We start from the raw sequence: 56,929 nt of genomic DNA, 5'->3' as shown, positions 1-56,929 counted from the left end.
CTCTCGCCCGGTTTCGCAACAGCGGAACCGGGCGAGAATCTTTCGGTCGCCTGTGGAACTCCGTTGACTCCCGGCGACGTCGCGAAAATTGCCGACCTCAGCGATGTCACAACTCTGCGCGGCGAAGGCCTCGAACGCCTGGAAACAGCCGTCGAACGCCATCACCAAATCACGACAATCCTTGTTTCCCATCATGATTGGCGCGGCCTGTTCTCGATCGGACTCGACGCCGTCGAACACGACGCTGTAATGCCCCTGCAACGCGATCCAGCGTCGTTCGCCGATAGACAATGGGCACATTCGGTGAGTTACGAACTACTTCGCCGCTATCTCGTCAACATCCATGCCGAATTTACCGGCGCACCGACGGATCCCGCGTGGAGCAACTATTTTGCCTTAACGCACCAATGCGGCGTCAGCCCAGCACGAGTCGCCATGGCCGGATACAACGCGCACCTCACTGTCGACCTCGCACATGCCGTCGAAGCCTCCGGTACACAGCCAGTCGACGTCCCGGACTACTACAAGATTGTCGATTCCATTGCAGTCAAAGGTGGTTCGATTGTCACGGAGACCAAAACCGAATACAACGCCGATCTGGGTCCACTGTGGCGGTTCTACTTCCTCGGTGAAGGCCTCGACAAACTAGCCGGCACATCCGAACCGTCACAATTGCTCTTGCGCGCCGCCGACAGCGGATACAACACCATCACATTGGCCAACGGATTCGCACTACAGAATCCACAGACCCGCGCCGGGACCGAACAGGAAATTGACTCGTTGTGGCGCACCACCGATGCTGCACTCGGCATCCTTTCGCAGGTCGGCGGTCTGTGACACCACAGTAAAACGCCAATAAATCGGACATACCTGCAACAATGAGTCCATGACGGGGCACGGACCGCGAACAGCAACACCGAACCCTGCCATGCGTCCGGTGCGAGATTTGCTGCACGGACCGGCAATTATCTGCTCCGGGGAAACGTCCATTCGCGAAGCAGCAACCCTGATGACCGAAGCCGGCCGTCGCGCCGTCGTGATCCCTACAGACACAAGCACTTACGGGATTTTCACGGAGGGCGATCTGCGCGTTCGCGTGGTTGTCGGCGGAATCGACAGCGCACTACCGGTGTCCAGTGTGATGACGCCGTCAGCGGTGACAGTCGATCCGGAACGCCTCGGAGTCGACGCCGTCACCGACATGCTCGAACATGGATTGCGCCACCTTCCTGTTGTCACGGCAACGGGGGCAGTCCTGGGTGTGCTCGAATTGAGCGACCTCTTGACGTCGGCAACAAATCAGGGTTTCCAACTCCGGGCCCAACTTGCCACTGCCCCGGACGACGCCGCGCTGATCACCACTGCTCGTGCTGTCCCGGAACTGGTGACCGCCCTGGTGGCGTCGCGGGTCTCACCTCTCGACATCAGTGCAACGCTGTCGGTTCTGATCGACGTGACGGTGAGGCGTGCGATCGAACTGGTAGTCGGCGGCGGCGAAAGCCCCGACTTTGCCTGGCTTTCACTGGGCAGTGTGGCTAGACGTGAGGCACTCCCCTCTTCGGATATCGACAGCGCACTCGTGTGGGGCGGTGAATCGCACCGCGACGGTGCCGATGCGGCAAAACGCATTCACGACATCCTCGACCGATGTGGCTTCCCTCGCGAATTTGCCAGCGCGGGAACGCAGGCCAGATTCGCCCGCACGCTTCCCCAGTGGCGAGAGGCATTACGAAAATGGGTGTCCAATCCCTACCAGGACCATGCCCTCGTGATGCTGTCGATGTTGGCAGACGCTCGGGTTGTCGCGGGCGACCCCACCCTCGACCCGCGAGCCTCCGCGCTCGACCAATTGCGCCTGCATCCTGCCGTCATGCGGCTACTCCTGCGAGAAGCAGTGGGCCAGAAGGCGAAACTGCATTCACTACGTGACGTTATGACCCGCCACACCGGCACTGTCAATCTCAAGACCACGGCCGTCCAACCGATCGTGAACATCGCACGCTGGGCCGGCATCTCAGTCGGTGCACGAACCAGTACCACTCTCGAACGGTTGAAAGTGGCCGCGGACAACGGTTTCCTGCCCAGCGACGACGCCCAGGTCCTCATCGAATCCTTCGAGGTTCTCCAGCAAATCCGTGTCCGACACCAGACGGAGCAGTTCGCGGCCGGGAACCCGCCCAACGACGAGATCGTGATCGCCGATCTCACTCCCCTCTCACGCAACCTGCTCGGCAACGCTATTCGGGAAGTTGCCGGCGTTCAACGACGCCTCGAATACACGGCATCGGCGTCGGCCATACCCGACATCGAACCATGAATTTTGGTGCGGTGATTACGCCACAATCAATCCGATTGTCCGTTATGTTCCTTTTCGGTGGTTGCCTTGTGTAGCCACTGCGCACCCCACCGGGTGTGTACCGCAACTTCGAAGGGTGCACCACTATCGTCACCATCGAACGACCCCATTCACTCTCCCGTCGGTCTCGGGCAACTGCCGTACTCGGCGTCGGCGCTCTCGCCGGGGCCATGATCCTGACCGGTACGGTCGGTACCGCAGCCGCCGACACCGTCACCACCACTATCCCCGTCGCCGCATATCCAGCTGCAGTCGCGATCACCCCCGACGGTGCTCACGCCTACGTCACCAACCAAGGCAGCGGCACGGTGTCCGTGATCGACACCGCCACCAACACCGCCACGCCTGTCACCATCGCGGCCGGGGCGAATCTCATCGGGGTGGCGATCACCCCCGACGGCGCTCACGCCTACGTCACCGACAACTCCGCCAGCGGCACGGTGTCCGTGATCAACACCGCCACCAACACCGTCGCTGCCACCATCCCGGTCGCCTCATATCCGTTGGCAGTAGCGATCACCCCCGACGGTGCTCACGCTTACGTCACCAACCCCAGGAGCAAGTCGGTATCGGTGATCGAAACCGCCAACCCCACAGCCACTCCTGTCACCATCACGGTCCCCTCGGACGCCGGCAGGGTGGCGATCAGCCCCGACGGTGCCCGGGCCTACGTCACCAACTACGAAGGCAATACGGTGTCGGTGATCAACACCGCCACCAACACCGTCGACCCCACCCCGATCGCGGTCGGCGCGCATCCGTCGGGGGTGGCGTTTACTCCCAGCGGTGCTCGCGCCTACGTCGCCAACTCCGCCGGCGGCACGGTGTCGGTGATCGACACCGCCAACCCCACCGCAACTCCCGTCACCATCGCGGTCAGCGGGAATCCCGTCGGAGTGGCAATCACCCCCGACGGCACCCACGCCTACGTCACCGATAACGGCGGTAACACGGTGTCGGTGATCGACATTGCCACCAACACCGTCGCCGCCACCAAGATCGCGGTCGGCTCGTGGCCGGACGGGGTGGCGATCACCCCCGATGGTGCCCGCGCCTACGTCGCCAACTGGAACGGCAGCTCGGTGTCGGTGATCTCGATCAACCCCACCCCGACCTCGGATGGATCTTTGGAGGGCCTGGGGTCGTTGGACATCTTCGGGTCATTGGGTATCTTCGGGTCCTGATCGAGGCACCCCGACCTTGAATCCCTGCTGAACGCAGAAATGCCGAAGTTGTTCGGAACCCTGTGGTTCCGAACAACTTCGGCGTTCTTATGCCCGAATGGGCGGCAGATTTAGACGGACAGGCTCTGTCCGGGGAAGATCAAGTTCAGGTTCGGAACCTGGCTTGCGAGGTTCTCGAGCGAAATACCGTGGGCTGCAGCGATCTTCGACAGCGTATCGCCGGCCTTCACGACGTAATTGCCACCGGCGGTTGCTGCGGGAGCAGATTCGACGTGAGCCTCTGCGGTGACGGGGACCGAGACTGCTTCAGAGGTGCCCGCCGTGGTGCCGCCGGTGAGGTACTGACCACAGACTGGCCATGCACCGACGCCCTGACCTTCGAGAACGTTCTCGGCTACGCGGATCTGCTCCGACTGACTGGCGTTGGCAGCATTGCCGGATCCACCGAATGCATTCCAGGTGCTCTGCGTGAACTGCAGGCCGCCGTAGAAGCCGTTTCCGGTGTTGGCTGCCCAGTTTCCGGAGGACTCACAGTTTGCGACTCCGGACCAGTCGTGCCCTGCAGCCGAGGCGGTGCCGGTGCTCATGGCGAGAGGAATTGCGATTACTGCGCCTGCGGTTGCAACTGCGCCGAAGGCGCGCTTGAAAGTAATGCTGGTCATCAGGGGAAATCCTCTCCGCTACTGCGGACGACATCGGATCGGGCACTTGTGCGCCCTATCGAACGACTCGCCTGTCTCACTCCTGCCCCGCGAAGGTTTGGGGAGTACCGGACCCGCGGGGCAGAAGCACGCAGTTGCGGGTCGGTGTTTGTCCGGTTGTTTCGGACTGCCAACGACGCTAGGCGATGATCACGGAAAGGTCACGGGTCAATATTTTGGCACGATCGTATTAGAAAATTGACCAAATTTGACCTATATGCGCAGTTCAAAGGTTCAATTGAGGCTTCAACCGTACCAATCGTTATCCGTCCGTTACGTGACGACCATCACAGAGTATTTGTGACTCGCCGCACTGAATTGCCCGACTTGTTATCGAATCTGTGCTGCGAGGACCGATGCAAGTTCCTTCATCCAGACCAAAAATTCTTCCGGCCCGCCGAACATGACCCCGTCCACAGCGGCAACCTCCGGCGCGCAATCGGCGCCGCCCACCACCAACGCGTCGCCCCCAACGCCTCGGACTGCCGCAAATGCCGGCAAATCTCCGCGGTCATCGCCGGCGTAAGCAACTGCGTCAACGCCTGCTGTCGCGATTGAACGCAACAATCCCGTCCCTTTGTCCTCATCGACCGGTGCGCGCAACTCTTCGACGAGCTTGCCGGGTTCTCGCCGCAAGCCGGTCCGGCCGGCAATGTCGATGGTTGCCCGCTCCACCAGTTGCTGTGCAGCGACTCGATCGCCAGCCTGCCGCCAGTGCACAGCTACGGCCAGGCCCTTGCCCTCCACATGGATCCCGGGTGTTGCCGACGCTGCGAACACCCGTCGCAACTCGGCCTCGGCCTCCACTACGGTCGGTTTCCATTCTGCAACGGCCGGAAGCACCACGGGGCCGCTGTCCGTCCACGTTTCGACACCGTACGAACCCATGAGCACCACCGACTCCAACGACACTCGATCCCGCAAGAATGACACCGGCCGACCCGAGAGCAAACCGACCAATCCGAGATGACGTGAGAGCGAGCCGAGGACGTCTGCGGCGCCTGGCAAAAGAGCACTCGCCGACGGATCGTCGACAATCGGGGCCAGAACCCCGTCAAAGTCCATCACCAGTCCAGATCGTGCGGGATCAGACGTGAGGCGGGCAATAACGTCCGAAGCGGTTCTCATGGGTTCAGTCTGTCAAAGGTGCCGTCGCCCACGAACATGCACTCGGAGTCTCGCTTCCGTTAGAGTCCTGACAACGCTTACCAAATACGGGGGTAAAGATGAGCGAGATTTCTGTCGTCACTGACGACATCCGCAAATACGGCGCTACGGCAGCCGAAGCCGCGGGCCATGTTGCACAAGCCGCTGTTGTCGATCTCAATGCAAATCTTGCAGCGGTGGCACCGGCAGTGGGGCCTGTCGGTGTCGAATTCCTCGAAGCCTTCGCGCGCGCACAGGCCGCACACACCAAAGATGTTGCGGCTCTCGCAATGTTTTATGCCGGAACTTCCGCAACGGCCGGTGCGGCAGCCGAAACGTACGACGCCACCGACCAATCGACAGCGGCCGAACTTCGACGCACGACCACAAACAACGGTGAGCTCGCATGAACAGTCCCCACGATCCGACCACGGTGCTCGGGTTTCTGCAGGGCAGTGCGGTGGGACCCATGCTCGACACCCCTGCCGGTACCGCGGCGCTCGGTGCCGTCGAGCACTCGGCATTGGCTCCGGTCCTCGGGATGGAGATCCCCGGTGCGGTCGACCTACCGTCAATTCCCAATTTTCTGGTCGCGCCGGCGACTCCACAACTCCCGCCCAACGCTGCCGAATCGCTGATGCAAGGGATTGCGCTTCCATCGCTCCCCGGAGTCGACGCACTGTTCAAGCCCCTGATCGATCTGGCGGAGAGCCTCGGATCGGGCGTCTTCAACGGAACCAACCCCGTCAACATCCTCAATCAAGCCAGTGCCCTCATCGAGAGGGCCGGCGGATTATCCAAGAGCGGCCTGGCAGATGTCAGTCAGACCTGGAACGGCACCGGCAACGAAGTCGCCACAGATACCAATGAAGCCGCCTATCGCAGCGGGTCCGAACTCAGCGAACGCGGCAACGCGATCTCCACGACAACAGCCGCCGCTGCGGAGTCAGTGCAACGCGGCAATGCTCAGTTGGCTGCCATCGCGCAATCATTTGCGACGGCAGTTGTTGCTGCAGCGCCGATCGCATGGACACCTCCGGGGCAGGCAATGCTGCTGGCCGCCGCGTCCGAACATATGCAGGCCGCAATCGCTGCTGTCAATCAGACCCGCAGCGAAATGCTCGTACACACAACCGTCATGAACTCGCTTGCCGGATCGATCCCGGTTCCACCACCGCCTGTGAGCGACGCCCTCACCGCGTTGTCACCAACCGCACAGACAGCGGCACAACAGCTGACTCGGGTCGTCGAACAAGCCGGCTCCGGAACAACCGGCGCTGCAACACAAGGCCATTCGCAAGCAGGCGGATCGACGCCGGACCGTCAACTTCAATCAACCTTGGCGCGCACCACAGCGGCTAATGCTTCTGCCTCGCCACTCGCCGGCGTCGACAAACTGTGGGGAACGGGAAATCCACTCTCGTCCCCGGCCGCATCCTCGTCGTCACACGTTGCGAATGCCGTTGGCACAGGCGGATCGGTGACCGGAGCCAGCGCTGGAGGCGGAACATTCGGGGCCTCCAGCGGAAGCCGGGTCAGCGGAATTTCGGGAGCAGCCGCACTGTCCGGATCCGCCAGCGGTTCGACCTCTGTTGCTTCACCGGCAGTGGGCAGTCCGGCCGGCTCGATGGTGGGCACCAGCCCTGCCGGCGGCGGCATGATGGGCGGCGGCGCCGGCGGTGCGGGTACGCGCGGTCAACAAGATGACGAATCTTCCCGCACCACTCCGGGTTACCTGATCGACGTGTCCGACAACAACGCCATCATCGGAGAACTGCCAATGGTTACACCGGCCGTGATCGGAACCGAGGATCCTGATGGGGCGTTGTTTGCCAGCATCTGAGCACTAGCCCCCAACCTAGCGCAGGGCGAGAGTCGTTGGGCCAGAATGAGCCTCGCAAAAAAAGCTCCGAACACTTCGTAACACAGGCTGTCGTAGCGGCGATGAAATCGCTGTACGAACGTCAACGCGAAGTAAAGGAGCAGGAATATGGGTTCAACTGATTTCCTCAAATGGGTGCAAGAAGGAGACGATCCCTTCAGACAAACCCTCTCCACTCTGCTGTTCATCGTGGCCGGATTCTCACTCATGCTGAACGGCGACCCGTTCTGACCGATCGCCAGGTCACAAGACCTCCGAGGCGGGATCGAATTATCGTCTTGTTCGTGTGACGCTGCGGGCAGGGACCACCGGGCGCCCTGGTCGCAGCTACCGAGCACGGACTACATTTTCGGCCGAATGCCCCTGGGCCAGAGGGAACCTCGCAAGAAGACTTTCGCTACACGCAGTAACGCGGGCAATCCTGATCGCGATGAACTCGCTGAAGGATTGTCAGTATCGAACGTCAGTATCGAACAAGGAGTATGCAGATGGGTTCAGTCGACATATTGAATTGGCTCCAAGAGGGTGCAAGTGCCGGAGACCCCATTCGCGGGCCACTCTACGTCGTTGCGTTTATCGCAATCGGACTCGTGAGCGTACTGAGTGGCGGGGCCGTCATCTAAGCGACCAGCTGGTGGTAACTACTCGTTCCCACAGCCAGACTCGTGGCAGTCCTCGCTGGCCGTGATCTTGACCGGCGCAGGACAGCACGTGTCGCCTTTCCAAGCATTGACCCCTTCCTTCGCTGCAATGACGGCGATAACCAAGGCTGCGATCGGATCTGCCCACGACCAGCCGAAGAGACTGTTCAGGAGCAGTCCGACCAGAAGGACCGCAGACAGGTACGTGCACAGAAGTGTCTGCTTGGAATCGGCAACCGCGGAGAGCGAGCCCAGCTCGCGACCGGCACGGCGCTGAGCCCACGAGAGCACGGGCATGATCGCCAAACTCACTGCCGCAAGCATGATTCCAACCGTGGAATGCTGTGTCTCGCCGATGCCGAACAGTGATCGGACAGCATCGACGGTGACGTAGATGGCGAGACCGAAGAACGAAAATGCAATGATCCGAAGCGCCACCTTCTCCCGCGACTCTGGATCCTTTGCCGAAAACTGCCAGGCCACAGCTGCTGCGGACGAAACTTCGATCACAGAATCCAGCCCGAAGCCGATCAAAGCCGTCGACGAGACTCGAACACCTTCCGTGAGCGCGATAATCGCCTCGAGCACGTTGTAGCTGATAGTGACTGCGACAAAAATGCGGATGCGCCGCGAAAGTAACTGCCGCCGTTGATCAGTCAGTGCGGTAACTATTTTGACGTGCTCGAGCTCGGAAGCCATCAGCAGCATCCGTCGGCATCGGCGTCAGGGCAGCAGGATGGGTCGACTGCGAGAACCAAGCCGATCAAATCCTCGAGCGCGCGCCCGATCCGTGGATCTGCGAGCTCATACCGGCTGCGCCGCCCCTCGGGCACCGCGACAACTAATCCACACCCACGCAGGCACGCGAGATGATTCGACAAGATCTGCCGTGAAACGCCAATCTGCTCGGCCAAGTCCGAGGGATATCGCGGGCCAGTGCGCAGGCTCAGAAGAACCTCGGTTCGAGTCTTGTCCGACAGCGCGTTGCCGAAGCGGGACAACGCATCGCGGTGAATCATGGTTTCCATAAGGAAACAGTACATCCAATTCTGAATTCAGAAAAGAGTGAAACGATAATTCACACACCCTTGGGCTGACTTGCCAAAAGCATAGCCAGACTTTAGGGTGCTGACTACGGGATTACATAGTCAGCCTTCCCAGTTACGGAGCCTCGATATGAGCGTTACCACCGCAGCATCACATCGCACCGAATTTGACGCCACCTGGAAAAGTTTCGACGGAATCCACGGCGGACTTGCTGTTGCCAGAATGATTCGAACTGCTGCCGACGCAACCGGGGCAATTCCAGTCGCCGTCACAGCACACCTCGATCGACCCGTACCACCCGGACCTGCAGAGATGGTCGTCGATCGCACACTTGGCGGACGAACCATCAGTTGCCTTGTCACGCTTACCGGTTCCGGAACGGCGTTGGTCCGGCTCGCTCGAGATGTAGGCCCCTCGACACGATCCACCCTGAGTGTTGCACCGGCACCGAATGACCCGTCGACCTTGCCCCGACTCGAGATTCCCGTCGACTTCGTTCCGTTCTCACAACACCTCGACATCCGCCCGATCAACGCAGCGAGGCCCTTTGCCGGCGGCGACTCCCCCGAGTTCGACGTCTGGATCCGACTGCTCGACGACCTCGAGTTCACGACGCAAGAACGTTCGGCAGTCCTACTCGATGCCCTGCCACCGGGACTCTTCGCGACACTCACCAGGCCGGTAGCCATCCCGACCGTCGAATTCAGTGCACACTTCGCTCCAACGTCCCCGACAATGTCGCCGTGGCATCGCCTACGGCATCGCACGGTGTGGGCGACGGGTTCTCTGTGCGTCGATGAGACCGAACTATTCACCGCGACGGGAGAACTCGCAGCGCAGGCCAGGCAGCTTCGCCGAATACTCGCCTGAGTCTCGGATCCGACGTCGACGTTCGGCCCTGTTCGAGGAGCACGGTGCCCTTCTGAACCAAACCACGGCACCTGTCTCCGAATGTTTGTGGCCGGAACGGCGCGGGTACCTGGAATCCGCTGGGGTAGCACAGAAACGACTCACAGCGCGCACACCTCACGAGGAGGAACGCTCATGAAGGTGTACCTGACGTTTCTGCTGGGTGTAACAGTCGTATTCGCTCTCGCGGCCTCTGCCATTCTGTTTTTCACCGGATTCGCGCGGCAACCCGACTCGCACACGGCCCCGGATGCGGTCGTCGTCATCCATGGGCAGCCGCTCACCTGCGCCGGACTGTTTCACGAAACCTGCAGTTTCGATCTGCAGTCCGCATACAACCAGTGGGGACACGGCCTCGAAACCTTTGTCGACTCGGGGGCGCTCGGTCCGTATGCCCGCGAAATCCGCTTCACCGCTGCCGCAAAGCTAAGCCTGCAAGCATGTGGCATCAACAACACCGCGGGACGGACCGTTCTCGATTTCTACGATCTGGCACGTGTCGATCAACCCACCGCTACGACTACCGACCTCTTTCCCTTCTGGAATGAATCACTCCAATTCTTATGCCCGCCTATGTAGTCGTCCAATTCAGGCGCCGGACCGCTGTGCATCGATGGCTCCTGATCGTGAAGGATTCTGCTCTCTCAGCGAACACAATCCTTCACAATCAGACACGTTCGGCGAAAGCGCTCAGACAAACCCGAGTGCGCGTACCGAATCTCGTTCCTGCTCCAACTCGTTCACCGAGATGTTGATGCGGGCACGAGAGAAATCGTCGATCTCGAGACCCTGAACAATGCTGTATTCACCATCGGCGCAGGTCACCGGGAACGAGGAGATCAGACCGGCCGGAACACCGTACGAACCGTCCGACGGCACGGCCATCGATACCCAATCCCCGTCGGCGGTACCGCTCACCCAGTCACGGATGTGATCGATGGACGCGCTGGCCGCACTCGCCGCCGACGACGATCCACGTGCCGCAATGATCGCAGTGCCCCGCACCTGGACCGTGGGGATGAAATCGTTTTCCACCCATTCGCGGTCGCTGATCACCTCGAGTGCAGGCTTGCCCTCAACCGTCGCATGAGACAGGTCCGGGTACTGGGTAGCAGAGTGGTTTCCCCAGATCGATACTTTGTGAACGTTCGACGCCCGCGCGCCGGTCTTCTTGACTACCTGCGCAATTGCGCGATTGTGATCGAGCCGGGTCAACGCAGTGAAGCGAGTGCCCGGAACATCGGGAGCGTTGTTCATCGCAATCAACGCGTTGGTGTTCGCCGGGTTTCCCACCACGAGTACCTTCACGTCGGACGCCGCGTTGTTGTTGATCGCTTTGCCGTGCACCGAGAAGATCGCTCCGTTGGCACTGAGCAGGTCAGCGCGTTCCATTCCTTTGGACCGAGGCCGGGCACCGACCAGCATTCCGACGTTAGCCCCCGAAAATGCAGTGTCCGGGTCGTCAGTGATGTCGATGGAGCGCAGCAGCGGGAAAGCACCGTCGTCGAGTTCCATCGCCACGCCCTCAGCAGAAGACACCGCAGAAGGAATCTCGAGCAGGCGCAAGCGAACCGGAACGTCGAGGCCAAGCATGTCACCAGCAGCAATACGGAATAACATGCCGTAGGCGATCTGACCCGACGCTCCGGTTACTGTGACGGTCACGGGCGAAACACTCATTACCGACTCCTCCACTTGCCGTTCTGCTTTCGCATCTGCGAACGACTTCCACGCTAGTCCAGCAAACCCGCCACTTCGTGGTCCGTGAGTGTGGTTCTCGGCACTCGCCCAGCGGTCGTCACAAGCTCGACAGCCCGGTACAGTGGCCGCTCGGCAAGCCCCGCGCCACGCGCTTCCGCGCGCAGTTGTTCGATCAGTACTGACGACAATGCTGCCGCCGGCACCAACTCGCTCGACGCCAAAGCGTCGGCAAGCTTGCGGAGTGCCAGAATCTCCAGCTCGCGCCCGCCGCCTGCGGTGTACAGAGCGAGAGGAATTCGCACGGTCGACCGCCCGTCGGTCAGTTTCATGCTGGCTTCACTGATCCGGCCGGTCCGCACCAGGAGCTCGGCGGACACAACCTGTGCCACGTCGACCTCAGCGGTGCGGAATCCGGCTTGCGCCCGAACCTTGGTGCCGTACAACGTGATATGCCGACGCAGTGTCATCAAGATGGCGAGCGAAGTCGGTACCGCGATAATAAAGCCGACTAACAACGCCACCGTGTTCGACGCGAACAGGCTCACGATCAGTCCGATCACCACACCCACGATGATCACCGCCACGGCGATCTTCTTGAGCCGCGGCGCAATCAGTGCGATCGGAACCAGATCGAGGGAAACCGGTTCAGGGTCAGGAGACAACGAGAGTCCCGAGCCTGCCAACGACCTCGTCGAGAGCAACCGATTCCTGTTCACCCGTCGCGAGATGCTTGAGGACAACAACACCTTCTTCGAGTTCACGCTCACCGAGGACGAGCGCGTATGCAGCACCGGACTTGTCCGCGGCCTTCATCGAACCCTTGACCCCACGATTGCCGTACGCAAGATCAACGCGAATGCCACTGCCGCGCAACTGATGTGCGATGGCAACGAGCTTGCCCTTCGCCTCTGCGCCCATCGGAACACAGAAAACGTCGACCCGCGCCGGCGGTGCAACAGTCTTACCTTCGGCCGCAAGCGCCAACACCGTACGGTCAACGCCGATACCGAAACCGATGCCGGACAACGCTTGTCCGCCCAACTGCTCCATCAGACCGTCGTAACGACCGCCGCCGCCGATACCGGACTGAGCGCCCAGACCGTCGTGGACGAACTCGAACGTGGTCTTGGTGTAGTAGTCGAGCCCGCGAACCATCCGCGGATTGACCACGTACGGAACACCCAACGCGTCGAGGTGCGCGAGAACCTCGTCGAAGTGCGCCTTGCAGCTCTCCGACAGGTGATCGAGCATCAGCGGCGCATCAGCCGTCATTGCCCGGACGTCTTCACGCTTGTCGTCGAGGACACGCAGCGGGTTGATCTCAGCGCGGCGACGGGTCTCTTCGTCGAGCGGCAGAGCAAACAGGAATTCCTGAAGCAGTTCCCGGTACTGCGGACGGCACGTGTCGTCACCGAGCGAGGTGATCTCGAGGCGGAAACCGTCGAGGCCCAGCGAACGGAAACCTGCGTCGGCAATGGCGATGACCTCGGCGTCGAGCGCCGGATCGTCGATACCGATGGCCTCGACACCGACCTGCTGCAGCTGACGGTAGCGACCGGCCTGCGGACGCTCGTAGCGGAAGAAGGGACCGGCGTAGCTGACCTTGACGGGAAGCGTTCCGCGGTCGAGGTTGTGCTCGATGACGGCGCGCATGACACCGGCGGTGCCCTCGGGACGAAGGGTCACCGAGCGGTCACCGCGATCGGCGAAGGTGTACATCTCCTTGCTGACGACGTCGGTCGATTCGCCGACGCCGCGGGCGAACAGTGCGGTGTCCTCGAAAATCGGCAATTCGATATGGCCGTATCCGGCAAGTCGTGCGGCGCGTGTCAATCCGTCGCGGACGGCAACAAATTCGGCGGACTGCGGCGGAACGTAATCCGGGACGCCCTTGGGTGCAGAGAAGGTGCTGGCTTTACTCACGATTGGTTACTTTTCCTTATTTCTGTCCGCTGAGTCCAACGAGAAACGGATTGGAGCTTCTTTCGGCTCCGATGGAACTGTTGTCGCCGTGGCCGGGAAGGATGACGGTCGCGTCGTCCAAGATGAGAAGTTTGCGGGCCACCGAGTCGAGCAACTGCTCACCGTTCCCGCCGGGAAGGTCACTTCGGCCGATCGATCCCTGGAACAACGTGTCGCCGGTGAAGGCCAAATCGACCGGTCCTTCTTCCGTGCCGGCCTGGGTGCGGAAGACGACGGACCCCTGCGTGTGACCCGGAGTGTGATCGACCTCGAACGACATGCCGGCAAGTTCGAAGGCGTCGCCGTCGGCAAGTTCGATGACCTCGTCAGGTTCGACGAACGACATTCCTTGGATGAAGTCCTTCATCGTTGGTCCGATTCCCCGCGCCGGATCGCTGAGCATGTAACGATCGTCCGGATGAATGTATGCCGGAGCCGAGTACCGCTCGCACACCTCACGGGCCGACCAGATGTGGTCGAGATGCCCGTGGGTCAGCAAAACGGCCGTCACCGTCATGTCCTTGGAGTCGAGAAACTCGAACAGCGGCGCCGCAGCATCCTGGCCCGGGTCGACGACTACGCACTCGCACGCGTCGTCCTGAGCGAGTATGTAGCAGTTGGTTTGGAACATCCCGGCCGGAAAACCAGTCACGAGCACGTTGGGTAACTCCTCTTCGAAGGCACAATCAGGCAACACGGTGTCACGTACAGCCTAAAGCCGCTGCCCAGCCAGTAAGTTCTCAGGTTGCAGTGGGAGACTTCTTCACGCCTCACGTAATACTGATTAGAACCCGTTCCACCCGCGAATATGGAGGACTACAGCAGTGCCGAGTAACGAGCAGCGCCGCGAGACGGCCAAACGCAAGCTCGAGCGCCAGCTCGAGAACCGTGCAGAACGTGCCCGTAAGCGCAAGCAGATGACGATCGCCTATTCGGCAGCCGGAGTCGTCGCCGTTGTTGCTGTTGTCGCAGGCCTGGTGTGGTTCACAAACCGTGACGACAACAGCACCGACAACACCGCAGCCGACACGTCCACGTCGGAGCAGTCGGCAGGCGTCATGCCAGCCGGTCGTTCGACGCCTCTCGCCGACACTGTGAGCTGCTCGTACCCGACGGACGGTGGAGCGGCGTCCAAGCCCAACAACCCGCCGCGTACCGAGGGAGTTCCCACCACCGCTCCGGATGCGACTCCGAGCATCAGCATCGAAACGACGCAGGGAAATATCGGGTTGAATCTCGACGGAACACTGTCTCCGTGCACGGTCAACAGCTTTGTCAGCCTCGCCGAGCAGGGATACTTCAACGACACGTCCTGCCACCGATTGGTCACCGGAAGCGGGCTCCAGATCCTTCAGTGCGGCGATCCCACTGGAACCGGCACCGGCGGACCGGGCTACGGATTCGCCAATGAATTCCCCACAGATCAGTACTCCGAGTCCGATCCCGCGTTGACGTCCGCGGTCACCTACCCCCGCGGCACCATCGCGATGGCGAACTCCGGAGCACCGGGCAGCAACGGTAGCCAGTTCTTCCTGGTTTACGGCGATTCACAGCTTCCGCCGAATTACACCGTCTTCGGCACCATCGACGAGACGGGCATCGCCACCATCGAGAAGGTCGCTGCAGGCGGCGACGACGGCTCGATGTCCGCCGGCGGTGGAAAGCCCAACACGCCCATCGACATCAAGACCGTGAGGATCGACTGATGAAACGCGCATCCCTGGTGATTGCAGCCTTCGGCGCCACCGCTCTGGTCCTGGCAGGCTGCTCCAGCAACGATTCCGGAACTGCGACGCCGGCGACGTCGAGTGCGAAGTCGAGTGCAAAGTCGACAACCAAGGCGCCGCCGCTGGATTTGTCGCAGTTCGCTCAGCTGCCTCCTGTTCCGGCTCCGGCCGGCGCGACGGTCGACTGCTCCTACCCGGCCGCTGCGGGCGCAGCCAAGACGGTCAACCCGCCGAGCGCAACGGGTGTGCCGGCTGAGGGCATCGTCACGGTCCAGTTGACCACCACTGTCGGCCCCATCGGCATGGATCTCAACCGCACCGAAGCCCCCTGCACCGTCAACAGCATGGTCAGCCTGGTCGAGCAGAAGTACTTCGACAACACCCCGTGCCATCGACTCGTCACCAGCCCCGGTCTGCAGATCCTGCAGTGCGGCGATCCGTCGGGCAAGGGCACCGGCGGCCCGGGCTACGGCTTCGACAACGAGTACCCGACAACAGCATTCGCCGAAGGCGATCCCAAGGCAACGCTCTCGGCCGTCTACCCTCGCGGCACCCTCGCGATGGCCAACTCGGGTCAGCCCGGCAGTAACGGCAGCCAGTTCTTCCTCGTCTTCGAAGATTCGGTCCTGCCGCCCAACTACACGGTCTTCGGGACCATCGACGAAGCCGGACTAGCGACAATCGAGAAGGTCGCAGCCGGTGGCGACGACGGCTCGATGCCTGCCGGTGGCGGTACACCCAACACCCCGGTCACCATCGAGACCGCAGTAGTCGCCTAGCACTACGCAGACGATAAGTGGGGTGTGCGAGTCACTCTCGCACACCCGACCTACAGATACAGGTGTGGCCCGAGCAGAAGTTCTGCACGGGCCACACCTGCCTGGAATCTCCTACGACGCCGACGTCACTCGATAGACGTCGTAGACACCCTCGACATTGCGGACCACGTTGAGCACGTGACCCAGATGCTTCGGGTCACCCATCTCGAAGGTGAACTTACTGATCGCAACGCGGTCACCGGAGGTATTGACCGACGCCGACAGGATGTTGACCTTCTCGTCCGCCAATGCCTTGGTGACATCGGAGAGCAGACGGTGACGATCGAGGGCCTCGATCTGAATGGCGACCAGGAACACCGACGACGCGGACGGTGCCCATTCCACCTCGATGATCCGCTCGGACTGACCGTGCAGCGAGCTGGCATTGGTGCAGTCGGTGCGGTGAACACTGACTGCGCCGCCGCGCGTGACGAATCCGAGAATTGAATCGCCCGGTACCGGGGTGCAGCACTTCGCGAGTTTCGCCACCGTTCCCGGAGCACCGGGAACCAAGATGCCGGCGTCGCCGGTACTGCGAGTGCGGATCGGCATATTCGACGGCGTCGACCGCTCGGCCAGTTCCTCTTCGACTGCGCCGACGCCACCGAGATGCGCCACCAACCGCTGTACGACGTGGTGAGCACTGACCTGACTTTCACCCACCGCCGTGTACAGGGCTGAGACATCCGGGTACCGAAGTTCGTGCGCGATCGTGCTCATCGATTCGGCATTCATCAAGCGCTGCAATGGAAGTCCGACGCGTCGAACTTCCTTGGCAATCTGATCTTTGCCGGATTCGAGGGCTTCTTCGCGTCGTTCCTTCGCAAACCACTGACGAATTTTTGCCTTGGCCCGCGGTGAGACGACAAACGTCGCCCAGTCCCGACTGGGCCCTGCTGTGGCGGCCTTCGAGGTAAAGACCTCCACAACTTCGCCGTTGTCGAGCTTGCGTTCGAGAGCGACCAGTCGACCGTTGACGCGCGCGCCGATGCAGCGATGCCCCACCTCGGTGTGGACCGCGTATGCGAAGTCGACGGGCGTCGAACCTGCCGGCAAGGTCACCACGTCACCCTTGGGCGTGAAGACGAAGATCTCCTTGACCGCGAGGTCGTAGCGCAGCGATTCGAGGAACTCCCCCGGATCCGCAGCTTCACGTTGCCAGTCGAGTAGCTGACGCATCCACGCCATGTCGTCGACCTCGGCGATGTCGCCCGCGTGCTTGCCCTTGGTTTCCTTGTACCGCCAGTGAGCAGCGATACCGAATTCGGCCGTCCGGTGCATGTCCTGAGTACGGATCTGCACCTCGAGTGGCTTGCCCTCGGGACCGACGACCGTCGTGTGCAACGACTGGTAGACGCCGTACCGCGGCTGCGCGATGTAGTCCTTGAAACGTCCTGCCATCGGCTGCCACAACGAATGAACGACGCCGACAGCGGCGTAACAGTCACGGACTTCGTCGCACAGGATGCGAACGCCGACAAGGTCATGAATGTCGTCGAAGTCGCGGCCCTTGACGATCATCTTCTGATAGATCGACCAGTAATGCTTGGGACGTCCTTCGACGATGGCATTGATCCGCGACGCCGACAGCGTCGAGTTGATCTCCGCCCGGACCTTCGCCAAGTATGTGTCGCGTGACGGCGCACGATCAGCCACCAGACGCACGATCTCGTCGTACTTCTTGGGATGCAGGATCGCGAAGGAAAGATCCTCGAGTTCCCATTTGACTGTCGCCATACCGAGCCGATGCGCAAGTGGCGCAATCACTTCGAGAGTTTCGCGCGCCTTGCGGGCTTGCTTCTCCGGTGGCAGGAAGCGCATGGTCCGCATGTTGTGCAGGCGGTCGGCAACCTTGATGACGAGTACCCGAGGGTCGCGTGCCATCGCGATGATCATCTTGCGGATGGTCTCGCCTTCGGCTGCTGTTCCGAGGACAACCTTGTCGAGTTTGGTGACGCCGTCGACGAGGTGCGCAACCTCGTCACCGAAGTCGCGGGTCAACTCCTCCAGCGAGTATCCGGTGTCCTCAACCGTGTCGTGAAGCAGTGCGGCCACCAGGGTGGTGGTGTCCATACCCAACTCGGCCAGGATGCTCGCGACAGCCAACGGGTGGGTGATGTAGGGATCGCCGGATTTACGACGCTGACTCGAGTGCCGTTCTTCTGCGACGTCGTAAGCACGCTGGAGCAGCGCCAAATCGGCCTTCGGGTACAGCTCACGATGCAGGCTGACCAGTGGTTCGAGAACCGGGCGGATGGTGGCATTGCGCTGACCCGTGATGCGGCGAGCCAGACGCGCCCGAACGCGGCGGGACGCAGATGCGGGCACGGCCACACCCTGACCGATCCGGTTGCCTGCTGTTTGCGAAGAAGTATCCGCATCCGGGATTCCGGACTTCGATGGTGTCGTATCCGGAACCGGGGTGTTACCCGCTTCCTGCGACACTGCACCCGAGTTCTGTGATCGATCAAGATTCGACGTCATGTCGCCACCTCCTACCACCGAGTTGGTTGAGGCAACCGCCCTGCAACGGGAAATTGCCCTGGAGGTCTACTTCGACCCCCAGGTGCCAACTTTAATACTCAGACCTTGACCAGGGATGTCAGTGGGTACTTAACGAAGCGATCTCGGCCCCGAAGTTCCTCGATCTCGAGCACCACTGCCACGGCGACGACGTTCGCGCCGGCCAACTCCACCAACTGCACCGCTGCTTCCAGTGTCCCTCCGGTAGCCAGAACGTCGTCGATCACCAAAACATTCCGTCCGGTGAGATCGAAGCCGTTCGCTGGAATCTCGAGGGTCGACGAGCCGTATTCGAGGCTGTACGAGCGCGATAGCACCGGTGGTGGCAGTTTGCCGACCTTGCGGACCGCAACCACTCCAGCGCCCATACGCGCCGCCGCACCGGCACCGAGAAGGAAGCCACGCGCATCGACGGCAGCAATCGTGTCTGCGTCGGGTGCGCAAGCGATCAAAGCGTCCAGCACCGCGCTGAAACCTTCGGCGTCGGCGAACACCGGCGTCAGGTCCGCGAATCGCACGCCCTGGCTGGGAAAGTTATCGGCCCACCTCGTGAGGCGAACAACGGCCTCCGAGGCCGCCCGGTTAATTTCCCTCAGTTCATCCACAGAAGTCCCTGCAGTGATCTCACTCGACATCGTCATCTACGCAATACCCATCTATCCATATTCCAGCCTGTGGCGGAGCGAGTCGGATTGGCTACCACCGCGCTCATACCCTGAGCAACGGCAACAGTTCGCACCTGATTGAACAGAGGAATAGTAGGCACTTGCGTCCAGAGGATGTTCTCCGCCTCCACCGACAGTCCCAATTGCGCAGCTATTCCTGGATCAGTGTCCAGTTGATCGATGATCTGGTCGATCCGAGTGTTGTGGTATCCACTGAAATTCGAGGAGTTTCCACCGCGCAGCGCTCCCCGGGCGTCGATCATGTCCACCATGCCCGCTGCGCCGGCTTGACCGGCGGTACCGGCAAGGACGGCATCGACGTCGCCGCCGCGCAGAGCCTGCGGTTCGAAGCTCGGACTACTGACATCGTCGACTGTGATTCCCGCCGGTGCGCACGCAGCCTTCACCTCGGACACGATTTGAGCGCGCGCCGGGTCCGGAGCAAGATATCCGACTCTCACCGTCAACCCGTCCAACCCTGCCTCGGACAGCGAAACTTTGGTCGCCGCAACGTCCGCATTGCTGTAGCGATCGCCGTCGGTGGCTGCGGCATCGCGGTAGACGAGCGAATCAGGAACGGCCAGACGGGAATCCACGACACCCGACCCGACACCGGTTGCCGGCGCATTCGGTGTCTTGCCGAACTGATCGAACAACGCCGACCGCGGAACACAATGCGCAAACGCTCGGCGGGCCGCTTCGTCGCCGAGAACTCCCGACGTCGCCAGAATGAATTGTTCGATGGATCGCGAAGGGATCTGGACCGACGAAAATCCTGACAGCTCGCCGAGATCTCCGGCCGCGCCGGCACCAACGTCGATCACTTCGATGGAGTGCGAATCCACATCCTTGACAAGATCCACCCCGCGCGGCCAGACGACAATGCGATCGGTGGCAGGCTTGTTGCCCCACCATCGCTCATTGGCAACCAGTACCAGCCCACCGTCTTCGGTGTACTCGTCGACCCGATACGGACCGGACGATACGAGGACGGTCTTGTCCAACTGTCCCGGCACCATGTTCCAGCCGGTGTTCCAGAAATCCGCGATCTTCGAGAGTGCTTCGGTGTCGCCTGAATTCACCGCGGTAACCAGATCCGGCACCCCGGCACGTTGCGCCGCGATATGCGACGGCATCAAGGAGGTAGCTCCGAAAAGCGTTCGCCATTCAGTGAACGCGCGACCCGGCTTGAAGACGACGGTGGCGTCCTTGGATCCCGATTGGCAATCGATCCGGTCGATATCCGAATATCCCAACGTATTCGCCACGTCGAACATCGGCACCTGGGCGCCGTCGACGTCCTTCGTGAACCGGCCGTTGGACGCCGCCCACGTGAGCACCAGATCGTCACACGAGAGCGGAACCCCGTCGGAGTACACAGATGACGGATTGAGCTTGTACGCCACCGTCAACGTCTGACCCGGCAACTCCGCCGCGGTACCGATGTCGGTATCGGATACCGGCGCCCCAACGGGACCGGTGAATGTGAAGCCAGGCAGGACCCGGCCGAGAGCTGCCATCGCTCCCGAAACGGATCCCGCCGTCGTATTTGCGTTGTACGTCGTGATGGTGTTGTCGATTGCATATCCGATGGACGGAACCTGCTCGGAATCTTCCGACGAGCAGGCCGCCAACGAACCTGTGACCACCGCAGTGGCAGCAACCAATGACAGCGAGCGAACGAGTGCTCGCCTCAGGTGGAGCATGATTCAGTGCGCCTTCTTGTTTCGCTTTCCTGTCGGCCGAGCACCAGTCGACGGGGCAACCGCACTACGTCGTGCAGTCGACGCTCCCACTCTGACGGTCTCTGAACCCTTGCCTTCGAGGCCCTTGTCGCCGAGCCCCTTTTCTGCCAGCGTAGCGCGGCGGGCGAGAACCTTACGAGTGTGATCCGCGACCGGTCCCCAACGTTCCTTCATCGACACCAGAAGCGGCGTCGCGAAGAAGATCGACGAGTAAGCGCCGACGATGATGCCCACCAACTGCACCAGCGCGAGGTCCTTGAGGGTACCGACGCCGAGCATCCAGACTGCGACAACCATCAAGGCGAGCACGGGAAGCACACTGATGACGGTGGTGTTGATCGAGCGCATGAGCGTCTGGTTGACGGCAAGGTTGGCTTGCTCGGCGTACGTTCGACGCGTCAGATGCAGGATCCCTCTGGTGTTCTCCTCCACCTTGTCGAACACGACGACGGTGTCGTACAGGGAGAAACCGAGAATGGTGAGCAACCCGATGACTGTCGCGGGAGTGACCTCGAAGCCGACCAGCGCGTAGATGCCGGCCGTGACGATGATGTCGAAGAAGAGAGCGATGATGGCGGCGATCGCCATGTCTCTCTCGAACCGAACGGCGATGTAAATACTCACGATCACCAGGAACACCACCAGAGCGATCAACGCCTTCTTGGTGATCTGACCACCCCACGTCTCACTGACGTCGGCGAAGCTGATCGCGTTGACAGACGGATTTCCGTTCTTGTCCTCGGGCTGGAACTCGTCGAACAGCGCCGTCTGCAGCGTTGTGACCTGGTTTGCATTCAGCGTCTCGGACCGAATCTGGACCGTGGCACTCGAACCTGAGCCGACGGTCTGCACCGTCACCGGTTCAAACCCGAGAGCCTCGGTGTACACCGTTTCTACCTGCGACGTCTCGATGCCTTCGGTAGCCGGGAACTGGATCCGTGATCCACCCTCGAAGTCGATTCCGAACGTGAAACCGCGCAGGATGATGCTCAGCAGAGCGATCGCGACCAAGGCACCGGTCAGTCCGTAGTAGAACCGACGCCTGCTGACGACTTCGAACGCTCCGGTACCGGTGTACAACCTCGACAGGAGGCTGTGTTTCGGCATCGAAGTCTGGTCAACTCCGGAATCCGAGGTTTCGGACCGCGCTGCGGTATCCGCCGAAGAATTTTCTGCAGAGTTGTTGTTGGACTCACTCATGCCTGTGTCTCCTTAGCCGACGAAGCGGCGGCAACCTTACGTTCACGGGCAACCTCTTGCACTGCTCCCAAGCCGTTGACACTGGGCTTGGACCAGAACGCCGAACGTGAGGCCATATTCACCAGCGGCCAGGTCACGAGGAAGACCACGACAACGTCGAGGATCGTGGTGAGGCCGAGGGTGAAGGCAAATCCTCGCACCTGACCCACTGCCAGCACGTACAGAACGGCGGCAGCGATGAAGCTGACCGCGTTACCGGACAGGATGGTACGACGCGCTCGTGCCCAACCACGCGGAACCGCGGAACGGAAGCTGCGGCCTTCTCGCATCTCGTCCTTGATGCGCTCGAAGAACACGACAAACGAGTCGGCTGTCATACCGATACCGATGATCAGACCCGCCATACCGGCGAGGTCGAGGGTGAATCCGATGTATCTGCCGAGCAGAACCATGATCGCGTACACCATGAGGCCCGAGAGCACGAGGGACAGCGCGATCAGGACGCCGAGCATGCGGTAGTAGACGAGGCAGTAGATCAGCACCAGCACCAGGCCGACCGCACCGGCAATCAATGCCGCCTGCAGCGAAGCCAATCCGAGGGTGGCCGAAACCGTCTCGGCCTCGGAAGCCGCGAATGAGAGCGGAAGCGAACCGTACTTCAGTGTGTTGGCCAGTTCCTTGGCACTGTCCGCCGTGAAGCTGCCGGTAATCGACGTGGCGCTACCGGCCGGCGTCGCACCCTGGATGGTGGGCGCACTGACAACCTTGGAGTCAAGGGTGAATGCTGCCTGTTTGCCAATGTTGGCCGATGTGAACTGTGCCCACGTGTTGCTGCCGGTGGTCTTGAACGAGAGGCTGATCTCGTGACGCGACTGCTGTGAGTTGAATATCGACGACGCGTCCGCGATTTCCTGACCGTCGATAATCGCCGGGCCGAGCAGATAGATGGTCTCGCCATCCTGAGAGCAAGCCACCAACGGGAGGGCCGGATCGTCGTTGCCACGCAACGGGTCGGGTACCGAGCAGTCCAAATTGGCGACAGCTTGTTCCTGAACAGCCGGATCGGTGCTCTGACGTAGCGCCCGCGCCGCGGTGATCTCTGCGGCTGCTGCGTCACCGGCATCGGTTCCGTCACTCGACGTTTCCGGTGCCGGAGTCGGTGTCACTCCGGAGATGGGCGCGACTTCTACCGGGGGTGTTGCTTCCGCGGTGGGCGGCTCTTGCGCCGGGAACGGACGATTCTGCGGGGCGGGTGCCGGAGTCTCGGCACCGGTAGCCGGCGTTTCAGTCGCCGGTACGTCAGTCGCTGGCGGCGGCGTGGTTGCGGTGCGGTTCGCATCGCGCGTCGACACGGGGATCGATCCGGTTACCGGCCGGATGTACAGACGTGCGGTCTGACCCAACGAACGCGCCTGCGCGCTGTCGTCGCCGGGAACCGTGATGACGAGGTTGTCACCGTCGATCACAACCTCGGACCCGGACACACCGAGTCCGTTGACGCGGGTCTCGATGATTTCCTGAGCCTGCTTCAGGCTGTCCTGACTAGGCGCGCTGCCGTCCGGCGTGCGCGCGGTCAACGTGACACGCGTTCCACCCTGCAAGTCGATACCGAGTTTCGGTGTGGCCGATTTATCGCCAGTAAAGAACACCAGTGCATACAGTGCCACGACCAAAACCCCGAAAAGGGCTAGGTAGCGGACCGGATGCACCGTTCCGGTGGAAGGTGCCACGATCTTTAAGTCTCCTCAGTAGGTGCCGGACGAGCGCGGTCGATGACCACGAGAGCTACTTATGCGCGAACCTGCAATGTACGCGGCAACTCTAGAACAGGTTCCTGAAACGGGTGTGTTCAGGATTCCTTGGTGAGTCGGATTTCGGTGTCGGACGTGGACTCTTCGAACTCGGAGTCCAGATCTTCGTCGACAGATTCCGTGTCAACGGACTCGATGACGCGCTCACGGATAACGAGACGCGACCACGTGGTGACGACACCGGGTGCGATCTCGAGATCTACGGTGTCTTCGTTCAACGACTCGATGGTTGCGTACAGACCGGCAGTGGTCTGCACACGGTCACCGACCTGCAGGGAGTCCTGCATTTCGGCAGTCACGGCCAGCGCCTTCTTCTGCTTGCGCATACCCAGGAACATGGGCACCAGCAGCGCGAGGATCAGGAGGGGGAAAAGCAAACTCGACATGTCTTGATCAACCTCAGGTTTTGTAGCATATTTTTCGACGCGCGGGACCCGGATGGACCTACGCAAGACACCAGTGTGCCACTAGTTCCTTAAGAATCCCGACAGTTCGGCCGAAAGGTTCCCTCAGCGATCTGGCAATCCCACCGCATCCGGGGCCGGCGCCTGCTTGCCAGTGGCCGTCAAACTGCTGGTGGTTCGTTGACCCGTACCTCGATACCGCCGGCAGCAGCGTCCGGCGGAGGAGTCATTCCAAGTTGAGTCCACGCTGCGGCCGTCGCAACACGCCCACGTGGAGTTCTCGCAATCATGCCGGCGCGAACAAGGAACGGCTCACACACTTCTTCGACTGTGGACGGTTCTTCACCGACCGCAACCGCCAGAGTGGACACACCTACGGGGCCGCCGCCGAAAGAACGCACCAGTGCGCTCAGAACGGACCGGTCGAGGCGATCCAATCCGAGTTGGTCGACGTCGTAGACCGCAAGCGCCGCTCGCGCGACCTCCATCGTCACGATGCCGTCGGCGCGAACCTCGGCAAAATCTCGCACTCGTCGTAGCAACCGGTTGGCGATACGCGGCGTTCCACGTGACCGTCGTGCGATTTCCGCGCTCGCATCCAGTTCGAGATTCACGCCGAGAATCCCGGCCGACCGCATCAAGATCTGGTGCAGTTCATTCGGGTCGTAAAAATCCATGTGCGCGGTGAAACCGAATCGGTCACGCAGTGGGCCCGTCAGAGCACCAGATCGTGTTGTTGCCCCGACCAGCGTGAACGGCGCAACTTCCAAAGGAATCGAGGTAGCTCCGGGGCCCTTGCCCACTACGACGTCGACGCGGAAGTCTTCCATCGCGAGATACAACATTTCCTCGGCCGGCCGGGCAATACGGTGAATCTCGTCGATAAAGAGAACGTCACCCTCCACCAGGTTGCTCAGCATCGCCGCAAGGTCACCCGCTCGTTCGAGTGCCGGACCCGACGTGAGCCGAAGAGACGAACCGAGCTCGCCCGCGATGATCATGGCCATCGACGTCTTACCGAGTCCGGGCGGCCCGGACATCAGGATGTGGTCTGGGGTTCCGCCGCGCATCTTCGCACCGGTAAGCACTAATTGGAGCTGCTCACGGACGCGCGGCTGGCCGATGAAATCGTCCAGACTCTTGGGGCGCAGACTTGCTTCGACCTCGCCGTCCCCCGCGACCAACTCGGCGCTGACCGGGGATTCGTCGTCGAAATCTTCGATCGGATCAAAGTTCATCGAGTCTTACCGAGCAATGAGAGAGCGGACCGAAGCGCAACGGACGTGGTCGCCTCGGGAGTTTCGGCCAGTACCGAATCGGTGGCCTGTTCTGCTTGCTTGATCGGGAATCCGAGACCTTCGAGTGCTTCGACGATCTGATCACGAATCGCGTTAGCCGCAATCACGCCTGATGCACCGGCCGTCGCAGGCACGGCGTCGACCTTGTCGCGCAGTTCGACGACCATCCGTTCGGCGCCGCGCTTGCCGATCCCCGGCACTCGTGTCAGCGCAGTCAGGTTGCCCTCCGAAAGGGCCCGCCGGAGCGCATCAGGTTCGAGAACCGCCAGCGTTGCCATCGCCAACCGGGGGCCGACCCCGGACACCGTCTGCAACAGGCTGAACAAGTCCTTGGACTCGGTATCGGAAAAACCGTAGAGCGTCATCGAATCTTCACGAACGATCATCGTCGTGAAGAGCCGAGCCTCACTCCCCCGATGCAACGCCCCGAGCGTTATCGGAGTTGCATTGACTCGATAGCCGACACCGGCTGCCTCGATGACCGCATGGTCGAGCGCAATGTCGAGTACTTCGCCGCGTACCGACGCGATCATCGTGAACCTGCCTTCTTGGTGATTTCTGCTCTGCTGGCTTCAACTCTGGTTGTCTCGGCCAATTTTGCCTGATACTTGCGTATCTGTTCCGCTGCCATCGCTTCGGCTTTTGCCATCCGTTCGATCATCGGCGCCCGCCAGCAGTGACAAATCGCAATAGCCAGCGCGTCCGCGGCGTCTGCCGGCTTGGGGGCTTGTTTCAGATTGAGAATTCGTGTCACCATCGCGGTGACCTGCGCCTTGTCTGCAATACCACTGCCCGTGACCGCGGCTTTCACCTCGGTCGGAGTATGAAAAAATACCGGGATTCCGCGCCTGGCGGCCGCGACGGCAACAATCCCACCGGCTTGCGCCGTACCCATGGCTGTACTGACGTTGTGTTGAGCGAACACTCGCTCGACGGCCACAACCTCGGGTTTGTACTGCTCGATCCACAGCTCGGCTGCATCCGAGATCTGTAGGAGCCGCAAGGCAAGAGCCATATCGGCGGGGGTACGCACCACATCAACGGCGATGGGCCGCACAACTCTGCCGTTGCTCCCGTCGACCACACCGAATCCACATCGGGTCAAGCCAGGGTCCACCCCGAGCACGCGCACACCATCACACCTCTCCACACCGAACAGCTGTTCGATAGCTTAGCGGTGCGCGGGCGAACTGCCGACATCAACACGCAACCCGGCCGCGACGAGTGCGTCGCAACCGGGTCGAGTGTTAAAACTGTCGACTTATTTCAGCTTATTCAGCGTCGAGTTCCGCAAGGACCTCGTCGGACAGATCGATATTGGTGTACACGTTCTGCACGTCGTCGGAATCTTCGAGCGCGTCGACAAGCTTGAAGATCTTGCGTGCGCCGTCAACATCGAGGGGAACCTCGACCGACGCACGGAAATCCGCCTCAGCCGAATCGTAGTCGATCCCGGCTTCCTGCAGAGCAGTACGGACGGCCACGAGATCCTGTGGCTCACAGACGATTTCGAAGGTTTCACCGAGATCGGTGACGTCTTCTGCACCCGCATCGAGAACTGCCATCAGCACGTCATCCTCGGACTGACCGTTCTTTTCGAGCGTCACAACACCCTTACGGGCGAACAGGTACGAAACCGAACCCGGGTCCGCAAGGTTGCCACCGTTGCGTGTCATCGCGGTACGAACTTCACCGGCTGCGCGGTTGCGGTTGTCGGTGAGGCACTCGATCAGCACGGCAACACCATTGGGCCCGTAGCCCTCGTACATGATGGTCTGCCAGTCTGCGCCGCCAGCTTCTTCACCGGCGCCACGCTTGCGCGCGCGTTCGATGTTGTCGTTGGGGACAGAAGTCTTCTTGGCCTTCTGAATTGCGTCGAACAAGGTGGGGTTGCCCGTGGGATCGCCACCGCCGGTTCGTGCCGCCACCTCGATGTTCTTGATCAGCTTCGCAAAGGATTTGCCACGACGTGCGTCGACAACAGCCTTCTTGTGCTTGGTGGTGGCCCATTTTGAGTGGCCGCTCATGCGATTCAAGCCCCTTTCCTGCTGTGTTGCGCACGCCGAATGCGCGGTTTCAGCTCTGCCGATGTTACCCGCCCCACGTCGCCACATGCTGCATCCCCCGCAGATGAATTCGCCAAACACGGCATTGTTTGCATAGAATGCAAACATGTTGGTTCGGATAGACCACGCGTCCACCACTCCCCTCGCCGATCAAATCGCAGCGGGCGTCCGTGGTTCCGTCATCCGCGGCGAGATCGGCCCGGGTGATCGACTGCCGTCGGCACGAGCTCTCGCCGAGTCCGTCGACGTCAACCTGCATACGGTGCTGCGCGCATACGCGGCACTGCGCGACGAAGGCCTCATCGATCTCCGACGTGGCCGAGGCGCAGTGATTCGTGCCGAATTTGATTCCGGCAGAGCAGCCCTCAACGAATCAGCCCGTGAGTTCGTCAAGTTGGCCCGCAACCTGGGGCTCGATACCGCCCACATGCTCGAACTCATCAAGGAGACCAGCACCTCATGAATATCAGCAGGGTCCGACTGTGGACCGCCGCGTCGTTGACATTCGTTCCGACGGCCGCCCTGATCATTGCGCGCTTGCTGTGGGGAGATGAACTCCCACCTACCGTCGCCAGCCACTGGTCCGGTTCGACGCCGGACGGGTTCAGCACGACCACAACATTTTTCGCATGGACGCTGGCAGTATCCCTGCTCGCCGCGGTGGTTGCCGCTGTCACTGCGGTTCGCGGGGGCGAGAATTCGCCCCTGGCACTCTCCGTCACAGCGACAACCAGCGCCACTTTCGCAACGATCTGGATCCTCAGTGTCGCCCTGACACTCGATGCCGGATCACCCGAGGAAGCCCGGATCGGCTGGTGGATCATTGCACCGATCGCAGCAGCACTGACGGGAATCGCCGCATGGGCGCTGACGTCACGCGCAGGATCAAGTGCCGTGTCCGCGCTACCGACCCCGACGTTGGACCCGCCGCTCTCAGCCACTGAACGCGCCATGTGGATCGGTCGCGCACACAGCATCTGGCCGTGGATTCTCGCTGTCGGCATGACTGCGCTCACCGTCGGAACGGCCGCCTACTCCGACTGGTGGGTCGCGCTGATACTGCTCGCGTCGACTGTCCTCATCACTGCCTTCGCGTCCGTCACCGTACGAGTCGACAACACGGGCATGAGCATCAGTTCGTGGGGTGTCCGGTGGAAGAGAATTGCGCTCGCCCAGATCAAATCCGCGTCGGTCGACACCATCCGCCCCCTGGAATGGGGCGGATGGGGCTACCGCATCACACCGCGTGGGACAGCAGTCACCCTGAGATCCGGTGAGGCCATCGTGCTGAACCTCGGCACCGGAAAAGTCTTCGCCGTCACAATTGATCACCCGGAAGACGGTGTCCGCCTGATCAATTCACTGGTTCAGGCGGACGTCTCGCGAGAGATCTAGCCGCGCACCAGGTCGACAAAGAGTTCGTGCACGCGGCGGTCTCCCGTAACCTCGGGGTGGAAGGACGTCGCGATCACGGAGCCCTGCCGCACCGCCACGATGCGACCGGCAGCTTCGCCTGCCGCTGCCGGTACCTGCGCCAACACCTCGACACCTGGTCCCACCCGCTCGACCCACGGCGCGCGAATGAACACGGCGCGGATCGGATCACCGATAATTCCCTCGAAGTCCAGATCGGACTCGAAGGAATCGACCTGGCGACCGAATGCGTTGCGGCGCACGGTCATATCGATAGCACCGAGGCTCTCGGCGTCGGGCCGGGTGTCGAGCACCTCGCTGGCGAGCAGAATCATTCCAGCGCACGAACCGTAAGCCGGCAGACCGCCGCGAAGCCGCTCGCGGAGCGGATCCAACAGCTCGAAGACCTGAAGGAGTCGGCTCATCGTCGTCGATTCCCCACCGGGAATGACGATTCCGTCAACCTTGTCGAGCTCTTCCGGACGGCGGACACCGATCGCGTCGGCCCCGGAATCCGCCAGAGCAGCAAGGTGCTCTCGGACGTCACCTTGAAGAGCGAGTACACCGATCAACGGACGAGTCATGCCGAAGTTCCTGTCTTGTTCTCACGGTCTGCAGGTTCACGCTCGATCCGCGTCAACCCTTCCTGCACAACCGCTGCCACCATATTGCCCGCGCGGTCGAAGATGCGCCCCTGCGTCAGTGCCCGGCCGAAACCGGCCGACGGTGAGGTCTGGTCGTAGAGCAACCATTCGTCGGCCCGGAACGGACGCAGAAACCACATCGCGTGGTCAAGCGACGCATTCTGCGTCGGCACGTCCCGGTGCGGAACCTTGGACGTGCCGAGCAAAGTCATGTCACTGAGGTACGCCAACGTGCAAATATGCAGGAGAGGACGATCCGGCAGGGTGTCCCGGTACCGCATCCAGACTCGCTGCTGTGCCGCAAGATCGGGCGACGCTGTCGCGTCGTCGGCCGGCACGATCCGCACATCCCAGTTCTTCCACTCCTGGTAGTACGGCAGCTTCGCGAGTTCCGGAATCGTCAACGCATCAGGAAGATCTTCCGGCGCCGGCACAGTCGGCATCTGGTCCTGATGTTCGATTCCCTCGTCTTCGATGTGGAACGACGCCGACATCGTGAAGATCGTTTTGCCGTCCTGCACGGCGTTCACTCGGCGAGTGCAGAACGAGCGGCCGTCACGGATCCGGTCCACCAGGTACACCGTCGGGATCTTCGGATTTCCGGGCCGCAGAAAGTAACCGTGCAATGAATGGACGCGGTAGCTCTCGTCCACCGTTCCCACCGCCGACACCAGCGACTGGCCGGCCACTTGCCCGCCGAACGTACGCGGCAACCCGGTGGGATGAACCGCCCCGCGGAAGATGTCCTTCTCGAGCGTTTCGAGAGCGAGGATCTCCTCGATACCAACCATGTGTCCTCCGGCGATGTAGATGCCGACAACGCCGGCCGAACTGGTTCACATTATCGCCTCGACGGGTGGGCACGGCACCATGGTGGCGTGAGTATCTTCATACCTTCCACACCACAGGCTCTCGCCGGACAGGTCGCGGCGCTGTGTCAGTCACGTCCGTCGGTGACGGTGGTGGCCGTCGACGGCGCAGATTGTGCTCGGCCCGTCGAACTCGCCCGGTTGATCGGTTCTGCCGTCGTAGCACTCGACCGTCCGAGTGCTGTTGCCTCACTTCACGACTACGTGCGCCCGGCATCTCTGCGGTTCGAATTCGGGCACGAAGACACCCTGAGCTATCGGACCATGTGGTTCGACTACGAGGCCCTCGACCGTGAAGTCATCACGTCGGCAAGGACTCGGCGAACCTGGCTCCCCAGGCTCTGGGACGAAGCCACCGACCGCTCAGCGCGGTCTACACGTGAGCCGGTTCACGAACGCCATGTCATCATCGTCGCCGGACCGATGCTGCTCGGCCGCGGACTCGACTTCGACATCAGCGTGCGCTTGGACATGAGCGAAGCCGCGCTACGACGCCACACGCCGTCGGCGGACTTGTGGACGATCGACGCAGTGCTCGAGCATCAGGCAACCGTGACGGAGCCGATTGATCTGGAAGTGCGGTACGACCATCCCGCTCGGCCGGCCGTATGCACTCACTTGGGCCGATAAAGACGCGTCAGACCTTCCTGGACGACCGCAGCCACCATGTTTCCTCGTCGGTCGAAAATTCGTCCTTGGGTAAGCGCCCGACCGAAACCGGCAGACGGCGACGTCTGGTCGTAGAGCAGCCATTCATCGGCGCGGAACGGACGCAGGAACCACATCGCATGGTCGAGTGACGCGGCCTGCATCTCGACATCGGGGTGAGGCGTCCGGGAAGAACCGAGCAACGTCATGTCACTCATGTAGGCGAGGGTGCAGACGTGAAAGACCGGATCGTCCGGCAGCGCCTCACGGGATCGGAACCACACCTGTTGTTGGGCAACTGAGCCTGGACGCTTACTGATATCGGCTTTCGGGACGAGGCGAAGATCCCAGTCCGCCCATTCTCGTGCCAGCCACGCGGTCTCCCAGTCCTCTGAATCGCGGGCCAGCGGCAGCGATTCCGGGTCCGGAACCGGCGGCATCTCGTCTTGATGCTCGATGCCCTCGTCCTGGACGTGGAACGACGCCGACATCGTGAAAATCGCCTGGCCGTCCTGGATTCCCGTGACCAATCGAGTGGCGAAGGATCGACCGTCACGCACCCGATCGACCAGGAAAACCGTGGGCTTCAAGGTGTTTCCCGGGCGCAGAAAGTACCCGTGCAAGGAATGAACCGAGTACGCGGGGTCGACGGTGCGAACCGCAGAGACTAGCGCCTGGCCGGCAACCTGACCGCCGAAAGTTTTGGGCAACGTCGTCTCAGCGGTAATCCCTCGGAAGATATCGCGCTCGAGGCGTTCCAGTTCCAGGATTTCTTCGATCTTCGCCATCGATGCTCCAAACCTTGAGGTGAGCCGACCAATTCCGACCCTCACACAATGCCTGATGGTCGGCAGTCATGCGAAACCGGATACCGACGCGAAAACTGCTCAGCCCACCGCTCCGGCTTCCAGCGCCGCCTTCCACCCCCCGTACTCACTGATGTCCTTGCCGCTCGACGCGGCTTCCAGATCGCACCCGAATCCGGTTCCCCAACTCTTGTCGTCGAATTCCACGGCGCCGAGCATCATCGGAGTCGGCAGTGCGGCCAGGAACTTGCCCAGAGCTGCAGGCGCCAGACTCCAGCGCTCGCCGACTATCGACACACCGCCCTCGGCGACTCGGACAAGACCGGGCTTGGGCGGGGTCGTGTCCAGCGCACCGAGTCGGTAGCGGGGAGAAGTGGCGACTGGTCCGAGCCACCGGGCACCGAGCGTCGTCAACTGATGCTCGAGCGGTTGTCCACGCAGGTGAGCGCCGAATACTGCCAGTTCGACGGCCTTCCCCGGTGTGCTGGTCCACCCGCCGGCTGACTCCCCCGTCACCATTGCCGCAATATCCGCGGCAACAGCGTCCTCGAACGCACGCGCCAGCACCGTCACGCCGAACTGCGCTTCGCCTGCCATTCCAGTAGGTACCGCGACGGCCGAGAGATCGAACAGATTGCAGAAGTTGGTGTATCTCCCCATCCGAGAATTCACACCGATCGGATCGGCCGCGACCTCGGCGATCGTAGGATGCTCCGGTGCCGTCGGTACCATCAATGCATCGATTCCGTCGAGCGCCTTCATGGCCCGATTTCGCAACTGCGCCAACAGTTCCCGGTCTTCGAGTAGACGATGAGCAGGTATGTTGCCGGCCGGCGCGACGATCGAACGCACCGTCGGGTCCACCGCATCAGGGTGTGCGTCGACGAATTCGCCTACCGCCGCATATCTTTCGGCAACCAGAGCGCCGTCGTAGAGGAGCTTCGCGGCATCGAGGAAGAGCGTGAGGTCCACCTCCACAATGTCGACACCCACTGCGCGTAGCTGTTCGACGGCCGCACCGAACGCCGCCGACCACTGCGGGTCGAGACCGGGCAACTCGCGCGGTACTGCTACTCGCGGTCGCGGCGGCGCAGCCAACCGAGCGTCGCCGGGCCAAGTGCGATCCGGCGCACCGGTTGCCATCACCGCCATCGCGGCCTCGGCACGTGACAAGTCTGCGGCGAAGATACTCACGCAGTCGTAGGAGCGAGCGGCGGGCACCACGCCAACCGTCGAGACGACGCCGAGCGTCGGCTTGATTCCGACGATTCCCTGCAGGCCGGCCGGGACGCGGCCGGAGCCGGCGGTGTCGGTACCGATCGCGAGGTCCGCCAGTCCGAGCGCCACGGCCACAGCAGATCCCGAACTCGAGCCGCCCGAGATGTATTTCGGCCGACGGGCATCACGAACGGCCCCGTACGGACTGCGCGTGCCGACAAGCCCGGTCGCGAACTGGTCGAGGTTGGTCTTGCCCAGTACGACGGCACCGGCGGCCCTCAGTGCCGCTACTGCGGCGGCATCAACTGTTGGCGTGTAGGCATATTCGGGGCACCCGGCGGTGGTCGGCAGTCCGGCCACGTCGACGTTGTCCTTGACCGCGAGCACCATCCCTCGCAGTGGCAAGTGCGCTGCGGATGCGTCGATAACTGCGGCCTCAGCCAACGCGTCGGCCCTGGGGCGCAGGTGTATCCAGATCTCCGGCCGGTTGACGGCTTCGATGGCCTCATACGCCGCTGACACCCGCTGCAATGCCGTCATGCGGCCACCTCCTTGACTGTTGTTGTGGTGCGGGCAAATTCACCCGCAGCGGACCAAGCGTCGCGTTCAGCATCGAAGGCAACGGTCTGGCCGGCCCGAAATTCGGCGATGGAATCCGCGTTGTCGGCGAGAAACTGCTCGTGTTCGGCGAGGGAAAAACTGCCGTCCGTAATCTGCACACCACCGGGCCCACCCGCGGCCGTTTCGGCACGCAATTCGAGCAGCTCATCCGGTTCGACGGGATACCAGGAAATCCGATCGAAAAAGCGCAGCAGCCACGGTGTGTCGTGCTCGAACGGTCCGGACTTCTCGGGATAGCGGTGGTTCCAGACCTGCGTGGTGCGTCCCACGAACTGGTAGCCGCCGGGCCCCTCCATGCCGTAAATGCACAGGTACGCGCCGCCGATGCCCACCGCGTTCTCGGGCGTCCAGGTGCGCGCCGGGTTGTATTTTGTCGTGACCAGGCGATGACGCGGATCCAGCGGGGTGGCTACCGGCGCACCGAGGTAGACGTCGCCGAGTCCGAGCACAAGGTATTCGGCGTCGAAAACCGTGTCGAAGACATCGGCAACAGAGTCCAGTCCGTTCATCCGCCGAATGAACTCGATGTTCCAGGGGCACCACGGCGCATCGGCACGCACGCCGTGCATGTACCGCTTGATCGCTTCCCTCGTCGACGGGTCGTCCCAGGACAGGGGCATTCGCACCGACCGGCTGGGCACGACAAGTTCGGACGAATCCGGGATCTGGTCCTCGGCCTCGGCAAGTAGGCCCATCAGCTTCGACACGGGCAGAACGTCCGGGTCGACACGTACCTGCAAGGACCGGATTCCCGGCGTGAGATCGAGCAGTCCGGCAGGCTTTTCGGCCTCCAGGCGCTGATGCAAAGCGTGCGCCCGCGCCCGAAGCGCGAGGTCGAGAGTCATATCCCCGTATTCGACAAGCACGTTGTCGTCACCGGAACGGCGGTAGGTCACCGCGGTTGCGCCGTCACGCCGGGCGATCACGCCGTCATCTCCGTCGCCGCCGGCACCGAATACCGCCGGCTGACTGGCGCGACGACGCAGACCCAGTTGACGCTTCGACGCGGCCCGCTCGGCCCGGATCGGTACAAACCGGATGGTGTCGCCGGGGCTGAGTTGTCCGAGCTTCCACCGTTCCGCCGATACAACCGTGACGGGGCAGACAAATCCGCCGAGGCTCGGTCCGTCGGGTCCGAGGAGGATCGGAGTGTCACCGGTGAAATCGAGCGCACCCACCGAGTAGGCGTTGTCGTGAATGTTGGACGGGTGCAGGCCGGCCTCGCCGCCGTCACCGCGCGCCCAATCCGGCTGCGGACCGATCAACCGGACCCCGGTGCGGTCGGAATTGAAGTGCACCTCGTAGTCCGTGGCGTACAGCGTGTCGATGTCCTTGCGGGTGAAGAACTCCGGTGCACCGTGGGGGCCCTCGGTAACTGCAATCTCCCAGCGGCCGCCGATGACGGGCACGTGCTCCATCGGAACCGGCTGGGCGTCATCGGGATTGGAGGGGCCGGCGCCGCAGTGCAACACATCCCCCTCGCGTAGTGTCCGGCCTTCGAGACCGCCGAATTTGCCGAGGGTGAACGTCGCACCGCTGCCGAGGTAATCCGGCACGTCGATACCACCGCGCACGAGCACGTAGATCCGCAGTCCCGGTCCGGAGGCTGCCCCGACATCGAGAACGCCGCCGGCCGGAACCTGCACCGGCGCCCAGGTCCGCACCGGCACACCGTCCACCAGGACGGTAGCGGGTGCACCGGTGACACAAACTTCCGTTGCCTCGGCGAAGCGCAGCGCGGGACCGGCCATCGTGCACTCGAGTCCGGCGGCTCCCTCCTCGTTGCCGAGTGCAACGTTGCCCAGCCGGAAGGACAAGTCGTCCATCGGACCCGACGGGGGCACACCGATCTGCCAGTAGCCGACACGGCCAGGCCAGTCCTGGACTGTGCTCAGCATGCCGGGACGTTGCACGGTGATCTCGGTCATCGCTGCTCCTCGGGCCGGGTGACGATCATTCGCACCGGGGTGGGATCGAAACCGTTGCAGGGGTTGTTGATCTGGGGGCAGTTCGACACCAGCACCAGCGTGTCGATCTCGGCACGGAGGGCCAACCGCTTACCAGGCGCGGACAATCCGTCGACGATGCCGAGGGTGCCGTCCGCGTCGACGGGAACATTCATGAAGAAGTTGATATTCGAGACCAGGTCCCTTTTACCGAGTCCCCACTTGGCGCCCTCGATCAGAAAGTTCTCCACGCAGGCGTGTTGGTGCTTGGTGTGGTGGCCGTAGCGCAGAGTGTTCGACTCCTGGGAACAGGCGCCGCCGACGGTGTCGTGGTTGCCGACCTCGTCGCCCACCAGAGTCATCAGCGCCGTGCCGTCGTCGGCCCGAAGCACGGACCCCGTCGTGAGAAACAGATTGCGCTGTGCCGCAACGGTGGCCGCTGCCGAGTATCGGAGGCCGTGATCGTCAGCAGCATAGAAGAGGGAGTCGACGGCCTGATTGCCGTGCAGGTCCACGATGGTCAGGATGTCTCCGGCCCGCACGATCGTGGACCAGGGCCCGCGGGCGCCGACAGTCTCGTCGAGGATCACGGTTCCGGGGACAAGGGCGGGAGTGTCTACAGCGGTGGTCATTTGACGTCCCTTCCGAGCTGGGTTTCATTGACGGGCGTAGCGGCGTTCCAGGCGTCTTCGGTGTTGAGAGCGGCCCGGAGGTACTCGGGGTCGTTGTTCGGCAAGGATTCGAGGTCTGCGGGCGCAGCCCAGGCCAGAATCTCGAGCGCCGTAGTGTTGAACGTGGGCTCCGGGTCGAGCGGGTGGGCGGTGTTCGCGATCAGCACGATCACCGGCAGGTGAATCAACAGTTCCAGTTCCCGGCCGGCGCCCGCATTTCCCGTGCTGACAAGCGCACCGTCAGGTTTGACCCGCACTCCGTGGAACAAGGTGAGAACCGGCGGAAGGTCGCGGGCAGTCAGGCCGTGCTTGGCTCCCGCCAGCGTCAGAAGTTCTCGGCCGGCGGGTGCGCCCGAGTGCGCGGATCCATCGCCGTATTTCGCAGTGTTCGTGGCCAGTGACGTGGTTCCACAGAACGCGTCGTGGTGACCGGAGGTGTCGGCAACGACGGTAGCCAGAACTCGGCCCTGGTCGGAGAGCAGCGGATGGCCGACGCTCAGGTACGCCTGCCACGGCACCTTGACCGTGTCGGCGATATTGAGTCGCTCGTGCGGGGCGTCGGCCCGGTAGAGCAACAGGTTGGCGCAAGCGCTGCCATCGATGTCGCGCAACCGGATTCGAGTGCCACGGGCCAACACCTTCGAGGTGTATCGACCGCCGGGCACGGTCTCCGCCCAGGTCAGCCGGTCGGCATCGATGCCGGCGGGAGGTGTTGGCCAGGCGGAGGCCGGTAGGACAGGCATCGAGTCGGTGATCGCGCCGGCCTGCGAGCGGGCATGGTCGCGAGCGGCCGCCGTTGTGTCGGTCTGGGTACTGCTGGTGGTCACTTCGTGGCTCCAATCGTGACGGGGTTCGGAACGGTTTTCCCGCGCGGGTAGCAGAGACTGCCCACCAGGACGACGGCAACAATGGTGATCGGGGCGGCCCATTGCAGGATGGGCATATCGCCGGAGGGATTGAAGATTTCGGCCCGCGGCCAGGACAGGTTGATCACCATCGCTGCGCCGTAGAGCACTGCGGCGATGTTGATCGGGATGCCGAAGATGCCCAGCGAGAACAACTTACGGCCCTCGGAGTCGTACTGGACGTCGCCGTACGGCCAGCCCTGCAACCGGCGACGCAGCAGCGGAACAGTAACCATGAGGTACGCCAGATAGATGAGTACGATGCAAACGCTCGACAGAGTGGTGAAGATTGCCGAGTTTCCGACGTTCACGGCGAGTACCAGGATGCAGGCGATCCCGATCAGTACCGACGGAGCGATCGGAGTTCCGGTGCGGGCGTTGACTTTCGCGAGTGTCTTCGATGCGGGCAGACGGCCGTCGCGGGCCATCGAGAACATCAGCCGGGAAGCCGCGGTCTGGATCGCCAGGGTGCACACAAAGACCGCGATCGCCACGTCGATCAGCAGCAGGGTTCCCCACGGAGAGCTCAGGATCGTGCCGAGCACGTACGGCAAACCTTCGCTGGCAAGTCGGCCGTCGGTCAGGCTGGGCGCCGCCATCAGCGCGCCGACGATCATCAGGCCGCCACCGAGAGCGGACACCGACAGGGCAAGGCGGATGGTCCGCGGTGCGACGCGGCGCGGATTGCGAGTCTCTTCAGCGAGCTCACCCGCCGAGCCGAAGCCGACCATGACGTACGCGGCCATCAAACCGGAGACGATCCAAGCCCAGATGTAGCCCGGCTCGGTGCCGGCGGCGCCCGTATCGAACACAACCTGCGGACCGCGCTGAGCATGGGTGAAGAACATGCCGACCACCGCGATGACGCCGATGATCTCGCAGGTCACGCCGATGTTGTTGATGCGCGACATCCAGTTGACACCAACGCAGTTGATCGCCGTCGTAAGCACCAACAGCACTGAGCCGAGCAGCACCGCGTTCGTCGCACCACTGGACGAGGTGAGTGAGCTGTCCTCGCCGACGATCTGGAATCCGCTCCACACGTTCGGCAGCACCACCTGCAGCGCGATGGCCGCGGCCGAAGCAGTGACGATCTGCGCGATGATCATGAACCAGCCGGCGAACCAGCCGATGATCTCGCCGCCCATCCGCCGCGCCCACTGGTAGATCGCCCCCGAAATCGGGTACCGCGCAGCAAGTTCGGCAAAGCACAGCGCGACCATGAACTGGCCGAGGAACACGCAGGGCCAGGTCCAGAAGAATGCTGGTCCTGCGAAGCCGAATCCGAGCCCGAACAGCTGGAAGATCGTGGTCAGGATGGAGACGAACGAGAAGCCTGCCGCGAACGAGGCAAACTTGCCGAGCGAGCGATGCAGTTGCTGCTCGTAGCCGAACTCGGCGAGGTCGTTGTCGTCGCTGGGCTTAGGTGCCGCGATCGTCATAGGTTCTCCTGAGAGGGACGGTGGGCGGTATTTCTGTCAGTTGATAGTTTTCCGTCCCTTCGTTCCCACGCGGTGTCCCGCACGTTTCCCCGTGTAGCAATTACGTTGCGAGTCCATGACTTCCGTTAACGAGAAGTTTCCGAACCCTCACACCGGCAGTCGGTGACGCAGGGCGTCGCAGCACAGCCTTAGATAAGGGATATGAACGTCGTCCGCGATCCATCCATGCGCCCGGTCGGTGAGCTGTTGCGCGGGCCTGCACTGACCTGCACGCCCCAGGCAACTGCCGCCGACGCCGCCCGCGCCATGACATCCGCCGGCCGGCGCTACGTACTCGTTCCACTCGGCGACGGCCGGCTCGGCATCTTCACGGACGGGGACCTGCGCCGGCGGGTCGTCGCTGCCGGACTGAGCACGACAACTCCCATCGTCGCGGTGATGACCACCCCCGTGCACACGGCGACCGCCGACCGACTGGGCGCGGACGTGCTGCTCGACATGCTCGAACGTGGCATCCGGCACCTACCGATACTGTCCGAACGCGGGGATGTCTTGGGTGTGGTCGAGGACGCCGACCTGTTTGCCACCGCCACTCGGAGCGGATTCCTGCTGCGAGGCAGCATTTCCCGGGCAGCTGATGCCGACGAGCTGGTGGCTGCGACGGCGCGGATACCGGAACTCGTGGTCGGACTGTGGCGAGCGCGAGTAGCGGCACTCGACGTCAGCGCCATCACCTCGGTGATCATGGATGCCACTGTTACCCGCGCCGCTCACCTGCTCTCGGACTCTCGTCCTGAATCTGGTTCCACGTGGCTCTCCCTCGGCAGCAACGCCCGCCGCGAGGCCATGCCCAGCTCCGACGTCGACAGCGCCTTGACCTGGGCAGACGACGATCCGGAACGACAGGCCGGCGCACTCGAATACGGGAATCAGGTGCATGCACTGCTGGAACGCTGCGGGCTCCCTTCGGACGCCAACGGGGCGGTTGCATCGAGCCCACGGTTCGCGCGTTCCGAATCCGATTGGCTGCGTGGGCTCGGTGGCTGGCTCGCTGATCCGTACGCCGATCAGGGCGTCGTCATGGTGTCGCTGCTCGCTGACAGTCGCGTCGCGTTCGGCGACAATCGGCTCGCCCTGTCCCCCGCCGTCTTCGAGCGGTTGAGTCCGGAAGCACTGCGACTGCTGCTGAAGGAGGCCGTCGAAGGCAAGGCCCGGATGCACTCGCTTCGCGAACGACTCACCCGCCGAGCCAATACTGTCGACATCAAAGCGCAGGGCGTCATGCCGATCGTGAACATCGCGCGATGGGCCGGGCTTGCGGCCGGCTGCACCGACCCGTCCACCGCAGTTCGGTTGCGAATTGCAGCAGGCGCCGGGGTATTGCCGGACGACGACGCAGCTGTACTCGCGGAGTCGTTCGACGCGCTGGCCCAGATCCGGCTGCGGCACCAGTGCGAACAGATCGACCGCGGTGAAACCCCGACCGACGTCGCCCAGCTGGACTCCCTGACACCGCTGCATCGGAGCCTGCTCGCGAGTGCAGTTCGCGAGATCGCCGGGGTGCAGCGCAAACTCGCCTACGCCGGGCCTCCGACATGACGGAGCTGACCGAGGTTCAGCGGCACGCAGTCAAGCAGACCGTGGCCGCCGAAAGGCTCGAGGGCTGGCAACCAAACCGCGATGATCTCGCCGATCTGGAGTTGCTGGCTGTCGGCACGCTCACCACCGCGGACTACATCGATCGTCACCGCCGAGACGCTGCCGCCCGACCGGTCCCGCACCGGCGACGACGAATAACGCTACCCCGACCGTACCTGGTCACGGGAACCACTGTGCTGCGCAACAACTTCGGATTCCGGGACTCCAGCCAACTGCGGGACGTCGAGTTTGCCGCTACGGCAGCCCGACTGCTACAAGCCCACCTTCGGCCTGGACCGTCTCCACGTTTGGTGGACGCCGACCATATCTTCGCGCTCCACCGCCACGTGTTCGGTGACGTATTCGGCTGGGCGGGGCAACAACGCATCGTCGATATCACCAAGAACGGTGACACCTTCGCGCCGATCGGGATGATCGGCCGCTACCTTCGCGAAGTTGAGATCGCGGTAGCCGCGACAAACTGGCATCGCGTCGACCGTGGCCGCCTGGCCTACGCACTGGCAACCGTCTACGTCACCTACAACCATGCACATCCCTTTCGTGAGGGCAACGGCCGCACCGGCACCCTGCTGCTGCACCAGCTCACCGGATCGACCGGATTCCTCCTGGACCTGTCGAGCATCAATGCTGCGGAATGGGTTGCCGGCTCGCAAGACTCGGCCCCATTCCGCCGCACCGGTGCACCGTCGCCGCGCCCGATGATCCCACTGCTTCGACGCGCTCTGGTAGAACGAGAGAGCTAGGTCACCGATCCCCGTTGCACCGCCACCTGCCCGAAGCTCGAGAGTCCGAGAGATCCTTCGGGAAGTGTGATTTCACCGGACTGCAATCGGCGCCGCAGATAGCCAAAGCTCTGAGCCGTCTGGGCGAAAAGATGCTCGCCCGCAACAAGAGTCGGACGCGTGCGCTCCGCAGCCGCAAACTTCGGTAGCGGCCCGACGACGGTGTGGTAGTCGACGTTGAAGAACAGCGGGAACGAGTATCGCTCCTCCTGGACCTTCCGTACCCGGTGGGACGTCGCGATGAACTCCCCGTTGGTCCACACCTCGAGCATGTCCCCGACATTGACCACAAACGTGTCCGGTAGCGGTGGGACGTCGATCCATTCGCCGTCGCCGTTGAGTACCTCGAGACCCGGCGCGGTCGGCTTCAACAGTGTGAAGCACTCGAAGTCGGTGTGCGCACCGATCCCCTGTGCGTCGACGGCATCGGGGTCGAACGGATAGTGGATAAGCCGGAGTTGGCTCGGAGTCTTGGTGGCTGCGCGAAAAAATACATCGGGATCCTCGTCCAGGGCAAGTGCGAACGCGCCCAACAGGGCTCGCCCGACTGTGATCAATGCCTGGTAGTAGGTGGTCACGACCTCGGCAAACCCGTCGATGGCCGGCCAGACATTCGGACCGAGCATCGGGTTCCCAGCCAGGTAGTCAGGATCGTCCGCCGGTAAGTCCAGCGCAGTATCGAACGCCTCCTTGAGGTCGGGGGCTGAGCCTTCGAGTCCCTCTTCACCGCGCGGGACGTATCCACGGTGACATCGGGACAACCCGATGTAGGAGGTCATCTTCTCCTCCAAGGGGAGAGCGAAGAACGTCTTGGTCATGGCAAGCAGTTCGTCGAACAACTCACTCGGGATTCCGGTACCCGAGATGTAGAAGAAGCCGACGTCACGCGCCGCTTGCCCGAGTTCGTCCGCGACCCGTCGTTCGTCATCGCTGTTCCCGGAGAACAACCCGGAAATATCGACGACCGGAACCGAGGTGAATGCGGTGGGAGCGTTCATAACAGGTCATCTCCTTCTGAGTAGCTGAGTATCCAGGTGCGGGTGTTCATGTCGTGTGTGGTGTGTGCGGTCGTTTCGCTCACGAAAAGCGCCAGATCATGTCCTTGCTGGTGGGGATCGGACGACGATGCGATGATCCAGCGATCAGAGTCGACGACGCCGATGCTGATCGACGCGCCTGCCGGTGTCTGCATTGCCCAGCCGAAGCGTTGCCCGGACCGAACAACTATCGCGTGCGATCCGTCCGTCGCTACCAGCTCTGCGCCCCAACATTTTTCGGTGTCTTCCGGGCTACGGACCCAGTGTTCGATGTACGGCGCATGTACACCCGTTTCCACCACTACACCGCACTCGATATGGAGTGTCGCGGCGTCGGGAATGTCCCGCGTGGGGCCGAGGTCGATCGTGCGTCGCCACTCGAACACGTCCCCCTCGCAGACGAACCGGCCGGCGAACCCTTCCACCGGGCGTCCCTCTCGGGGCAGGCGCAGGTCGACGAACAACGACGGCCCCTGCAGCCAGCACACCCCCGCGGTGGGGTCTTGCGAGCCGTCGACATCAATCAGGAGAGTCCGACGCCACAGGCCCGCGAGCCCGTCGACGGTTCGGAGCAGTGTCTCCGTCATCCGAACCGCCCCTCGAGTTCCGCAGTGAGCACCGGCCAGACATCGGGGTCGTGACCGGGAACCAACCGGTACCCGCGCTCGGCGGCCAGCGCCTTCAGCTTACGGATCGCTGGCAGGGTGATCTCCGGGTCGTCGCCGACGAAACCACCGAGCGGCACCTCCTTTTCGATGTTCTCGGTGAGATCGGCCGCGTCGAACGCGAACACATATCCGCCGCCGCCCACCGACGGGTCCAACTCGACCATGAAACTCTGGTGGCCGACGGTATGCCCGTAGGTCGGGATTGCGGTGAGACCGGGAGCGATCTCGAACTCGCCGTCGGCGAGCCGCCAGTCGATGCGGGGATCATCGAAGTCGATGCGCGCGGTCGCTTCTCGTTCGGGCTGTGGATGATTCGACATGCCGTACTCGAACTCGGGGCGCTGCACGTGGATCGGAACGCGACCCGCGAACAACTTGATACCACCCGCGTGATCGTGGTGAAGGTGACTGACCGCGACGGCAGAGATGTCCTCGAGCGCGACACCGACCGCAGCCAACGCGTCGAGAATCGGCTCACCCGAGTCCGACGGAAGGACGGGTTTGTAGGCCGGATCTGGATAGAACCGCTCGTAGAGTGCCGGATCCCGCACCAGCGCCACGTTGAAGCCGGTGTCGAGCATGACCCAGGATCTGTCTCCGAGTTGGACCAGGATTCCGGGTGTCGGCTCCATCAGTCGCTGCTCGGGCGGCGAGCCGTAGACGGAGATCGACTTGGGCAGGTCTTCCCAGCCCAGCGTCAGCAATACGATCTTCTGAACCAATCCACTCATTTGTTTGCTCCTGCATTGTCGACCGTGAGGGTCGCGAAGTTGAGTGATGTCGGGGCCGACACCATGTGCGATTCCTCGATGCCCTTCAACCACGGCTGCGCGACGATGAAGTCCGATACGTCGACCAGGTTCATCCAGCACCCGGTCTCCGAGGCCTTGACGGCCGCGTCGGAGAAGGTCTGGTCTGAACCGGTGGTCAGCCCCTCGGCGAGGAGCGCCGAGACCTCCGGCGACGAACAGTTGAGGTAATTCAGACCCGCGCCCTGGTCAAAGGAGATATGTCCCCAGGTGTAGGGCGGCGGCGCGTCCGGCCAGCCGAGGTTCAGCAGTACGTCCGGACCCGCTCCGGGGTCGCCTGCCCACTCGAAGATCTGTGCTGTCGGGAAGCTCTGCACGCTGGCGGTCACCCCGATCTGAGACAGGTTCGCCGACAAAAGGTTTGCGGCCAACTGATTATCCGACGAACTCGAGTCGTAACCGATGACTATCGACTTCTTGTCGGCGGGCATCGACGACACCAAGTTCTCCAGCACGGTCGGATCGTGGGTGATGTTCTGCTGCGCGAACTCCGCAGCCATCATGTTCGGCGGGTAGACCTGTTCCGCGGCTTCACCGCGACCGAAGTAAGCCTGCTTGGCCAGGGCGTCGGTGTCGACCGATTGCAAGAAGGCCCGGCGCACGGCCTGATCGGTGAACATTCCCTTGTTCGGGTTCACGTACATGTAGTCCGACATCATCGTCGGCAGACTCTGCGTGGAGAACACTCCGCCGTCAATGTAGGACTGCACTGCGGAGCTGGGCACACCGTAGGTGATTGCGTCGAGTTCCCCGTTGTTGAACTGCAATTGCTGCGAGGACGCATCGGTGATTACTGGCAGTTCTACCTGCGTGAAGTACGGCTTTTCGCCCCAGTACCCGTCATAGGCAGCGAGTGAGTAGTGCGAACCAACTTCGGCGCGGTCCAACGAGTACGGGCCGGTTCCGACGTCATTGGTGGTCAGATAGGTCTGAGCGTTGTCGGTGCCGGCATTCGCGGCAAGCGCCGTCGGACTCATCATGCGCGGTCCGTACGGCGACGCCAGGTAGGCGAGAAACGCCGAATTCGGTTCCGTCAGTGTGATAGTCGCCGCGAAGTCGCCGTCGGTGGTGACCGACTCGACATCACTGACCATGTAGGCCGGACCCTGATTCACCGCGAGTCGACGATCGAAGGATGTCTTGATAGCTGCCGAGGTGAACGGAGTCCCGTCATGGAATGTCACGCCCTCACGCAGCGCGAAGGTGAACACCTTGTTGTCCGGCGACGCAGTCCACTCCGTGGCGAGAAGTGGCTCCAGTGTGGGGGTCTCGGTTCCCGGCTTGTACCGGAGCAGTCCCTCGTACGTGTTCTGCGTGAGCACCAATCCTTGGCCCGAGTAGAAGATATCCGGATCCGGTGGCTGGCCCGGATCTTGAAGGAACGACAGTCGCAGGACGTGGTCTGTCGAAGGCTTACTTGCGGTGGCCGAGCCCGAGGATCCCCCGCAGCCCGCCGCGGTAAGAGCCACCGCGCTGATAACCGCGACCGCGGCGATGCTACGTCGCTTCGCTGTCGAGATACCTGATTTCAGGTTCATGGAGATATTCCTGTTCTCGCGATGATCACCGGCGGACCGATGTTCGCGCTCGTGTCCGGCGAACTGGGATTTCGGAAAGTTTTGGTGGCGAATCGAATTCACGCGGCAATCCGCGGGTCTGCCTTCGCCTGTGCAATGTCGACCAATGTGTTGACCACGATGTAAACCACACCGAGTATCAAGGTCACACCCGCAATAGCCGGGAAGTCTCCGACCGGGATGCTCTGCGCGATGTACTGGCCCAATCCTGGCCAACCGAACACCTGCTCGACCACGAGGACACCGGCAAACATCAGACCGATTTGGAGTCCGGTCATCGACAATGCAGCGCCCATCGCGTTGCGTAGCGAGTGCTTGACCAGCACCTGCCACTCCGACAGGCCCTTCGATCGTGCGGTGCGCGCGTAATCACTCGCCTGATCCGCAGCCAGGCTGCTGGTGAGAACCCGCCCGATCGCAACGGCGGGTCCCAGCGCGATAGCGACGACCGGGAGGACCAGATGTCTTAGTCCGTCTGCCGTCACATCGAGCCTGCCATTGAGCAACCCGTCGACGGTCATCAGTCCCGTTGGCCCCGTCGGCGCGTCGGTGAGCCCGGTTCGGCCGCTGGCCGGCAGCCAGCCCAACTGCTGGTAGAAAATCACGATCCCGAGGATGCCGAGCAGGAAGGTCGGGGTCGACGCGCCGACAAACAGGACTGTTCGAAACACTACTGCGCCACGCCATTTCAGGGTCGAGCCGAACGCCAGCAATGCGGCCAGCACAACGGCCGTCATGATGCCGTAGAAGGCTAGTTCCAGGGTTGCCGGCGCATAGGCACCCAAATCTTCAGTCACCGATCTTCTTGTCCGGTAAGACGACCCAAGGTCACCGTGCACCAGGTCGACCAGGTACGACCAGAACTGCGCGGTAACAGGGCGATCGAGCCCGAGTTCGTGCGTGCGTTGGGCGACCGCCTCGGCCGACGCCTGCCCGCCCAACTGAGCGTGCACCGGGTCCAGTGGAGAAATACTCTGCAGGTAGAAGATGACGGCGCTCAGACCAACCAGGATCGCGATCATGGCGGCCAGCCTCTTGACGATCAGTGCACTCATCTTGTTCACCTGCCTCTGAGTAGGTTTCGGATACAGTCGCCGGCTATGTTGCCGACGAGCGCGAGGACAAGCACGGCGATGCCCGGCATCACCGGAATCCACCACTGCTGCAACAGAAAACTGAGGTTGCGGGCACTGTCAGCCCCAAGTTCAGGGGACGGTGCCGATCGCCCCAGCCCGAGGAAGGACAAACCCGCCACTGTGAGGATCAACGTGCCGATATCGAGGCTCGCCGCAACAATCGCCGAGGGGAAAACACCGGGAAGTAGGTGACGCCATGCGAGTCGGACCGGCCCGACCCCTGACAGCCGGGCTGCCTCGACGTGTGGACGGGCCGCGAGTGTCCGCACCTCGCCCCGGACGATGCGGGCATAGAACGGCCACCACACGATCGATACGGCAATCAAGGTATGGGTGAAGCCCGGACCGAGTGCGGCAACAACCGCGATCGCCAGAACGGCTGCCGGCAACGAGAGGAACGCGTCGGTGACACGCATCAGCACGTTGTCGACCCAGCCGCCCCGAACGCCCGCAATCAGTCCCACGAAGCCGCCGACGATCAGCCCCGCACCCACGACGACAAGTGCCGCGAACCAGCTTGCGCGGGCGCCGTAGAGGACACGGCTGAACACGTCGCGGCCGATACTGTCGGTACCCATCAGGAACCCCCCGGCGCCAGGGGGCTGGAGTGGCACCCCGACGGGTTGCAGGGGCTGGTGCGGCGCGATCAGCGGAACACACACCAGCGCCAGCGTCACCACTACGAGCAGCAGCGCGCCTACGTAGTTCGCGATAGCCGGCAGCGGTGTCCCGACAATAGGTTTGGTGCGAAACCGCGTCCTACGAACGGGAAGCGTCGATGCTACAACTGCCATGGGTATCTCACCTTCTCTCTGTGCAGGCAACGTGATGGGTACTACCGACGACACCGGCCAGTCCCAGTTCCAGGTCCGGATCACTGCAGACTGATACCGCGATCGGGCACCGTGGATGGAACGCACAGCCCGGCGGCGGGCTCAGCGGACTTGCCGGCTCTCCGCGCAAACGGGGAGCGGTGGTCCCGAGATCCGGGATCGACGCGATCAGCGCCTGGGTGTACGGGTGTTTGGGGCTGCCGGTAATTTCCTCGGCGGTGCCAATCTCGACGATCCGGCCGAGGTACATGACTGCGATCCGGTCGGCGACGATGCGTGCCACCGCAAGGTCGTGAGTCACGAACAGGACTGACATCCCGAGGGTCGTACGCAGGTCGCCGATCAGATTGATCACCGACGCAGCCAGCGACACGTCGAGTGCACTGGTCGGTTCGTCGCACAGCAGCATTGCGGGCGGCAGCACGGTCGCCCGAGCCAGTGCCACGCGCTGACGCTGCCCGCCGGAAAGCTGCGACGCCCGGGCGCGGGCGGTTTCCGGCTGCAACCCGACCCGGGTGAGTGCTTCGATGACTCGGGCTCGTCTGTCCGAGCGTCCGAGCCGTTCGTTGCGTGGCGCATTCCGTAGGCGTTCCTCGATCAGTTCACCGACGGTCATCCACGGCGTCAGTGATGCGCCGGAATCCTGAAAGACCATCTGCGGACGATGCCCCTGCGGCAGCTCGACTGTCCCTTGATCCGGAGTCTCGAGTCCGGCGATCACGCGAAGCAATGTGGACTTGCCCGACCCGCTCTCGCCCACCAGTGCCACGGATTCTCCCGGTGCGACGGTCAGCGAAACCTTCTGCAACGCATGCAAGGTCGATCGCCCGCCCCGACGGCCACCAACCGTAAATCCTTTTGACACCGCCTTGACGGTCAGTGTCCTGCCCGTTTCCGCGATCGTCGACGTGGGTAGTTGGTCCGGCGTCGATGAATCCGGCTGTGGCTGTGAAATCTCCGCAGCCACTCCCGGAGGACGCACGCAGGCACTGAGGTGCGCCGGGCCGATGAACACCGCCTCGGGGATTGCCTTCTCGCACTCCGGTTCCCGAACCACGCAACGCGGAGCGAAGGCACAACCCGACAGTGGAGTTACCGGACTCGGTACCTCGCCGGGCATCGCCGCGAGGCGTCGGCCGCGGACGGTCTCGAGGGACAGGCGCGAGCGGAGCAGGCCGGTGGTGTACGGATGCGACGGCAAAGACAGAATGGTTTCGGTCGGTCCGTCCTCCGCGATTCGGCCTGCGTACATGACCACCACGCGGTCCGCGATCTGTGCTGCGACACCCAGGTCGTGAGTGACGAGCAATATGGCACAACCGACCTCGTCGCGCAGCGACCGCAACAGCGAAAGCACCTGAGCCTGAACGGTGACATCGAGAGCGGTGGTCGGTTCGTCCGCGACGATCAGCGAGGGGCGGCCGGCGACAGCGATAGCGATCATCACACGTTGACGCAATCCGCCGGACAGCTCATTCGGATAACTACCCATTCGACGGCCGGGTTCCGGAATGCCCACGGCCGCAAGTAACTTCTCGGCCTCCTCCATGCTTCCCGCTGCCTCGGCGACCTGTCGACCGATCTTCATGGTGGGGTTAAGCGAGGTCATCGGATCCTGGAACACGGCGCCGAGGTCGAGTCGACGCACCTTCCGAAGTTCACGCTCGGAAGTAGTCCTCAGGTCGCGACCGTTGATCCGCACTGTGCCCTCAATTACCGTCGCCGCGGGCAGCAAGCCGAGCATTGAGAGACCGAGAACGCTTTTGCCCGAACCGGATTCGCCAACAAGTCCGACGATCTCGCCGGCGTCGATCCGCAGTGACACACCACGCACCGCGTGCACTGACCTTCCGTCCCTCGTAAATGTCACCGCCAGGTTATCGACGGCGGCTACAGGTCCGACCGTTTCGGACGACGTGGTCAGGGATGAGGTGGCGAGGGACGCCGAGTTCACGGGCTCGATCGTGAGGGGACGAGCGTAGGTACTACCCATGAGCCACTCCAGCGGGAAGAAGGGATGATGCGGTGGTCTACAGGGAATTGCAATGCCGATATCGAACTTCCCTGTCAGGTGACAGTTTTCCGTTCGACAAATCCGTCCAGGTATCCACGAGGTAACCGCTGTGTGTTGCCGCGTTAATACTGAATGACCACTGTTTCTGTCAGGTGACAGAAATCCGAAGAACGCCAATTACGAACTCCGACTGCAAGGATGGTGTGATGACTACTACCGGAGCGGGCCGTCCGAGGCTCTCGACACGTAAGCGTCCCGGAGCAACCGCGCGCGACGAGATCCTGGATGCGGCGGCCGAGTTGTTCACCACCGGCGGTTTCACCACCACATCGACACGGATGATCGCCGATGCGGTGGGCATCAGGCAGGCATCTCTCTATCACCACTTCGCGAACAAGGAAGACCTCCTGGCGGCGCTGCTTGTAGAGACGGTCACCTCCCCCGTCGCATTCGCACAGCAACTGTCGGAGAGCGAGGAACCTGCCACCCTGCGCATGTACGCCCTGACATGGTTCGACGCCCATCAACTGGCGACCTCGCGATGGAACCTCGGAGCCCTGTACCTACTGCCCGAGCTGCGAACCGAACGCTTCGAGTCGTTCCGCGCCCAACGCAACATATTGCTCGACCTCTACACAGAGTTCGCCCAGGACGCGATGGTTCAGGTCGATCCACGGCGCGATGTCGACATCGGTATCGCTCAGTTGCCGTTCCGTCTCGTCGAGACCGTGATCAACACAAGGTCGGACGTCGAGGCGGAAAGCGCCGGCACTCCACCGTCTCCTGACATCATCGCGGACGCGGCCATGAGGGTCCTGGGGTGGACGGGATCTACCGCTGAACTTGCTGCTCGTACAACAAGATTTATCGCTGACTATGAGGGATGCCAAAGTATGTGAGCTGGACCTCCGGTGGATCGCTACGGCGGTGGTTGGGTGCGACATCGGCCGGCAATTTCAGGCATGCCGAACCATAGCTAGTCTCCGATGTATCCGGTTTCGGGGTTGATCTGGAGGAGGAAATCGCGGATCGACTCGCGATGCTCGTCAATCGTGGTCGGCTCGATCTCCCGAATCATCTTGACCGCATCGCCTCGCACCCGATAAATGGCCTCAGAACGGTCGCACTCAGAACGGTGGCGGATCATCCCCGTAATCCACCGGCCTCCGCCCACGAACCACATACTTACGTCCCGACGCTGTTGCCCGCACCCGCATCAACCGCTGCAACAACCGAGTCCGCTTCCGAACTTCCAGCCGCCGCTCCCGCCGCGCCAACTTCTCAGCCCGAACATCCATCAGCGCACGCCGACGCCGGCGTTCACCCCGAACCCGGGCAGCCTTGTTCTCCAACCTCGTCCGCCGCGCCGGCCCACCCTCCGGTGGGATCGGATCGGTTGATCCCGCCAGCAATCCCGCCGCCCGGGTCCGGTAACAATGCCCCGTCGCAGAAACCAGGCTGACCGTCCGATCCAGGTTCGGGGTGTGCAACCAGCGGCCGGAATGCTTGAGCCGATGATGATTTCGGCAATACGCCGACAAATTCGACGCGATCGTTTTCCCACCATTGGCGGGATCGGCATGATCGAACGGCACCAGATGATCAAGATCGCAATTCCACGCCGGGACGTCGCAGTGCAACCACTGACAACTCCCCGCCGCCGCCCGTAGCCACGTATCCAATGCCGCGCCAGGGCGGTAGACGAACGCCGACGCCGGCAGTGAATCCGAGGCAGGCTCAGGCACTACATCTGCCGGCACCCGCACTTCCTTGACGATGGCGTCCTTCGCGATCTCCCGGGCGTGCTCGGCACTGATCACGCCGTGTCCGTCCAGATGTGCCGGCTCGTCACCACCGTCGCTGCTGTTGCTGTACGTCGACTCCGACATCACCACAACCACCAACGGACGACGCACCACCGCCAACCCCGACCGATCCTGCACGCAATCCACCCGGCCACAATCACACGGCAACACCGCCGAACCATCCAACAACGCACCCAACGCATCCGCCCGCCGCTGCTCATACGTCCGCGAATCATCCCGGCACACCGACAGAGCCAACTCCCGCAACCGACCGTCGAACAGTCGGGCCTGCTCCGCCGGAATACTGCCCACGATCCGGGCCATCCCGTCCTCCATGGCACTGACCCCGACAAACCGGTCCGCCAACGCACGGCGACGGCGCTCCCGCATCCCCTCCGGATCCACCCGCGCCACAATCCGATCGATCACGCCGGTCAACCGGCGACCCGTCAACCCCGTCCCACCATCCACGGCCGGAGACAAGACCTGTTCCAGGACAAGGCGTTCCACATCGTCGATCAAATCATCCGACACATTCGCAGTGGCCGATTCGATCAACCCGACCCGGTAGAGATCCAGTTCTCCGCGCGCCATCGCCTCCCGGGTACGGTGCAGGCGGGTCTTCAACGCGAAACCCAGGCCGATGAGTTTCCCGGCCGCTGAGCGGCCCATCGTCAACACCGCCCCGATCTCCGATTCCGCCAACTCGTGCGCCGTGGACGACCACGTCCCCGAGGCCGTGTGCTCGGCGCTACGGCGGGTGAAAAACTCGGCAATCGCAGCAAGTTTGCGCTCCACCAACTTCGCTTCACACGAATGCAGTTCGGAGATGAGATCGATGAGGGCGCAATCGGATTCGGTACCGGTCAGCGGTGCTGACGGACCGCAATTTCCCACCCCCGACTCCAACATCCCCCCACCGTATTCGAAACTATGTTCGGAGACAACAGTTGCAGCCAAATCGGTCGGAAAAGTCCGAATATTGGTGGAACATCCAGGGCTGCTAGCTTTTTCGGTCAAATTCCCTGGACTGGAAGCTACACATCAGATTCGTTTGACGCGGCGGCATCAACCGCCAATTCAGCCGCTTCAGCCCGCATTCTCCGGAAGAGTCGAACCGTCAACACCACGAGGGCTACCAGCACGACCGCCAGCAGAACACCGAGATCGGAAAATTTCTCTGCCACATTGCCGGCGGCAACCTGCAGCGAAAACTGGTCGTCGACACCCATCACTGCACCGAGATTCGCGGTTCCGTCTGTGAGCAGAAACAGCATTCCGATAGTAATGAACAGCAAGCCCGAGATCAGAGATGTTGTATGTGTGGTCAGCGGACCGAGTTTTATCGCTCGCCCTCGAAGCCAGCTTCGCCGACCGAGGTCAAATCGGTCCCAGACCAGGGCAAGCAGGAACAACGGCATCGCCATTCCCAAGGCGTACAACGCCATCAGAACCGCGCCATACCCCGCCGATCCACCGGAGACTGCGACAGTGAGAACACTGCCAAGCAACGGGCCTGAGCAGAATCCTGCAAACCCGTATACCGCGCCGAGCGCAAAGACCGACACTGAACCCGAGACCGTGATCGATTGCGACGCTCGTTGGGCCGGCGCGAAGGCAAAGCCTTTTCCCAGAACCGCCAGAACACCGAGGACGATCAAAACGACGCCGCTGATCAGGGTTATGAGCGTGCGGTGCTCGACCAGGGCGGACCCCATCATGCCGAGTCCCGCACCGAGCGGCATCAGGACGGTGGCCAGACCGACGTAGAAGAGAGCGGTCCTCATCGCGAGGCGTCCGATCCCGTCGAACGCGTAGGCAAAAAAAGACGGCAGCAACAGCGCCGAGCAGGGACTGACCAGCGAAAGCAAGCCGCCGAAGAAGGCTCCGACCAATCCGATATTCGTCATTCGCCGCTAGAGTCCCGCAGCCCGATCAATTACCTGTTCGAAGGTCGTCAGAGGCTGCGCTCCGAGGACGGGAGTGCCGTTGACGATAAACGACGGAGTGCTCGAAATGCCGATCATCCTGGCTTCGTACATGTCTCGCGAAATTGATTCGTCAAATTTCGAACTTGCGGCATCAGCTTCGAATCGCTGGAGATCGGGCACACCGGCCTTTGCGGCAATGTCATTGAGTGTTGCCGCGGTGAGGTCGGGGTGCCCTCGGTCGGGAGCCTGCGAATACAGGGCCGAGTTGTACTCCCAGAACTTGCCCTGGGCGGCTGCGGCGCGACCGGCCCGCGCTGCGGCAGTTGATTGTTCACCGAAGATCGGCAGATCGCGCCATTCCATTCGCAATACGCCATCGTTGACGTACTTCTCGATCAACGCAGGCTCAGTGTCACGACTGAACTTCGCGCAGAACGGGCATCGATAGTCGGAATACTCCACCAGTACCACCGGGGCATCCACGGAGCCGATTGCCAGAGGGTCACCGCTGATACGTCGTGAGTGATCCCCGGCGGGACCCACCATGGCCACAACCGGCGGCGTTAATGCGCCTGATTTTTCTTCACCGTTGTTGCCGATCACGAGGACCGTGCCGAGCACGACAGCCACCACCGCCAGGATTCCGATCAACCAGAATTCTCGACGGATTCCAGGCTTTTTGCGTGTTGCTCCCACTGATGACCTCTCGACCCGACTGGTTCGTACGCACGCTTAACTACTATCAAGGATAGTAGTACAACTACTAAGCTACTTAGTAGTTGGCGACTGCGCCATCCACATCCGGAGAGGACTCCATGCCCGCCCCAGATTCCCCGCAGAACGCCGTTACCGAGCGAAAATTTCGTACCCGACCCCACTGGCTGCGCGCCGTTGTATCGGGAGCAGTAACGGCACTGATCGTCGGAGTTCCCACTGATATCGTCGATACCGCCCTGTTCAGCCGGGAGGTCCCTGTTCGCTGGTGGGAGTACCCCGTCTTCGGTGCGACGGTGCTACTTACCGCTGCCTGGTTCGGAATCCAAGCGCCACCGCGCAGTGATGAACGCCCAACCAAGGCGTACGCCGGGGTTGCGCTCGCCGTGTTCGCAGTCGGCTGCCCGGTCTGCAACAAACTCGTCGTCGCTGCGCTCGGAGTTTCGGGGGCACTCGGGATCTGGGCGCCGATTCAGCCGATACTCGCAGTGGTTTCACTTGCCCTACTCACCATGGCCGTAACCTATCGGTGGCGCCGACGTGATTGCTCTGACGGCGCCTGCACAACCGACCTGGCCGCCGTCAGGTAAGACAGAAAATAGCGACCGAGCCGAAACCCGCTGCGATGACAAGGAACAACGGCACTGCCGACAACAGTGCGCCCACCGAATAGTCGACGGCAGACGAAACCTGTCCTCGCTCCGGCATCGCGTCGAGCCAATGAATCCGATCCGATACTGCCGTCGGCGACCGGAATGTTGTGCCCAGCGGATCATTCCGACTATCGACGCGTCGGCCGGAGGACCGCACCAGCGCGGATCGAACTGCATCGGTCCCGAATTCGCGAGCGGCATGACGATCTGCCGCCAGTTCTGTAAGAACACGAAGCCAATCCGGCGCTTGGCGGCACAACGGAACGAACGGTAGTGCTGCACTGAGAATTTCGGCAAACAACACCAACTGATGGTGCCTGCCACGCAAATGCGCACGCTCATGCCCAAGTACTGCCCGCTGCTGTTGCGCCGTAAGAGCAGACAACCCGTCGGTCGCAACGACGACGCCACGACCGGCTGCGATACTGTATGCCGCCGGACGGTCGCTCTTCAGCCACAGCGTCTCCGATACACCATCGCGAGACGTCTTATGGCACACCAATTTCAGCATCGCCAGGTGCTGAGCAGTGTGCTGTCGGTGGCGTGCGATCAACGTGAACCCAACGAATCCGATCCGAAGTACAAGCGCGATTGCCGCTGAGACGAGGACCAGTTGAGCGAAGGGCACCCACGCTAGTTGATCATCGTTCTGCAGCGACTCGGCACAGGTCAGGACAAGTGATCGCAGGCGCGGCATGTACTGCCCCGGCCGAGTTACCAGCGCGACCGGGGTCGCTACCAGAGTAAGTACAAAAAGAACCAGTGAAATCGTCCAAGCCGAAAGCGCGAGGCTCGGGTTGCGGGTGGGTGACAGCAAAGGTCGGAGATAGTGCGGTGCCGTCACGCCGATGACGAGCGCGGCCGCGCACAGGCTTGCAGCGAGAATCATTTGTGCTTCGACGTTCTACGTGCCGCGCGGCGAAGAATCTTGGATTCTTCGTCGCTCGCCGAGCTGGCGAAATGCAGCATGACCTGTTCAGCATTCCCGCTGGAGCGGAGCACTTCGCGGAGCAGTTCGACAGCCTGCTCCTCCCGTGACCTACTGGCGCGGTAGCGGTACGCACGTCCGTTCCGCTCACGGGTCACCATGTGCTTGGAGTGCAAGTTATCCAGAACCGTCATCACGGTGGTGTACGCGAGTGGACGAGGAGGCGTGAGTCGGTCCATCACGTCTCGGACTCGTAGTGCCGAGTCCGCTCCCCACAACACCTCCATGACTGCTGCCTCGAGTTCACCCAATCCGATCACAGCTGACACCATTTCCGTCTCGAGTTCCCTATCGGAGCAATGCTAGCGGGAATTGATCAGCCGCCAGTCGCACAACCCGATCGGCCACCCCCTAGCCGGCGCCTTCTCGACAGGACACACCACTCGGCAGAGCCGAGATAACGTTTTTCACCGGATGCAGACGAGCATCTCCTGAGCATCGATCTCGAAGTCGTAATCCACCGCCACGATCTCGGTTTCGACTACGTCGGCACGCAGCACCTTCCGGAGCGCATCAAGATGCTCATACCGCTGGTGGGTCACATGAGAGACCAAGGGAAATATCCGCAACTCTTTCCGCGCCACTCGGAGCAGCTCACGAAGGAACTGCAGGTGAGTCCCTTGATCGAACCGATCGCCGTAGGTAAACAGGAGATGCGACGACAGGACGAGATCGAAAGAACGGTTATCGAACGGCAGATCGGGAAGTGCTGCAACGACATACGAGTCAGGATTCTCCGCAACATCCCTGGCGAAGTCCTCAGACGCCTGCAGACGATGACTCAAATGATGATTGGCATCGGTGAAGAATTCGCCAGAGAATTGTTCGGGATTCGCTTCGACGTACTCGTTCCCACGAATAGCCTCGGCTCCCGCATTCGCCACGGTTCGGGCCATATCGCCATATGCCACATCGCAGGCCGTCACGGCAGTTCCACGCTCTCTGGCAACGGCACTGAACGACGCGGCGCCCGCCGGGCAATCCAGAATTGTTCCCGCAAGATCGGCATCGGTGATGGAGAACATCGCAACATATTCGACGAAGGATCTGGAGGTGACAAGCACGTCGCCGATTCCGGACTTGATCATAGGTTTCTCTCGAGCACTCACAGTCGTGAGACTAGCCCCGTTCGTGACAGCATGAGTTCATGCCAGTCATCGAGTCGAGTGTCGAGATCCCGGTTAGCACCCACATCGCCTTTGCTGTTTCTCAAACCACAGGCACGACTCGATTACTGTGGGATCCGTTCATCGCATCGCAGAAGTTTCTGGACGGAGCCGACGAACCCGCACGTGGCGTTCGGACCCTCACCCACCACCATTGGCATCTGAAAATGATCAGCCAATACGTCTCT

General features: G+C 62.2%; 58 protein-coding genes (2 of these 58 cut by a window edge). 19 read left to right on the top strand and 39 right to left on the bottom strand.

The window, feature by feature from the left end:
• The 3 genes from BDB13_RS17015 to BDB13_RS17005 form a co-directional block, all read left to right on the top strand.
• A protein-coding gene (locus tag BDB13_RS17015; RefSeq protein WP_094272671.1) for a DUF5995 family protein crosses the window boundary here: on the top strand, positions 1-837 show its 3' portion. The gene continues 57 nt to the left of window position 1, outside the view; only the last 837 of its 894 coding nucleotides appear in the window; its start codon lies beyond the left edge, outside the window; it ends in the stop codon at positions 835-837.
• Between the two features lie 49 nt (positions 838-886).
• A complete protein-coding gene (locus BDB13_RS17010) occupies positions 887-2,317 on the top strand; it encodes a putative nucleotidyltransferase substrate binding domain-containing protein (RefSeq protein WP_254922844.1) in 1,431 nt (476 codons plus the stop codon).
• A 95-nt stretch (positions 2,318-2,412) separates the two neighbouring features.
• On the top strand, positions 2,413-3,540 hold the full coding sequence (locus BDB13_RS17005) for a YncE family protein (protein ID WP_254922843.1): 1,128 nt from the start codon (positions 2,413-2,415) through the stop codon (positions 3,538-3,540).
• Positions 3,541-3,650: 110 nt separating this feature from the next.
• On the opposite strand, the gene BDB13_RS17000 is transcribed toward BDB13_RS17005, so the two are convergent.
• Both BDB13_RS17000 and otsB read right to left on the bottom strand, forming a co-directional pair.
• Complete coding sequence (locus BDB13_RS17000) at positions 3,651-4,202, bottom strand: LysM peptidoglycan-binding domain-containing protein (protein WP_094272669.1); 552 nt, start codon at positions 4,200-4,202, stop codon at positions 3,651-3,653.
• Between the two features lie 369 nt (positions 4,203-4,571).
• Complete coding sequence (otsB, locus tag BDB13_RS16995; protein ID WP_094272668.1) at positions 4,572-5,369, bottom strand: trehalose-phosphatase; 798 nt, start codon at positions 5,367-5,369, stop codon at positions 4,572-4,574.
• 98 nt (positions 5,370-5,467) lie between these two features.
• On the opposite strand from otsB, the gene BDB13_RS16990 reads away from it, so the two are divergent.
• From BDB13_RS16990 to BDB13_RS32955, 4 genes are all read left to right on the top strand, one after another.
• The gene (locus BDB13_RS16990) at positions 5,468-5,797 is read left to right on the top strand and encodes a type VII secretion target (protein ID WP_094272667.1); all 330 of its coding nucleotides are present in this window, start codon (positions 5,468-5,470) and stop codon (positions 5,795-5,797) included.
• Positions 5,794-7,230 (top strand): hypothetical protein, encoded by a 1,437-nt coding sequence (locus BDB13_RS16985; RefSeq protein WP_254922842.1) that lies wholly within the window; start codon positions 5,794-5,796, stop codon positions 7,228-7,230. Before BDB13_RS16990 ends, BDB13_RS16985 begins: the two co-directional genes overlap by 4 nt.
• 147 nt (positions 7,231-7,377) lie before the next feature.
• Positions 7,378-7,500, top strand: coding sequence for a hypothetical protein (locus BDB13_RS32960; protein ID WP_254922841.1), 123 nt, complete (start codon positions 7,378-7,380; stop codon positions 7,498-7,500).
• A gap of 257 nt (positions 7,501-7,757) precedes the next feature.
• Complete coding sequence (locus tag BDB13_RS32955) at positions 7,758-7,892, top strand: hypothetical protein (protein ID WP_254922840.1); 135 nt, start codon at positions 7,758-7,760, stop codon at positions 7,890-7,892.
• A gap of 18 nt (positions 7,893-7,910) precedes the next feature.
• Here BDB13_RS32955 and BDB13_RS16980 read toward each other — a convergent pair whose 3' ends face one another.
• Together BDB13_RS16980 and BDB13_RS16975 are read right to left on the bottom strand one after the other, a co-directional pair.
• Entirely contained in the window at positions 7,911-8,609 is a 699-nt protein-coding gene (locus tag BDB13_RS16980) for a cation transporter (RefSeq protein WP_176459598.1), read from the bottom strand.
• The gene (locus BDB13_RS16975) at positions 8,609-8,938 is read right to left on the bottom strand and encodes an ArsR/SmtB family transcription factor (RefSeq protein WP_094272665.1); all 330 of its coding nucleotides are present in this window, start codon (positions 8,936-8,938) and stop codon (positions 8,609-8,611) included. Before BDB13_RS16975 ends, BDB13_RS16980 begins: the two co-directional genes overlap by 1 nt.
• Positions 8,939-9,086: 148 nt before the next feature.
• Between BDB13_RS16975 and BDB13_RS16970 the strand changes: the two genes are divergently transcribed.
• Together BDB13_RS16970 and BDB13_RS16965 are read left to right on the top strand one after the other, a co-directional pair.
• Positions 9,087-9,827, top strand: a complete 741-nt coding sequence (locus BDB13_RS16970; protein WP_094272664.1) for an acyl-CoA thioesterase — start codon at positions 9,087-9,089, stop codon at positions 9,825-9,827.
• A 174-nt stretch (positions 9,828-10,001) separates the two neighbouring features.
• On the top strand, positions 10,002-10,445 hold the full coding sequence (locus BDB13_RS16965; protein WP_094272663.1) for a hypothetical protein: 444 nt from the start codon (positions 10,002-10,004) through the stop codon (positions 10,443-10,445).
• 111 nt (positions 10,446-10,556) lie between these two features.
• Here the strand turns inward: BDB13_RS16965 and BDB13_RS16960 are convergent, their stop codons facing one another.
• The 4 genes from BDB13_RS16960 to BDB13_RS16945 are packed head-to-tail and all read right to left on the bottom strand — an operon-like array spanning position 10,557 to position 14,187.
• Positions 10,557-11,546 carry a malate dehydrogenase gene (locus BDB13_RS16960; RefSeq protein ID WP_094272662.1) on the bottom strand — a complete coding sequence of 330 codons (990 nt, stop codon included), beginning with the start codon at positions 11,544-11,546 and terminating at the stop codon, positions 10,557-10,559.
• A 53-nt stretch (positions 11,547-11,599) separates the two neighbouring features.
• A complete protein-coding gene (locus BDB13_RS16955; RefSeq protein ID WP_094272661.1) occupies positions 11,600-12,229 on the bottom strand; it encodes a hypothetical protein in 630 nt (209 codons plus the stop codon).
• Positions 12,219-13,490 (bottom strand): histidine--tRNA ligase, encoded by a 1,272-nt coding sequence (gene hisS, locus BDB13_RS16950; RefSeq protein ID WP_094272660.1) that lies wholly within the window; start codon positions 13,488-13,490, stop codon positions 12,219-12,221. Before hisS ends, BDB13_RS16955 begins: the two co-directional genes overlap by 11 nt.
• 16 nt (positions 13,491-13,506) lie before the next feature.
• Positions 13,507-14,187, bottom strand: coding sequence for an MBL fold metallo-hydrolase (locus BDB13_RS16945; RefSeq protein WP_094272659.1), 681 nt, complete (start codon positions 14,185-14,187; stop codon positions 13,507-13,509).
• Between the two features lie 166 nt (positions 14,188-14,353).
• Between BDB13_RS16945 and BDB13_RS16940 the strand changes: the two genes are divergently transcribed.
• Together BDB13_RS16940 and BDB13_RS16935 are read left to right on the top strand one after the other, a co-directional pair.
• Complete coding sequence (locus tag BDB13_RS16940; protein WP_094272658.1) at positions 14,354-15,235, top strand: peptidylprolyl isomerase; 882 nt, start codon at positions 14,354-14,356, stop codon at positions 15,233-15,235.
• On the top strand, positions 15,235-16,035 hold the full coding sequence (locus tag BDB13_RS16935) for a peptidylprolyl isomerase (RefSeq protein ID WP_094272657.1): 801 nt from the start codon (positions 15,235-15,237) through the stop codon (positions 16,033-16,035). Before BDB13_RS16940 ends, BDB13_RS16935 begins: the two co-directional genes overlap by 1 nt.
• A gap of 111 nt (positions 16,036-16,146) precedes the next feature.
• Here the strand turns inward: BDB13_RS16935 and BDB13_RS16930 are convergent, their stop codons facing one another.
• From BDB13_RS16930 to BDB13_RS16885, 10 genes are all read right to left on the bottom strand, one after another.
• A complete protein-coding gene (locus BDB13_RS16930) occupies positions 16,147-18,558 on the bottom strand; it encodes a RelA/SpoT family protein (RefSeq protein ID WP_094272656.1) in 2,412 nt (803 codons plus the stop codon).
• 98 nt (positions 18,559-18,656) lie between these two features.
• The gene (locus tag BDB13_RS16925; protein ID WP_441347238.1) at positions 18,657-19,232 is read right to left on the bottom strand and encodes an adenine phosphoribosyltransferase; all 576 of its coding nucleotides are present in this window, start codon (positions 19,230-19,232) and stop codon (positions 18,657-18,659) included.
• Positions 19,233-19,234: 2 nt separating this feature from the next.
• Positions 19,235-20,968 carry an ABC transporter substrate-binding protein gene (locus BDB13_RS16920; protein WP_094272654.1) on the bottom strand — a complete coding sequence of 578 codons (1,734 nt, stop codon included), beginning with the start codon at positions 20,966-20,968 and terminating at the stop codon, positions 19,235-19,237.
• Between the two features lie 3 nt (positions 20,969-20,971).
• The gene (gene secF / locus BDB13_RS16915; RefSeq protein ID WP_094272653.1) at positions 20,972-22,207 is read right to left on the bottom strand and encodes a protein translocase subunit SecF; all 1,236 of its coding nucleotides are present in this window, start codon (positions 22,205-22,207) and stop codon (positions 20,972-20,974) included.
• Positions 22,204-23,937 (bottom strand): protein translocase subunit SecD, encoded by a 1,734-nt coding sequence (gene secD / locus BDB13_RS16910; protein ID WP_094272652.1) that lies wholly within the window; start codon positions 23,935-23,937, stop codon positions 22,204-22,206. The genes secF and secD overlap by 4 nt, the downstream gene beginning before the upstream one ends.
• Before the next feature lie 119 nt (positions 23,938-24,056).
• Entirely contained in the window at positions 24,057-24,404 is a 348-nt protein-coding gene (gene yajC, locus BDB13_RS16905; RefSeq protein WP_094272651.1) for a preprotein translocase subunit YajC, read from the bottom strand.
• 179 nt (positions 24,405-24,583) lie between these two features.
• Positions 24,584-25,660: a Holliday junction branch migration DNA helicase RuvB gene (ruvB, locus tag BDB13_RS16900; protein WP_094272650.1), complete on the bottom strand. Its 1,077-nt coding sequence runs from the start codon at positions 25,658-25,660 to the stop codon at positions 24,584-24,586.
• Positions 25,657-26,253, bottom strand: coding sequence for a Holliday junction branch migration protein RuvA (gene ruvA, locus BDB13_RS16895; RefSeq protein WP_094272649.1), 597 nt, complete (start codon positions 26,251-26,253; stop codon positions 25,657-25,659). The genes ruvB and ruvA overlap by 4 nt, the downstream gene beginning before the upstream one ends.
• The gene (gene ruvC / locus BDB13_RS16890) at positions 26,250-26,852 is read right to left on the bottom strand and encodes a crossover junction endodeoxyribonuclease RuvC (protein ID WP_094272648.1); all 603 of its coding nucleotides are present in this window, start codon (positions 26,850-26,852) and stop codon (positions 26,250-26,252) included. The genes ruvA and ruvC overlap by 4 nt, the downstream gene beginning before the upstream one ends.
• Before the next feature lie 139 nt (positions 26,853-26,991).
• Entirely contained in the window at positions 26,992-27,747 is a 756-nt protein-coding gene (locus tag BDB13_RS16885; protein ID WP_094274976.1) for a YebC/PmpR family DNA-binding transcriptional regulator, read from the bottom strand.
• A gap of 145 nt (positions 27,748-27,892) precedes the next feature.
• Here BDB13_RS16885 and BDB13_RS16880 point away from each other — a divergent pair, with 145 nt between their 5' ends.
• Both BDB13_RS16880 and BDB13_RS16875 read left to right on the top strand, forming a co-directional pair.
• Complete coding sequence (locus BDB13_RS16880; protein ID WP_094272647.1) at positions 27,893-28,249, top strand: GntR family transcriptional regulator; 357 nt, start codon at positions 27,893-27,895, stop codon at positions 28,247-28,249.
• On the top strand, positions 28,246-29,181 hold the full coding sequence (locus tag BDB13_RS16875) for a hypothetical protein (RefSeq protein ID WP_094272646.1): 936 nt from the start codon (positions 28,246-28,248) through the stop codon (positions 29,179-29,181). The genes BDB13_RS16880 and BDB13_RS16875 overlap by 4 nt, the downstream gene beginning before the upstream one ends.
• Here BDB13_RS16875 and pdxT read toward each other — a convergent pair.
• The gene (gene pdxT, locus BDB13_RS16870) at positions 29,178-29,783 is read right to left on the bottom strand and encodes a pyridoxal 5'-phosphate synthase glutaminase subunit PdxT (protein WP_094272645.1); all 606 of its coding nucleotides are present in this window, start codon (positions 29,781-29,783) and stop codon (positions 29,178-29,180) included. The two genes, BDB13_RS16875 and pdxT, sit on opposite strands and share 4 nt — an antisense overlap.
• Positions 29,780-30,634 carry an acyl-CoA thioesterase gene (locus tag BDB13_RS16865; protein ID WP_094272644.1) on the bottom strand — a complete coding sequence of 285 codons (855 nt, stop codon included), beginning with the start codon at positions 30,632-30,634 and terminating at the stop codon, positions 29,780-29,782. Before BDB13_RS16865 ends, pdxT begins: the two co-directional genes overlap by 4 nt.
• A gap of 87 nt (positions 30,635-30,721) precedes the next feature.
• Here BDB13_RS16865 and BDB13_RS16860 point away from each other — a divergent pair, with 87 nt between their 5' ends.
• Positions 30,722-31,342, top strand: a complete 621-nt coding sequence (locus BDB13_RS16860; protein ID WP_254922839.1) for a hypothetical protein — start codon at positions 30,722-30,724, stop codon at positions 31,340-31,342.
• On the opposite strand, the gene BDB13_RS16855 is transcribed toward BDB13_RS16860, so the two are convergent.
• From BDB13_RS16855 to BDB13_RS16830, 6 genes are all read right to left on the bottom strand, one after another.
• Positions 31,327-32,148, bottom strand: a complete 822-nt coding sequence (locus BDB13_RS16855; protein ID WP_094272643.1) for an acyl-CoA thioesterase — start codon at positions 32,146-32,148, stop codon at positions 31,327-31,329. The genes BDB13_RS16860 and BDB13_RS16855 overlap by 16 nt on opposite strands.
• A gap of 99 nt (positions 32,149-32,247) precedes the next feature.
• Positions 32,248-33,924, bottom strand: coding sequence for an allophanate hydrolase (gene atzF / locus BDB13_RS16850; RefSeq protein WP_094272642.1), 1,677 nt, complete (start codon positions 33,922-33,924; stop codon positions 32,248-32,250).
• On the bottom strand, positions 33,921-35,933 hold the full coding sequence (locus tag BDB13_RS16845; protein WP_094272641.1) for a 5-oxoprolinase/urea amidolyase family protein: 2,013 nt from the start codon (positions 35,931-35,933) through the stop codon (positions 33,921-33,923). The genes atzF and BDB13_RS16845 overlap by 4 nt, the downstream gene beginning before the upstream one ends.
• Positions 35,930-36,583, bottom strand: a complete 654-nt coding sequence (locus tag BDB13_RS16840) for an urea amidolyase associated protein UAAP2 (protein WP_094272640.1) — start codon at positions 36,581-36,583, stop codon at positions 35,930-35,932. Before BDB13_RS16840 ends, BDB13_RS16845 begins: the two co-directional genes overlap by 4 nt.
• Positions 36,580-37,449 (bottom strand): urea amidolyase associated protein UAAP1, encoded by an 870-nt coding sequence (locus tag BDB13_RS16835; protein WP_254922838.1) that lies wholly within the window; start codon positions 37,447-37,449, stop codon positions 36,580-36,582. The genes BDB13_RS16840 and BDB13_RS16835 overlap by 4 nt, the downstream gene beginning before the upstream one ends.
• Positions 37,446-38,969 (bottom strand): amino acid permease, encoded by a 1,524-nt coding sequence (locus BDB13_RS16830; protein ID WP_094272638.1) that lies wholly within the window; start codon positions 38,967-38,969, stop codon positions 37,446-37,448. Before BDB13_RS16830 ends, BDB13_RS16835 begins: the two co-directional genes overlap by 4 nt.
• A 201-nt stretch (positions 38,970-39,170) precedes the next feature.
• On the opposite strand from BDB13_RS16830, the gene BDB13_RS16825 reads away from it, so the two are divergent.
• Complete coding sequence (locus tag BDB13_RS16825; protein WP_254922837.1) at positions 39,171-40,568, top strand: putative nucleotidyltransferase substrate binding domain-containing protein; 1,398 nt, start codon at positions 39,171-39,173, stop codon at positions 40,566-40,568.
• Positions 40,565-41,371, top strand: a complete 807-nt coding sequence (locus tag BDB13_RS16820; RefSeq protein WP_094272637.1) for a Fic family protein — start codon at positions 40,565-40,567, stop codon at positions 41,369-41,371. Before BDB13_RS16825 ends, BDB13_RS16820 begins: the two co-directional genes overlap by 4 nt.
• On the opposite strand, the gene BDB13_RS16815 is transcribed toward BDB13_RS16820, so the two are convergent.
• From BDB13_RS16815 to BDB13_RS16785, 7 genes are all read right to left on the bottom strand, one after another.
• Positions 41,368-42,408: an isopenicillin N synthase family dioxygenase gene (locus BDB13_RS16815; protein ID WP_094272636.1), complete on the bottom strand. Its 1,041-nt coding sequence runs from the start codon at positions 42,406-42,408 to the stop codon at positions 41,368-41,370. The two genes, BDB13_RS16820 and BDB13_RS16815, sit on opposite strands and share 4 nt — an antisense overlap.
• On the bottom strand, positions 42,405-43,034 hold the full coding sequence (locus tag BDB13_RS16810; RefSeq protein WP_094272635.1) for a hypothetical protein: 630 nt from the start codon (positions 43,032-43,034) through the stop codon (positions 42,405-42,407). The genes BDB13_RS16815 and BDB13_RS16810 overlap by 4 nt, the downstream gene beginning before the upstream one ends.
• A complete protein-coding gene (locus BDB13_RS16805; RefSeq protein WP_094272634.1) occupies positions 43,031-43,846 on the bottom strand; it encodes an N-acyl homoserine lactonase family protein in 816 nt (271 codons plus the stop codon). Before BDB13_RS16805 ends, BDB13_RS16810 begins: the two co-directional genes overlap by 4 nt.
• Complete coding sequence (locus BDB13_RS16800) at positions 43,843-45,462, bottom strand: ABC transporter substrate-binding protein (RefSeq protein WP_094274974.1); 1,620 nt, start codon at positions 45,460-45,462, stop codon at positions 43,843-43,845. The genes BDB13_RS16805 and BDB13_RS16800 overlap by 4 nt, the downstream gene beginning before the upstream one ends.
• Positions 45,463-45,560: 98 nt before the next feature.
• Positions 45,561-46,556, bottom strand: coding sequence for an ABC transporter permease (locus tag BDB13_RS16795; protein ID WP_094274973.1), 996 nt, complete (start codon positions 46,554-46,556; stop codon positions 45,561-45,563).
• Positions 46,557-46,561: 5 nt separating this feature from the next.
• Entirely contained in the window at positions 46,562-47,431 is an 870-nt protein-coding gene (locus tag BDB13_RS16790) for an ABC transporter permease (RefSeq protein WP_094272633.1), read from the bottom strand.
• A 7-nt stretch (positions 47,432-47,438) separates the two neighbouring features.
• Positions 47,439-49,463, bottom strand: a complete 2,025-nt coding sequence (locus BDB13_RS16785; RefSeq protein ID WP_094272632.1) for a dipeptide ABC transporter ATP-binding protein — start codon at positions 49,461-49,463, stop codon at positions 47,439-47,441.
• A gap of 227 nt (positions 49,464-49,690) precedes the next feature.
• Here BDB13_RS16785 and BDB13_RS16780 point away from each other — a divergent pair, with 227 nt between their 5' ends.
• A complete protein-coding gene (locus BDB13_RS16780) occupies positions 49,691-50,383 on the top strand; it encodes a TetR/AcrR family transcriptional regulator (protein ID WP_094272631.1) in 693 nt (230 codons plus the stop codon).
• A gap of 228 nt (positions 50,384-50,611) precedes the next feature.
• Here BDB13_RS16780 and BDB13_RS16775 read toward each other — a convergent pair whose 3' ends face one another.
• The 3 genes from BDB13_RS16775 to BDB13_RS16765 form a co-directional block, all read right to left on the bottom strand.
• Positions 50,612-52,201 carry an HNH endonuclease signature motif containing protein gene (locus BDB13_RS16775; RefSeq protein ID WP_094272630.1) on the bottom strand — a complete coding sequence of 530 codons (1,590 nt, stop codon included), beginning with the start codon at positions 52,199-52,201 and terminating at the stop codon, positions 50,612-50,614.
• Between the two features lie 125 nt (positions 52,202-52,326).
• Positions 52,327-53,199 carry a cytochrome c biogenesis CcdA family protein gene (locus BDB13_RS16770; protein WP_094272629.1) on the bottom strand — a complete coding sequence of 291 codons (873 nt, stop codon included), beginning with the start codon at positions 53,197-53,199 and terminating at the stop codon, positions 52,327-52,329.
• Positions 53,200-53,205: 6 nt separating this feature from the next.
• On the bottom strand, positions 53,206-53,916 hold the full coding sequence (locus BDB13_RS16765) for a DsbA family protein (protein ID WP_094272628.1): 711 nt from the start codon (positions 53,914-53,916) through the stop codon (positions 53,206-53,208).
• 119 nt (positions 53,917-54,035) lie between these two features.
• Here BDB13_RS16765 and BDB13_RS16760 point away from each other — a divergent pair, with 119 nt between their 5' ends.
• Positions 54,036-54,524 carry a hypothetical protein gene (locus BDB13_RS16760; RefSeq protein ID WP_094272627.1) on the top strand — a complete coding sequence of 163 codons (489 nt, stop codon included), beginning with the start codon at positions 54,036-54,038 and terminating at the stop codon, positions 54,522-54,524.
• Here the strand turns inward: BDB13_RS16760 and BDB13_RS16755 are convergent.
• The 3 genes from BDB13_RS16755 to BDB13_RS16745 form a co-directional block, all read right to left on the bottom strand.
• Positions 54,517-55,476 (bottom strand): M56 family metallopeptidase, encoded by a 960-nt coding sequence (locus BDB13_RS16755; protein WP_094272626.1) that lies wholly within the window; start codon positions 55,474-55,476, stop codon positions 54,517-54,519. The genes BDB13_RS16760 and BDB13_RS16755 overlap by 8 nt on opposite strands.
• Complete coding sequence (locus tag BDB13_RS16750; RefSeq protein ID WP_217902161.1) at positions 55,473-55,844, bottom strand: BlaI/MecI/CopY family transcriptional regulator; 372 nt, start codon at positions 55,842-55,844, stop codon at positions 55,473-55,475. The genes BDB13_RS16755 and BDB13_RS16750 overlap by 4 nt, the downstream gene beginning before the upstream one ends.
• Positions 55,845-55,982: 138 nt before the next feature.
• Positions 55,983-56,663: a methyltransferase domain-containing protein gene (locus BDB13_RS16745; RefSeq protein WP_094272625.1), complete on the bottom strand. Its 681-nt coding sequence runs from the start codon at positions 56,661-56,663 to the stop codon at positions 55,983-55,985.
• A 59-nt stretch (positions 56,664-56,722) separates the two neighbouring features.
• Between BDB13_RS16745 and BDB13_RS16740 the strand changes: the two genes are divergently transcribed.
• Positions 56,723-56,929: the 5' portion of an SRPBCC family protein gene (locus BDB13_RS16740; RefSeq protein ID WP_094272624.1), read on the top strand. The gene runs 273 nt beyond the window's last position; the window shows 207 of its 480 coding nt (coding positions 1-207); the start codon lies at positions 56,723-56,725; the stop codon falls past the right edge of the window.

This window comes from Rhodococcus sp. OK302 (assembly GCF_002245895.1).
GTDB lineage: Bacteria > Actinomycetota > Actinomycetes > Mycobacteriales > Mycobacteriaceae > Rhodococcus_F.
The sequence above is the reverse complement of the archived record's forward strand: the minus strand, read 5'-3'. Positions and strand labels throughout refer to the sequence as shown.

Coding starts and splice junctions, on each gene's coding strand:
- BDB13_RS17010 (WP_254922844.1), top strand. CDS start 887: ATGACGGGGCACGGACCGCGAACAGCAACACCGAACCCTGCCATGCGT.
- BDB13_RS17000 (WP_094272669.1), bottom strand. CDS start 4,202: ATGACCAGCATTACTTTCAAGCGCGCCTTCGGCGCAGTTGCAACCGCA.
- otsB (WP_094272668.1), bottom strand. CDS start 5,369: ATGAGAACCGCTTCGGACGTTATTGCCCGCCTCACGTCTGATCCCGCA.
- BDB13_RS16990 (WP_094272667.1), top strand. CDS start 5,468: ATGAGCGAGATTTCTGTCGTCACTGACGACATCCGCAAATACGGCGCT.
- BDB13_RS16985 (WP_254922842.1), top strand. CDS start 5,794: ATGAACAGTCCCCACGATCCGACCACGGTGCTCGGGTTTCTGCAGGGC.
- BDB13_RS32960 (WP_254922841.1), top strand. CDS start 7,378: ATGGGTTCAACTGATTTCCTCAAATGGGTGCAAGAAGGAGACGATCCC.
- BDB13_RS32955 (WP_254922840.1), top strand. CDS start 7,758: ATGGGTTCAGTCGACATATTGAATTGGCTCCAAGAGGGTGCAAGTGCC.
- BDB13_RS16980 (WP_176459598.1), bottom strand. CDS start 8,609: ATGGCTTCCGAGCTCGAGCACGTCAAAATAGTTACCGCACTGACTGAT.
- BDB13_RS16975 (WP_094272665.1), bottom strand. CDS start 8,938: ATGGAAACCATGATTCACCGCGATGCGTTGTCCCGCTTCGGCAACGCG.
- BDB13_RS16970 (WP_094272664.1), top strand. CDS start 9,087: ATGAGCGTTACCACCGCAGCATCACATCGCACCGAATTTGACGCCACC.
- BDB13_RS16965 (WP_094272663.1), top strand. CDS start 10,002: ATGAAGGTGTACCTGACGTTTCTGCTGGGTGTAACAGTCGTATTCGCT.
- BDB13_RS16960 (WP_094272662.1), bottom strand. CDS start 11,546: ATGAGTGTTTCGCCCGTGACCGTCACAGTAACCGGAGCGTCGGGTCAG.
- BDB13_RS16935 (WP_094272657.1), top strand. CDS start 15,235: ATGAAACGCGCATCCCTGGTGATTGCAGCCTTCGGCGCCACCGCTCTG.
- BDB13_RS16930 (WP_094272656.1), bottom strand. CDS start 18,558: ATGACGTCGAATCTTGATCGATCACAGAACTCGGGTGCAGTGTCGCAG.
- BDB13_RS16925 (WP_441347238.1), bottom strand. CDS start 19,232: ATGTCGAGTGAGATCACTGCAGGGACTTCTGTGGATGAACTGAGGGAA.
- BDB13_RS16920 (WP_094272654.1), bottom strand. CDS start 20,968: ATGCTCCACCTGAGGCGAGCACTCGTTCGCTCGCTGTCATTGGTTGCT.
- secF (WP_094272653.1), bottom strand. CDS start 22,207: ATGAGTGAGTCCAACAACAACTCTGCAGAAAATTCTTCGGCGGATACC.
- yajC (WP_094272651.1), bottom strand. CDS start 24,404: ATGTCGAGTTTGCTTTTCCCCCTCCTGATCCTCGCGCTGCTGGTGCCC.
- ruvB (WP_094272650.1), bottom strand. CDS start 25,660: ATGAACTTTGATCCGATCGAAGATTTCGACGACGAATCCCCGGTCAGC.
- ruvA (WP_094272649.1), bottom strand. CDS start 26,253: ATGATCGCGTCGGTACGCGGCGAAGTACTCGACATTGCGCTCGACCAT.
- BDB13_RS16885 (WP_094274976.1), bottom strand. CDS start 27,747: ATGAGCGGCCACTCAAAATGGGCCACCACCAAGCACAAGAAGGCTGTT.
- BDB13_RS16880 (WP_094272647.1), top strand. CDS start 27,893: ATGTTGGTTCGGATAGACCACGCGTCCACCACTCCCCTCGCCGATCAA.
- BDB13_RS16875 (WP_094272646.1), top strand. CDS start 28,246: ATGAATATCAGCAGGGTCCGACTGTGGACCGCCGCGTCGTTGACATTC.
- pdxT (WP_094272645.1), bottom strand. CDS start 29,783: ATGACTCGTCCGTTGATCGGTGTACTCGCTCTTCAAGGTGACGTCCGA.
- BDB13_RS16865 (WP_094272644.1), bottom strand. CDS start 30,634: ATGGTTGGTATCGAGGAGATCCTCGCTCTCGAAACGCTCGAGAAGGAC.
- BDB13_RS16855 (WP_094272643.1), bottom strand. CDS start 32,148: ATGGCGAAGATCGAAGAAATCCTGGAACTGGAACGCCTCGAGCGCGAT.
- atzF (WP_094272642.1), bottom strand. CDS start 33,924: ATGACGGCATTGCAGCGGGTGTCAGCGGCGTATGAGGCCATCGAAGCC.
- BDB13_RS16845 (WP_094272641.1), bottom strand. CDS start 35,933: ATGACCGAGATCACCGTGCAACGTCCCGGCATGCTGAGCACAGTCCAG.
- BDB13_RS16840 (WP_094272640.1), bottom strand. CDS start 36,583: ATGACCACCGCTGTAGACACTCCCGCCCTTGTCCCCGGAACCGTGATC.
- BDB13_RS16830 (WP_094272638.1), bottom strand. CDS start 38,969: ATGACGATCGCGGCACCTAAGCCCAGCGACGACAACGACCTCGCCGAG.
- BDB13_RS16825 (WP_254922837.1), top strand. CDS start 39,171: ATGAACGTCGTCCGCGATCCATCCATGCGCCCGGTCGGTGAGCTGTTG.
- BDB13_RS16820 (WP_094272637.1), top strand. CDS start 40,565: ATGACGGAGCTGACCGAGGTTCAGCGGCACGCAGTCAAGCAGACCGTG.
- BDB13_RS16815 (WP_094272636.1), bottom strand. CDS start 42,408: ATGAACGCTCCCACCGCATTCACCTCGGTTCCGGTCGTCGATATTTCC.
- BDB13_RS16810 (WP_094272635.1), bottom strand. CDS start 43,034: ATGACGGAGACACTGCTCCGAACCGTCGACGGGCTCGCGGGCCTGTGG.
- BDB13_RS16805 (WP_094272634.1), bottom strand. CDS start 43,846: ATGAGTGGATTGGTTCAGAAGATCGTATTGCTGACGCTGGGCTGGGAA.
- BDB13_RS16800 (WP_094274974.1), bottom strand. CDS start 45,462: ATGAACCTGAAATCAGGTATCTCGACAGCGAAGCGACGTAGCATCGCC.
- BDB13_RS16795 (WP_094274973.1), bottom strand. CDS start 46,556: ATGAGTGCACTGATCGTCAAGAGGCTGGCCGCCATGATCGCGATCCTG.
- BDB13_RS16790 (WP_094272633.1), bottom strand. CDS start 47,431: ATGGCAGTTGTAGCATCGACGCTTCCCGTTCGTAGGACGCGGTTTCGC.
- BDB13_RS16785 (WP_094272632.1), bottom strand. CDS start 49,463: ATGGGTAGTACCTACGCTCGTCCCCTCACGATCGAGCCCGTGAACTCG.
- BDB13_RS16780 (WP_094272631.1), top strand. CDS start 49,691: ATGACTACTACCGGAGCGGGCCGTCCGAGGCTCTCGACACGTAAGCGT.
- BDB13_RS16775 (WP_094272630.1), bottom strand. CDS start 52,201: ATGTTGGAGTCGGGGGTGGGAAATTGCGGTCCGTCAGCACCGCTGACC.
- BDB13_RS16770 (WP_094272629.1), bottom strand. CDS start 53,199: ATGACGAATATCGGATTGGTCGGAGCCTTCTTCGGCGGCTTGCTTTCG.
- BDB13_RS16760 (WP_094272627.1), top strand. CDS start 54,036: ATGCCCGCCCCAGATTCCCCGCAGAACGCCGTTACCGAGCGAAAATTT.
- BDB13_RS16755 (WP_094272626.1), bottom strand. CDS start 55,476: ATGATTCTCGCTGCAAGCCTGTGCGCGGCCGCGCTCGTCATCGGCGTG.
- BDB13_RS16745 (WP_094272625.1), bottom strand. CDS start 56,663: ATGATCAAGTCCGGAATCGGCGACGTGCTTGTCACCTCCAGATCCTTC.